Origin of the sequence: Nonomuraea sp. SBT364 (genome assembly GCF_001083785.1) — a bacterium.
Taxonomy (GTDB): domain Bacteria; phylum Actinomycetota; class Actinomycetes; order Streptosporangiales; family Streptosporangiaceae; genus Nonomuraea.
Window position 1 is genome coordinate 1 of record NZ_LAVL01000015.1, and the last position, 56,970, is coordinate 56,970.

The 56,970-nt window shown below is 71.1% G+C and carries 51 protein-coding genes; 25 read left to right on the forward strand and 26 right to left on the reverse strand.

Going from position 1 to position 56,970, the window contains the following annotated elements; genetic code table 11:
- Positions 1 to 327: phytanoyl-CoA dioxygenase family protein (locus tag ADY59_RS10105; protein WP_231618638.1), on the reverse strand; the 327-nt coding region annotated here is incomplete at its 3' end.
- Positions 327 to 926 carry a TetR/AcrR family transcriptional regulator gene (locus tag ADY59_RS10110; RefSeq protein WP_197093530.1) on the reverse strand — a complete coding sequence of 200 codons (600 nt, stop codon included), beginning with the start codon at positions 924 to 926 and terminating at the stop codon, positions 327 to 329. The genes ADY59_RS10105 and ADY59_RS10110, both read right to left, overlap by 1 nt.
- Positions 927 to 1,128: 202 nt before the next feature.
- Between ADY59_RS10110 and ADY59_RS10115 the strand changes: the two genes are divergently transcribed.
- From ADY59_RS10115 to ADY59_RS10140, 6 genes are read left to right on the forward strand one after another with little or no spacing between them, the layout of a single operon-like run.
- Complete coding sequence (locus ADY59_RS10115) at positions 1,129 to 2,136, forward strand: LacI family DNA-binding transcriptional regulator (RefSeq protein ID WP_049560609.1); 1,008 nt, start codon at positions 1,129 to 1,131, stop codon at positions 2,134 to 2,136.
- Positions 2,137 to 2,151: 15 nt separating this feature from the next.
- The gene (locus ADY59_RS10120; RefSeq protein WP_156325408.1) at positions 2,152 to 3,417 is read left to right on the forward strand and encodes a sugar ABC transporter substrate-binding protein; all 1,266 of its coding nucleotides are present in this window, start codon (positions 2,152 to 2,154) and stop codon (positions 3,415 to 3,417) included.
- Positions 3,414 to 4,295 (forward strand): carbohydrate ABC transporter permease, encoded by an 882-nt coding sequence (locus ADY59_RS10125; protein ID WP_049560610.1) that lies wholly within the window; start codon positions 3,414 to 3,416, stop codon positions 4,293 to 4,295. Before ADY59_RS10120 ends, ADY59_RS10125 begins: the two co-directional genes overlap by 4 nt.
- Complete coding sequence (locus ADY59_RS10130; RefSeq protein ID WP_049560611.1) at positions 4,295 to 5,101, forward strand: carbohydrate ABC transporter permease; 807 nt, start codon at positions 4,295 to 4,297, stop codon at positions 5,099 to 5,101. The genes ADY59_RS10125 and ADY59_RS10130 overlap by 1 nt, the downstream gene beginning before the upstream one ends.
- A 10-nt stretch (positions 5,102 to 5,111) precedes the next feature.
- The gene (locus tag ADY59_RS10135; protein ID WP_049560612.1) at positions 5,112 to 6,467 is read left to right on the forward strand and encodes a sulfatase-like hydrolase/transferase; all 1,356 of its coding nucleotides are present in this window, start codon (positions 5,112 to 5,114) and stop codon (positions 6,465 to 6,467) included.
- Between the two features lie 42 nt (positions 6,468 to 6,509).
- Positions 6,510 to 7,097: an AAA family ATPase gene (locus ADY59_RS10140; protein ID WP_231618639.1), complete on the forward strand. Its 588-nt coding sequence runs from the start codon at positions 6,510 to 6,512 to the stop codon at positions 7,095 to 7,097.
- 1 nt (position 7,098) lies between these two features.
- On the opposite strand, the gene ADY59_RS51210 is transcribed toward ADY59_RS10140, so the two are convergent.
- Positions 7,099 to 7,245: a hypothetical protein gene (locus ADY59_RS51210; RefSeq protein ID WP_197093531.1), complete on the reverse strand. Its 147-nt coding sequence runs from the start codon at positions 7,243 to 7,245 to the stop codon at positions 7,099 to 7,101.
- Positions 7,246 to 7,271: 26 nt separating this feature from the next.
- A complete protein-coding gene (locus ADY59_RS10145) occupies positions 7,272 to 9,239 on the reverse strand; it encodes a family 10 glycosylhydrolase (RefSeq protein WP_053174589.1) in 1,968 nt (655 codons plus the stop codon).
- 189 nt (positions 9,240 to 9,428) lie between these two features.
- On the opposite strand from ADY59_RS10145, the gene ADY59_RS53280 reads away from it, so the two are divergent.
- The 4 genes from ADY59_RS53280 to ADY59_RS53690 all read left to right on the forward strand — a co-directional run bounded on the left by ADY59_RS53280 (position 9,429) and on the right by ADY59_RS53690 (position 14,397).
- Entirely contained in the window at positions 9,429 to 10,943 is a 1,515-nt protein-coding gene (locus tag ADY59_RS53280; protein WP_049560613.1) for a golvesin C-terminal-like domain-containing protein, read from the forward strand.
- 96 nt (positions 10,944 to 11,039) lie between these two features.
- Positions 11,040 to 12,542 (forward strand): sugar ABC transporter ATP-binding protein, encoded by a 1,503-nt coding sequence (locus ADY59_RS10155; protein WP_049560614.1) that lies wholly within the window; start codon positions 11,040 to 11,042, stop codon positions 12,540 to 12,542.
- A complete protein-coding gene (locus tag ADY59_RS53685; protein ID WP_331459477.1) occupies positions 12,532 to 13,476 on the forward strand; it encodes an ABC transporter permease in 945 nt (314 codons plus the stop codon). Before ADY59_RS10155 ends, ADY59_RS53685 begins: the two co-directional genes overlap by 11 nt.
- A 12-nt stretch (positions 13,477 to 13,488) precedes the next feature.
- Positions 13,489 to 14,397 (forward strand): D-ribose ABC transporter substrate-binding protein, encoded by a 909-nt coding sequence (locus ADY59_RS53690; protein ID WP_331459478.1) that lies wholly within the window; start codon positions 13,489 to 13,491, stop codon positions 14,395 to 14,397.
- Positions 14,398 to 14,400: 3 nt separating this feature from the next.
- On the opposite strand, the gene ADY59_RS10165 is transcribed toward ADY59_RS53690, so the two are convergent.
- The 3 genes from ADY59_RS10165 to ADY59_RS10175 are packed head-to-tail and all read right to left on the reverse strand — an operon-like array spanning position 14,401 to position 16,949.
- Positions 14,401 to 15,207 (reverse strand): DUF1206 domain-containing protein, encoded by an 807-nt coding sequence (locus ADY59_RS10165; protein WP_049560615.1) that lies wholly within the window; start codon positions 15,205 to 15,207, stop codon positions 14,401 to 14,403.
- A gap of 48 nt (positions 15,208 to 15,255) precedes the next feature.
- Positions 15,256 to 16,443, reverse strand: a complete 1,188-nt coding sequence (locus tag ADY59_RS10170) for a hypothetical protein (protein WP_049560616.1) — start codon at positions 16,441 to 16,443, stop codon at positions 15,256 to 15,258.
- Entirely contained in the window at positions 16,440 to 16,949 is a 510-nt protein-coding gene (locus tag ADY59_RS10175) for a SigE family RNA polymerase sigma factor (RefSeq protein ID WP_049560617.1), read from the reverse strand. Before ADY59_RS10175 ends, ADY59_RS10170 begins: the two co-directional genes overlap by 4 nt.
- Before the next feature lie 173 nt (positions 16,950 to 17,122).
- Between ADY59_RS10175 and ctaD the strand changes: the two genes are divergently transcribed.
- Together ctaD and ADY59_RS10185 are read left to right on the forward strand one after the other, a co-directional pair.
- Positions 17,123 to 18,757: an aa3-type cytochrome oxidase subunit I gene (ctaD, locus tag ADY59_RS10180; RefSeq protein ID WP_049560769.1), complete on the forward strand. Its 1,635-nt coding sequence runs from the start codon at positions 17,123 to 17,125 to the stop codon at positions 18,755 to 18,757.
- Positions 18,758 to 18,831: 74 nt separating this feature from the next.
- Complete coding sequence (locus tag ADY59_RS10185; RefSeq protein WP_049560618.1) at positions 18,832 to 19,059, forward strand: hypothetical protein; 228 nt, start codon at positions 18,832 to 18,834, stop codon at positions 19,057 to 19,059.
- On the opposite strand, the gene ADY59_RS10190 is transcribed toward ADY59_RS10185, so the two are convergent.
- The 3 genes from ADY59_RS10190 to ADY59_RS10200 form a co-directional block, all read right to left on the reverse strand.
- Positions 19,060 to 20,454 (reverse strand): alpha/beta fold hydrolase, encoded by a 1,395-nt coding sequence (locus tag ADY59_RS10190; protein ID WP_053174592.1) that lies wholly within the window; start codon positions 20,452 to 20,454, stop codon positions 19,060 to 19,062. It abuts the gene before it with no gap.
- Positions 20,455 to 20,524: 70 nt separating this feature from the next.
- Positions 20,525 to 21,055 carry a hypothetical protein gene (locus tag ADY59_RS10195; RefSeq protein WP_156325409.1) on the reverse strand — a complete coding sequence of 177 codons (531 nt, stop codon included), beginning with the start codon at positions 21,053 to 21,055 and terminating at the stop codon, positions 20,525 to 20,527.
- Between the two features lie 68 nt (positions 21,056 to 21,123).
- Positions 21,124 to 21,606 (reverse strand): metallophosphoesterase family protein, encoded by a 483-nt coding sequence (locus ADY59_RS10200; protein WP_049560620.1) that lies wholly within the window; start codon positions 21,604 to 21,606, stop codon positions 21,124 to 21,126.
- A gap of 136 nt (positions 21,607 to 21,742) precedes the next feature.
- On the opposite strand from ADY59_RS10200, the gene ADY59_RS10205 reads away from it, so the two are divergent.
- Positions 21,743 to 22,903: an MFS transporter gene (locus ADY59_RS10205; RefSeq protein WP_049560621.1), complete on the forward strand. Its 1,161-nt coding sequence runs from the start codon at positions 21,743 to 21,745 to the stop codon at positions 22,901 to 22,903.
- A gap of 36 nt (positions 22,904 to 22,939) precedes the next feature.
- Here ADY59_RS10205 and ADY59_RS10210 read toward each other — a convergent pair whose 3' ends face one another.
- Positions 22,940 to 24,073, reverse strand: coding sequence for an esterase-like activity of phytase family protein (locus tag ADY59_RS10210; protein WP_049560626.1), 1,134 nt, complete (start codon positions 24,071 to 24,073; stop codon positions 22,940 to 22,942).
- Positions 24,074 to 24,289: 216 nt separating this feature from the next.
- Between ADY59_RS10210 and ADY59_RS10215 the strand changes: the two genes are divergently transcribed.
- From ADY59_RS10215 to ADY59_RS10230, 4 genes are all read left to right on the forward strand, one after another.
- The gene (locus tag ADY59_RS10215) at positions 24,290 to 26,011 is read left to right on the forward strand and encodes an HAD-IIB family hydrolase (protein WP_049560773.1); all 1,722 of its coding nucleotides are present in this window, start codon (positions 24,290 to 24,292) and stop codon (positions 26,009 to 26,011) included.
- Between the two features lie 110 nt (positions 26,012 to 26,121).
- Positions 26,122 to 26,727, forward strand: a complete 606-nt coding sequence (locus ADY59_RS10220; RefSeq protein ID WP_049560627.1) for an RNA polymerase sigma factor — start codon at positions 26,122 to 26,124, stop codon at positions 26,725 to 26,727.
- Positions 26,720 to 27,766 (forward strand): CU044_5270 family protein, encoded by a 1,047-nt coding sequence (locus ADY59_RS10225; protein ID WP_049560629.1) that lies wholly within the window; start codon positions 26,720 to 26,722, stop codon positions 27,764 to 27,766. The genes ADY59_RS10220 and ADY59_RS10225 overlap by 8 nt, the downstream gene beginning before the upstream one ends.
- 1 nt (position 27,767) lies before the next feature.
- Positions 27,768 to 28,592, forward strand: coding sequence for a hypothetical protein (locus ADY59_RS10230; protein ID WP_049560631.1), 825 nt, complete (start codon positions 27,768 to 27,770; stop codon positions 28,590 to 28,592).
- Here the strand turns inward: ADY59_RS10230 and ADY59_RS10235 are convergent.
- From ADY59_RS10235 to ADY59_RS10245, 3 genes are read right to left on the reverse strand one after another with little or no spacing between them, the layout of a single operon-like run.
- A complete protein-coding gene (locus ADY59_RS10235; RefSeq protein ID WP_049560634.1) occupies positions 28,579 to 28,785 on the reverse strand; it encodes a hypothetical protein in 207 nt (68 codons plus the stop codon). The two genes, ADY59_RS10230 and ADY59_RS10235, sit on opposite strands and share 14 nt — an antisense overlap.
- Before the next feature lie 2 nt (positions 28,786 to 28,787).
- The gene (locus tag ADY59_RS10240; RefSeq protein ID WP_197093532.1) at positions 28,788 to 29,447 is read right to left on the reverse strand and encodes a potassium channel family protein; all 660 of its coding nucleotides are present in this window, start codon (positions 29,445 to 29,447) and stop codon (positions 28,788 to 28,790) included.
- Positions 29,440 to 30,798 (reverse strand): TrkH family potassium uptake protein, encoded by a 1,359-nt coding sequence (locus ADY59_RS10245; protein ID WP_049560639.1) that lies wholly within the window; start codon positions 30,796 to 30,798, stop codon positions 29,440 to 29,442. Before ADY59_RS10245 ends, ADY59_RS10240 begins: the two co-directional genes overlap by 8 nt.
- 121 nt (positions 30,799 to 30,919) lie before the next feature.
- Here ADY59_RS10245 and ADY59_RS10250 point away from each other — a divergent pair, with 121 nt between their 5' ends.
- Entirely contained in the window at positions 30,920 to 31,792 is an 873-nt protein-coding gene (locus ADY59_RS10250; protein WP_049560640.1) for a sulfotransferase family protein, read from the forward strand.
- Complete coding sequence (locus ADY59_RS10255) at positions 31,789 to 32,955, forward strand: glycosyltransferase family 4 protein (protein ID WP_049560775.1); 1,167 nt, start codon at positions 31,789 to 31,791, stop codon at positions 32,953 to 32,955. Before ADY59_RS10250 ends, ADY59_RS10255 begins: the two co-directional genes overlap by 4 nt.
- 6 nt (positions 32,956 to 32,961) lie before the next feature.
- On the opposite strand, the gene ADY59_RS10260 is transcribed toward ADY59_RS10255, so the two are convergent.
- From ADY59_RS10260 to ADY59_RS10270, 3 genes are all read right to left on the reverse strand, one after another.
- Entirely contained in the window at positions 32,962 to 33,894 is a 933-nt protein-coding gene (locus ADY59_RS10260) for a sporulation protein (RefSeq protein WP_049560643.1), read from the reverse strand.
- Between the two features lie 70 nt (positions 33,895 to 33,964).
- On the reverse strand, positions 33,965 to 34,333 hold the full coding sequence (locus ADY59_RS10265; protein WP_197093533.1) for an STAS domain-containing protein: 369 nt from the start codon (positions 34,331 to 34,333) through the stop codon (positions 33,965 to 33,967).
- 88 nt (positions 34,334 to 34,421) lie between these two features.
- Entirely contained in the window at positions 34,422 to 34,934 is a 513-nt protein-coding gene (locus tag ADY59_RS10270) for a MarR family winged helix-turn-helix transcriptional regulator (protein WP_049560649.1), read from the reverse strand.
- Positions 34,935 to 35,051: 117 nt separating this feature from the next.
- Here ADY59_RS10270 and ADY59_RS10275 point away from each other — a divergent pair, with 117 nt between their 5' ends.
- The 3 genes from ADY59_RS10275 (at position 35,052) to ADY59_RS47460 (ending at position 39,523) form a co-directional block, all read left to right on the forward strand.
- Complete coding sequence (locus ADY59_RS10275; RefSeq protein ID WP_049560652.1) at positions 35,052 to 37,208, forward strand: transglycosylase domain-containing protein; 2,157 nt, start codon at positions 35,052 to 35,054, stop codon at positions 37,206 to 37,208.
- A gap of 115 nt (positions 37,209 to 37,323) precedes the next feature.
- The gene (locus ADY59_RS10280; RefSeq protein WP_049560778.1) at positions 37,324 to 38,295 is read left to right on the forward strand and encodes a LacI family DNA-binding transcriptional regulator; all 972 of its coding nucleotides are present in this window, start codon (positions 37,324 to 37,326) and stop codon (positions 38,293 to 38,295) included.
- Complete coding sequence (locus ADY59_RS47460; protein WP_053174595.1) at positions 38,282 to 39,523, forward strand: serine/threonine-protein kinase; 1,242 nt, start codon at positions 38,282 to 38,284, stop codon at positions 39,521 to 39,523. Before ADY59_RS10280 ends, ADY59_RS47460 begins: the two co-directional genes overlap by 14 nt.
- On the opposite strand, the gene ADY59_RS10290 is transcribed toward ADY59_RS47460, so the two are convergent.
- Positions 39,520 to 40,893 carry a GH12 family glycosyl hydrolase domain-containing protein gene (locus ADY59_RS10290; RefSeq protein ID WP_049560654.1) on the reverse strand — a complete coding sequence of 458 codons (1,374 nt, stop codon included), beginning with the start codon at positions 40,891 to 40,893 and terminating at the stop codon, positions 39,520 to 39,522. The genes ADY59_RS47460 and ADY59_RS10290 overlap by 4 nt on opposite strands.
- A gap of 249 nt (positions 40,894 to 41,142) precedes the next feature.
- Here ADY59_RS10290 and ADY59_RS10295 point away from each other — a divergent pair, with 249 nt between their 5' ends.
- Complete coding sequence (locus tag ADY59_RS10295; RefSeq protein WP_049560657.1) at positions 41,143 to 42,210, forward strand: lytic polysaccharide monooxygenase auxiliary activity family 9 protein; 1,068 nt, start codon at positions 41,143 to 41,145, stop codon at positions 42,208 to 42,210.
- Between the two features lie 21 nt (positions 42,211 to 42,231).
- The gene (locus tag ADY59_RS10300; protein WP_231618641.1) at positions 42,232 to 42,768 is read left to right on the forward strand and encodes a hypothetical protein; all 537 of its coding nucleotides are present in this window, start codon (positions 42,232 to 42,234) and stop codon (positions 42,766 to 42,768) included.
- Positions 42,769 to 42,907: 139 nt separating this feature from the next.
- Here the strand turns inward: ADY59_RS10300 and ADY59_RS10305 are convergent, their stop codons facing one another.
- The 3 genes from ADY59_RS10305 to ADY59_RS10315 are packed head-to-tail and all read right to left on the reverse strand — an operon-like array spanning position 42,908 to position 49,986.
- Positions 42,908 to 44,470, reverse strand: a complete 1,563-nt coding sequence (locus ADY59_RS10305; RefSeq protein ID WP_049560663.1) for a cellulase family glycosylhydrolase — start codon at positions 44,468 to 44,470, stop codon at positions 42,908 to 42,910.
- 51 nt (positions 44,471 to 44,521) lie between these two features.
- Positions 44,522 to 46,978, reverse strand: a complete 2,457-nt coding sequence (locus ADY59_RS10310) for a glycoside hydrolase family 9 protein (RefSeq protein WP_082310004.1) — start codon at positions 46,976 to 46,978, stop codon at positions 44,522 to 44,524.
- Positions 46,979 to 47,034: 56 nt separating this feature from the next.
- Positions 47,035 to 49,986, reverse strand: a complete 2,952-nt coding sequence (locus ADY59_RS10315) for a glycoside hydrolase family 48 protein (RefSeq protein ID WP_231618642.1) — start codon at positions 49,984 to 49,986, stop codon at positions 47,035 to 47,037.
- Positions 49,987 to 50,252: 266 nt separating this feature from the next.
- Here ADY59_RS10315 and ADY59_RS10320 point away from each other — a divergent pair, with 266 nt between their 5' ends.
- A complete protein-coding gene (locus ADY59_RS10320) occupies positions 50,253 to 52,604 on the forward strand; it encodes a glycoside hydrolase family 6 protein (RefSeq protein ID WP_049560667.1) in 2,352 nt (783 codons plus the stop codon).
- A 58-nt stretch (positions 52,605 to 52,662) separates the two neighbouring features.
- On the opposite strand, the gene ADY59_RS10325 is transcribed toward ADY59_RS10320, so the two are convergent.
- The 5 genes from ADY59_RS10325 to ADY59_RS10345 form a co-directional block, all read right to left on the reverse strand.
- On the reverse strand, positions 52,663 to 53,058 hold the full coding sequence (locus tag ADY59_RS10325; protein WP_049560670.1) for a J-domain-containing protein: 396 nt from the start codon (positions 53,056 to 53,058) through the stop codon (positions 52,663 to 52,665).
- A gap of 16 nt (positions 53,059 to 53,074) precedes the next feature.
- Positions 53,075 to 53,980, reverse strand: coding sequence for a dihydropteroate synthase (gene folP / locus ADY59_RS10330; protein ID WP_049560672.1), 906 nt, complete (start codon positions 53,978 to 53,980; stop codon positions 53,075 to 53,077).
- 72 nt (positions 53,981 to 54,052) lie between these two features.
- Entirely contained in the window at positions 54,053 to 54,514 is a 462-nt protein-coding gene (locus ADY59_RS47465) for an ATP-binding protein (protein ID WP_053174601.1), read from the reverse strand.
- 85 nt (positions 54,515 to 54,599) lie between these two features.
- Positions 54,600 to 55,652: an NAD-dependent epimerase/dehydratase family protein gene (locus tag ADY59_RS10340; RefSeq protein WP_049560789.1), complete on the reverse strand. Its 1,053-nt coding sequence runs from the start codon at positions 55,650 to 55,652 to the stop codon at positions 54,600 to 54,602.
- A 42-nt stretch (positions 55,653 to 55,694) separates the two neighbouring features.
- A complete protein-coding gene (locus tag ADY59_RS10345) occupies positions 55,695 to 56,876 on the reverse strand; it encodes a zinc-dependent alcohol dehydrogenase (protein ID WP_049560674.1) in 1,182 nt (393 codons plus the stop codon).
- Positions 56,877 to 56,970 lie beyond the last annotated feature (94 nt).

Below are 56,970 nucleotides of genomic sequence, written 5' to 3' on the forward strand. Positions count from 1 at the left end.
GTGCCGGTCGTCCGGCCGGGGCGGGCGGTCCGGGGCGCCTGGGGCCACCTCGATCACCTCGAGCTCGGACAGCAGGAAGTTGGGCAGCAGGAGGCGGTCCAGGAAGGCCAGCGCCGCGGGGTGGTCGAGCAGGCGGTCGACGGCGCGGGTGTTGTGCAGGACGCCGAAGACCTGCCTGACGTGGCGTGCGCGGAAGGGGTCTCGGCCGGCGGGGCCGAGCAGCGGGGTGAGCTCGGCGCGGATGCGCCGGCAGGCGGCCGGGGTGAGCACGCCGGGCAGCACGAGGAAGCCGTCCCGGTGCAGCGCGGACAGGGCGCCGCCGGCCATCAGGCGTCCCTGCCGGGACGGGCGCCGAGCGCGGCGGTGCTGAACTCCCAGAGCTCACGCAGCACCACCTCCCGGCCGGGCCGGGGGTCCTGGTCGAGGACGACGGTGAAGACGGCGCGCATGCCGCCCACCACCGCCGTGGCCAGCAGCTCCGGATCGCGGTCCGCGACGACGGCGCCCTCTGCCTGGCCGGCGGCGACGTGTTTGGCGCCGAGCGTGATGACCAGTTTGAAGCAGCTCGCCTCCATGGCCGCCACCTGCGCGTCGCCGACCATGCGGCCGAGGACGACGGGGGCCAGCGGGTCGTCGTAGACGCGGTCGACCCAGGTGGTCAGCTGGGCGCGCCAGCGGTCCAGCCAGGTGTCGCCGTCGAAGCTGACGAGGACGGTGTCGGCCACCAGCCGCTCGTAGAAGTCTTCGAGGAGCGCGCTCATGAGGCCGCTGCGGGTGCCGAAGTAGCGATACGGCAGGCCGACGCTGAGGCCGGCACGCCGGGCGACGGCCGCGACCTCGACGTCACCGGTCGCGATGAGCTCGTCGGCGGCCGCTTCCAGCAGGCGGCGGCGGCTGGCGGCGGCGCGTTCGGACAGCTTCTCCACGCCCTCCATGTTGGTTGAGCTCAACTCAACTTGCAAGCGAGTTCGCCGTCACCTCTTCCCGAAGCGGGCGATGGCGTGTTAAACGATTAATCACTATGACGAAGCACACGCCTGCTGCCCTCCCGAAGCGTCACGTCGTTCCACGAAGGAGCCGTATAAAAACCTACTTTACATGCAGGAAATACTATGTTATTCGTATAACATGAGACCCACCGCCAAGCAGGTGGCCGAGCTCGCCGGAGTGTCGATCGCCACCGTGTCGTACGTGCTGAGCGGCCGGGACAGGCGGGTCGGCGCCGAGACCAGGCAGCGCGTGCTCGACGCCGCCGCCCGGCTCGGCTACATCCCCAACCAGGCCGCCCGGAGCCTGCGGCGCCGCCGTACTCAGCGGGTGTGCCTGGTGCAGGGGTCGTTCGGCGGGGTGCCGACCGACGAGCGGCTGGCCCGCGACCTGCACGAGATGGCCGACGGCCACGGCTACTCGGTCGTCACGCTCACCGTCTACTCCGAGGCGCGCGCCATCGCGGCGGTCGACGTGCTGCGCGGCGGCATCGCCGACGGCGTGCTGATCCACTCCGTCGGCGACCACCTCACCAAGGAGCTGCTGGCCTCGGTCGTCGCGACCCGCATGCCGACCGTGGTCCTGGGCGAGGAGAGCGTGCCTCCCGGCTGCGACGTCGTACGGACGCCCGAGGCGGAGGCGTGCGCCGAGGCGGTCGAGCACCTCGTCGGCCAGGGCCGGCGGCGCATCGCGTTCCTGGCTCGGCGCTACGAGCTCTACCGCGAGCGGCCCACCGGCCGGCTGCTCGGCTACACCACCGCGCTGGACCGGCACGGCGTCGACCCGGCGCGCCGGATCGTGGTGCCGGGCGCCGACGACCGAGTCGGCGCCTACCAGGCCGCCACCGCGCTGCTACGCGGCCCGGAGCCGCCCGACGCGATCTTCGCGGCCAGCGACCGGGCCGCGATCAGCACGATCTGGGCCGCCAGGGACGCCGGGCTGCGCGTGCCCGACGACGTCGCCGTGGTCGGCGTCGGCAACATCGACGAAGGACTCATCGCCAACCCGCCGCTCAGCACCGTTGGCCCGCTCAGGCACGACTACACCGACGTCGTGCGCCTGCTCTTCGACCGCCTCCAGGCCGAGGAGCCACTGCCCGACCGCGAGATCGTCCGATCCTGGGCGTTCCTGCGCAGGGGCTCTTCCTAGAAGGGAACCGATGAGATGTCCCCCGATCTCTCCCGTCGCGATCTGCTCCGCCTGGCGTCGGCCGCCGCCGCCGTGCCGCTGCTGAACGCCTGCGCCGGAGCCCCGCCCGCGCAGACCGCCGAGCCCGGCACCTTCACCGTCTACTGGAACGCCGGTCACGACTACCAGGCCTATCGCAAGGTGATCGCCGAGTTCGAGCAGGCCAACAAGGTCAAGGTCAACTTCCAGAAGTACCAGTGGCCCGACCTGCGCACCCGGCTGCTGGCCGACTTCGCCTCCGGCAGCGTGCCGGACGTGGTCGAGGAGCCCGGCGGCTGGGTCCAGGACTTCGCGATCTCCGGCAACGCCCTCTCGCTGCAGGAGTACGTGGACCGCGACGGCCGGGCGATGGGCTTCCCGGCCGACTGGCGTCCCGTCACCGTCGAGCGGAACTCGTACCAGGGCAAGGTGTACGGCGTGCAGTTGCACCTGACGTGCACCCTCCTGCTCTACAACAAGGGCATGCTGGACGCGGCCGGCGTCGAGCCGCCCACCACCTGGGAGGAGCTGCTGGAGGCGGCCAGGAAGCTCACCAAGGACGACGTCCACGGCATCGCGCTCAACCAGGACCACGGCTACGCCGGGCCGTGGATGATGCAGAACGGCGTGCGCTACTACGACCCGGCGACCAAGGACGTGCTGGTGCCGCACGAGGCGGCCGTGGAGGCGATGCGGTTCCAGGCGGACCTGGTGCACAAGCACAAGGTGGCGCCGGTGCCGGTGTCGGGCACCGACTACTCGGGGCCGCAGAAGCTGTTCTCCGCCAAGCGGGCCGCGATGATCATTACCGGGCCGTGGGACCTCGGGCCGATCAAGCAGACCAGCCCCGACATCGAGATCGGCTACGCCGCCCCGCTCAAGGGTCAGGAGCAGGCCACGAACGCGGCGGGGACCAGCGTGTTCGTCCCGGCCAAGGCGCGCAGGCCCGACCTGTCGTGGGACTTCGTCAAGCGCATCACCGCGCTGGAGGTCGAGCAGGCGGCCACCAAGGAGGTCGGCATGCTGATGCCGCGCCTGTCCTGGGCGGAGCTGCCCGAGGTGCAGTCCGACCCGGCGACCAAGGCGTTCGCCGACGCGCTCGGCATGGCCCGCGACGCCAGCCAGGAGATCCGGCTGACCGGGCAGTTCGGCAGGTTCGACGACGACCTGAAGAAGATGTACCAGTCGGTGCTCATCCAGAACGAGCCCGCCGACGCGGCGATCGAGAAGTTCGCCGAGGCGGCGCGGAGCTACCTCACATGAGCGTGCTCCGCCCGCGCACGCTCTCCGCCCGGTATGCCCGTACTGCCTATCTGTTTCTGCTTCCGGCGATCCTGTTCTTCGCCGCCTTCTTCTACGTGCCGATCGGGAACGTGGTCTCCACGAGCCTGATGTCGGGGCCGTCGGCCGATCGGTTCACCGGGCTGGGCAACTACGCGCAGGCGCTGTCCGATCCGGCGGTGCGGCACTCGTTCCTGGTCACGGCCGGGTTCGCGCTGATCGTGGTGGCGGGGTCGATCGTGCTCGGGCTCGGCCTGGCGATGGCGCTGGACCAGCCGCTCCGGGGGCGGGTGGCGTTCCGGGTGATGCTGCTCGTGCCCTACCTGACGTCGGTGGCGATCGTCGGGCTGCTCTGGCGCAACATCCTCGACCCCGAGCTCGGCGTGCTCAACCGGACGCTGGTCGCTCTCGGGCTGCCCGAGCAGCAGTGGCTCAACACCAGCCCGCTGCTCACCATCGCCGCCGTCACGCTGTGGCAGAACGTCGGCTACACGATGGTGCTGTTCCTGGCCGGGCTGCAGGGCATCCCCGAGACGTTCCACGAGGCCGCGAAGATCGACGGGGCCGACGCCTGGCACCGGTTCTGGCGCATCACGCTGCCGTTGCTGGCGCCGACGACGCTGTTCGTGTCGGTGATGGCGGTGATCTCCGGGCTGCAGGCGTTCGGGCAGGCGTACATCATCACCAACGGCGGGCCCGGCGACGCCACCGACCTGTCCGTCTTCCACATCTTCAACGTCGCCTTCCGGGCCAGGGACTTCGGCTACGCCTCGGCGCAGTCGGTGCTGCTGCTGATCGTGATCGTCGCCTTCACGCTCATCCAGCTCAGGGCCGGGCGGCGCGGGGAGGTGCAGTACTGATGCGGCGCGCGCTGCTCTACACGCTGCTGGCCGTCGCCTCGCTGGTGATGGTGCTGCCGCTGCTCTACATGCTCTCGCTGTCGCTGCAGACCGAGGCCGAGACCCTGTCGGCCGAGGCCGTGGTGTGGCCGGAGTCGCCGCAGTGGGGCAACTACGCCGAGCTGTTCACCCGGGCGCCGTTCGGCAACTTCATCGTCAACAGCCTGGTCGTGGCCGGCGGCATCACGCTGGCGCACCTGCTGTTCGACCCGCTCGTCGGGTACGTGTTCGCCAAGTTCCGCTTCCCGCTGCGCAACACGCTGTTCGTGGCGTTGCTGGCGACGCTGATGGTGCCGTTCTTCGTGCGGATGATCCCGCTCTACGTGCTGATGGCGCATCTCGGGTGGATCAACACCTACCAAGGGCTGATCACGCCGTTCCTGATGGACGCCTTCGGCATCTTCCTCATGCGGCAGTTCATCCAGCCGATCCCGGACGACCTGATCCACGCCGCCCGCATCGACGGGGCGTCGGAGTTCGCCATCTACCGGCGGATCATCCTGCCGCAGACGCGGCCGGCGCTGGCCGTGCTCGGGCTGTTCACGTTCGTCTTCCAGTGGAACGAGTTCCTGTGGCCGCTGGTGGCGACCACCACGCCCGAGATGCGGACGATCCCCGTCGGGCTCACGCTGTTCAACCAGGAGTACTTCACGCTCTGGCACCTCACCGCCGCGGGCTCGGTGATCCTCTTCGTGCCCACCGCGGTCCTGTTCATCGTCACCCAGCGATACTTCGTCCGCGGCATCGCGCTGACCGGCCTTCGTTAGGAGCTTCTTCTTGGCACGCCCGAACGTGATCGTGATCCTCACCGATCAGCAGCGGTGGGACACCGTCGGCCCCTTCACCCCCAACCTCGACAGGATGGCCAGGCACGGCACCCAGGCCACGGTGGCGCTCACGCCGCAGCCGGTGTGCGCGCCCGCCCGCGCCGCGCTTCAGACCGGGCGCTACCCGACGACGACCGGGGTGCACCGCAACGGGCTCACCCTGCCGGCGGAGGAGCGGACGCTGGCCCACCACTTCGGCGAGGCCGGGTACGCCACCGGCTACATCGGCAAATGGCATCTGGCGCGGCGCGACCCGGTGCCCGAGGAGGAGCGCGGCGGCTACCGGAGCTGGCTGGCGGCGAACACGCTGGAGTTCACCTCCGACGCCTACCGGACGATCGTCTACGACGAGGGCGAGGATCCGGTCTTCCTGCCCGGCTACCGCTCCGACGCGCTGGTCGACGCCGCCGTGCGGTTCGTCGCCGACCATCACGAGGAGCCGTTCTTCCTGTTCCTGTCGTTCCTGGAGCCGCACCACCAGAACGAGGTGGACAACTACCCGGCGCCCGACGGCTACGAGGAGCGCTACCAGGGGCGGTGGCTGCCGCCCGACCTGGCGGCGCTCGGCGGCACCGCGCACCGGCACCTCGGCGGCTACCTCGGCCAGGTCAAGCGGCTGGACGAGGGGCTGGGGCGGCTGCTCGACGCGCTGCGCAGCATGGACCTGCTCGACGACACGATCGTGGCCTACACCTCCGACCACGGCAGCCACTTCAAGACGCGCAACGACGAGTACAAGCGCTCCTGTCACGACGCCTCCCTGCGGGTGCCGCTGGCCGTACGGGGTCCCGGGTTCGACGGTGGCGGCGCCATCGCGCGGCCGGTCAGCACCATCGACCTGCCGCCCACGCTGCTGGACGCGGCCGGGCTGCCGGTGCCGCCGGACATGCAGGGGCGCTCGTTCCTGCCGCTGCTGCGCGACTCCCGGGCCGAGTGGCCGGACGAGGTGTTCTTCCAGGTCAGCGAGTCGGAGATGGGACGCGGCATCCGCACGCCCCGGTGGAAGTACTACGCGGTGGCCGAAGGCGCGGACCCGTGGCACGAGGCGGCCTCGCCGCGCTACCGCGAGCAGGCCCTGTACGACCTCGACAGCGACCCGCACGAGCTGGTCAACCTGGCCGGGCTGCGCTCCCACCTGAAGGAGTCGGCGGAGCTGCGCGAACGGCTGCTGCGCCGGATCGCCGAGGCGGGTGAGGCCGAGCCGGTCGTCGACCCCGCCCCGGAACGCGACTCCGACGTCCTCGCCGACCCGGTCGTCCGCCAGGGCGGCCTCACCCCGACCCGATTCGGCCACCAGCCTCGCTAGATTGGGGGACGTCCGTCTCGGGTTCGTGGAAAGGTGAGCCGTTTGTCCATCTCTGTGCCCGCTGCCCGAGAGACGTCCCTGCATTTTCCCGCCGGATCGCTGGTGATCCTGACCGGCCTGCCCGGCGCGGGCAAGACCACGCTGCTACGACGCCTGTACGGCCTGACCGGCACGGAGAGCGGGCCGGTGGCGTCAGGCGGGGCGGCGGTGATCGACTCGATGCAGTCGCGCCTGCACTGGGCCGGCGGGCTGCGCTGGGCCCCGAAACCGGTGCGGACGTTCGTGGTGTTCTGCACCCACCTGTGGCGGATCCGCACGGCGTTGCGGGCCGGCCGGTCGGTGGTCGCCCACAACCGGGGGTGCAGCGCGGTCGTGCTGCGCGCCTTCGCCTGGATGGGCCGGCGCTCCGGGTTTCACCTGGTGCTGCTGGACGTCACGCCGGCGGTGGCCAAGGCCGGGCAGCAGGCCAGGGGCCGGGTGGTGCCGGAACGGACGTTCGCCCGGCACCGGCGCCGCTGCCACGCCCTGCTGGCGCGCGCCCGGGCCGGCCGCCCGGCGCCCGCCGACAGCGCCCGGGTGCTGGACCGGGCGGAGGCCGACCGGCTGGAGAGCATCCGCTTCGGAACGTGACTCAGTGGCGGCGGGAGCGGAACCGGTCCAGGAAGCGGCGGGCCTTGTGCTGGTTGCGGGGGTCACGGGCCATCCGTTTGGCCTTCTCGATCGTCTGCTTGCCCTGGGGGGTGCGGAGGTAGGCACGCACGCGGTCTATGAGGGTCATGCGCTCCCCCTACCCAGGATGGCCGCTCACACGCGGGTGATTCTGACGGCGTCGGCGATGACGTAGCCGGTCGTGGAGGTCCAGCGGCTCACGCCGACCACGTTGTAGGTGCCCGCGGCCAGGGAGAAGGTGCCGAGCGAGCGCCAGGCGCCGCCGCCCGTGCGCTGGTCGACCGCGATGGTCTGGTTGCCGCCTGCGGCCGTCACGATGTGCGGCGCGGCGCTGTTGTAGCCGGCGTTGGCCGGGTGCCACACCTCCACGCGGTAGCTGCCCGCGGCCGGGATCGTGGCGCGGTACCAGGCAGGGTCGCTGGCGGAGACCGGGTCGGCGAAACGGTAGTCGGTGCCGTGCAGTTGCGGGGAGAAGGTGGAGGTGCCCCAGTTGGCGCTCGCGGTGAAGGCCGCGTCGGTGTTGTCGACCGTCACGCTGAAGGTCTCGCCCGAGCCGGTGACGGGCTTGCCCGCGCTGGGTGCGCTCTCCTGGTGGGTGCGGTTGAGCGCCGTCACGTAATAGGTGTACGCGGTGCCGGGCGCCGCCGTGGTGTCGGTGTGGGCGGTCCGGGTCGTGGTGGCGACCAGGTTGCGGGCGTCGGCGAAGGCGCACTCGCCGGCGGCGCCGGTGGTGCGGTAGATCGCGTAGGAGCGGGCGCCGGAGCCCTGGAAGGCCAGCGAGACGCCGTTGGACACGCGGGTGGCCGAAGTGATCGCCGGTGCGGCGGGGGCGGCGGCGGTGCCGCGCGCGGGCAGCAGCGCCGGCTTGGTGTAGTGGGCGGCGGCCAGGGTGGAGAAGGCGTCGATGCGGTCGGCCCTGACGTCCTTGGCGCTGAAGTAGATGTCGCCGGCGACCTCCGGGTGCTGCCGGTTGACGTGCAGGTGGTCGCTCAGCTCGGTGCGGTCCTGCCAGGCGGCGTCCTGGCCGGAGGCGCCGGCCCGGTAGGCGGCCTGGCCGATGACGAGCTGGGTGCCGGTGCCCCGGACGGTCTCGGCCCACCAGGCCGTCAGCACCTCGTACGCCGCCGTGCCGAAGCCGATGTGCCAGTAGATCTGCGGCGAGATGTAGTCGACCCAGCCCTGCTTGACCCAGCGTCGGCTGTCGGCGTAGATCGCGTCGTACGACTGGAGGCCGGAGGTGCGCGAGCCGAGCGGGTCGGTGGAGGCGTTGCGCCAGATGCCGAACGGGCTGATGCCGAACGTCACGTGCGGCTTGGCGGCGTGGATGCGCTGGTCGAGCTCGCGTACCAGGAGGTTGACGTTCTCGCGGCGCCAGTCGTGCACGTTCATCCCGCCGCCGTGCGCGGCGTAGGCGGCGGAGTCGGGGATGGCCTGGCCGCTGACCGGATAGGGGTAGAAGTAGTCGTCGAGGTGCACGCCGTCGATGTCGTAGCGGCTGACGGCATCCATGATCACGTCTTCGATGAAGTCGCGGACCTGGGGCAGGCCGGGGTTGTAGTACAGCTTGCCGTCGTAGGCGAAGCGCCAGCCCGGGTTGCGGCGTGCCGGGTGGCTGGAGATCAGGCGGCTGGGGTCGTCGTGGTTGGCCACCCGGTAGGGGTTGAACCAGGCGTGCAGCTCCAGGTTGCGGGCGTGCGCCTCGGCGACCATGAAGGCGAGCGGGTCGTAGCCGGGGGCGCCGCCCTGGGTGCCGGTGAGCCACTGCGACCACGGCTCCAGGGTGGACGGCCAGAACGTGTCGGCCGTCGGCCGGACCTGGACGACCACGGCGTTCATCCGCCGCTGCACGGCCAGGTCGAGCCAGGAGCGGAACTCGGCCTGCTGCGCCGAGACGCTGAGGCCGGTGCGGCTGGGCCAGTCGATGTTGGCGACGCTGGAGATCCACATGGCTCTGAGCTGGCGCTTGGGCGTGGCGGGGTCGACGGTGCAGGCCGACGCGACCGACGAGGCCGAGGAGGCCGACGCGGGTGCGGTCGCGGGCGCCACGGCGCCGGCTAAGACGGCGAGCAGGACCGTCAGGACGAGACGCAGAAGCGTGGTCACGAAGGGAAGTTTCAGCGCACTTCCCTCACAGCGCAATAGTTTTCACAACATTCGCGGGGGCCCAAACCTGACGCGCCACCCCTTCGCGCGGGCGGAAAGTTTCCTTTAATACCTAAGTAATGTCAATTATCGACATCTGTCATGGAACAGCCTTACTGTGCGACCGATACCCCCCAACGAGGAGCGCCCATGACTCTCGCCCGAACGCGATTAGTGGCCCTCACGGCCGCGGTCATCACCTCCCTCATGGTTCTCGCAGGTCAGCCGGCCCTGGCCCATCAGGCAGCCAACCCCCTGTCCGACGCCTTCGACCGGGCCGCCGCCGCCCACGACGTCCCCCGGGACCTGCTGGTCGCGCTCGGGTACGCCGAAACCCACCTGGACGGCCACAACGGCGAGCCCAGCGCCAGCGGCGGGTACGGCGTGATGCACCTGGTCAGCAACCCCACCACCAAGTCCCTCGAACAGGCCGCCGAGCTGACCGGCGAGCCGGTCGCCAAGCTGCGCAAGGACGACGCGGCCAACATCCTCGGCGGCGCCGCCGTGCTGCGCGCGCACGCCGACAAGCTCGGCCTCGACGAGGCCGCCCGGGACGACCTCGGCCGCTGGTACCAGGCCGTGGCCGCGTACGGCAACGCCACCTCGCCCGAACTGTCCCGCCTGTACGCCGACGCCGTGTACGAGAGCCTCGGCCTCGGCCTCCAGGCGCGCGGCGTGAGCGTCGCGCCGCAGGAGGTCACCGCCGACCGGGGCGCGCTGGCCGACGCCCGTGACCTGAACGCGCGGGCCGCCGTGGCCAGCGCCGACTACCCGCCCGCGGCCTGGGTCGCGGCCAACTCCGGCAACTACACCGCCTCCAGCCGCGAGTCCAGCTACAACATCGACCGGGTGATCATCCACGTCACCCAGGGCTCGTACGCGGGCACGATCTCGTGGTTCCAGAACCCGAGCGCGAACGTCTCGGCGCACTACGTGATCAAGTCCTCCAACGGCGCCGTCACCCAGATGGTGCGGGACAAGGACGTCGCCTGGCACGCGGGCAACTGGTCCTACAACACCCGGTCCATCGGCATCGAGCACGAGGGCTGGGTCGACGACGCCTCGTGGTTCACCGACGCCATGTACCGCGCCTCGGCCGCGCTGACCAAGCACCTGTGCGACAAGTACGGCATCCCGAAGACCCGCACCGGCATCATCGGCCACAACGAGGTCCCCGGCGCCACCCACACCGACCCGGGCCGGCACTGGAACTGGACCACGTTCATGAACTACGTCACCGGTGGCGGCGGCACCCCGTCGTGGACCACCACCGTGGACAACTCCAGCTCCGGCTTCACCGCCAGCGCCAACTGGGGCACCTCGGCGTACTCCAGCCAGCGGCACGGCACCGACTACCGCTTCGCCGACCCGGTCGCCTCCAGCGACCCGGCCTGGTACTCGGCCGCCATCCCCAGCGCCGGCAACTACCGGGTGGAGGTCTGGTATCCCAGCGATCCCGGGTACAACAGCTCGGCCCCGTACATCGTGGCCGCGGCGGGCGGCAACCAGACGGTGTACGTCGACCAGAGATCCGGCGGAGGAGCCTGGCGCAGCATCGGCACCTTCTCGCTCAACGCCGGGACCCAGAACGTGGTGGGCGTCAGCAGATGGACGTCCGGCACCGGATTGGTGATCGCGGACGCGGTGCGCATCTCGCGCGTCTGAGTCCTGCGGCAGGAGTCCCCCGGCCCCGCGCGGGCCGGGGGCTTCACCGCTCCCACCTGCGGGTTTGACGTCGGCGGGGGCGGAAAGATCCCCTGAGTGAGCGAGGTGATACTCAGAGCGGAAGGGCTGACCAAGTCCTTCCCCGGCGTGCGCGCGCTGGACGGGGTTGACCTGAGCCTGCGGCCCGGCGAGGTGCACGTGCTGCTCGGCGAGAACGGCGCCGGCAAGAGCACGCTGATCAAGATCCTGTCCGGCGCGTACCGGCCGGACGACGGCCGCGTGCTGATGGACGGGCGGCCGGTGGAGATCCGCGACGCGGGCGACGCGCGGCGGCTCGGCATCTCGACCATCTACCAGGAGTTCAACCTGGTGCCCGAGCTGTCGGTGGCGGAGAACCTGTCGCTGGGCAGGCCGCCGCGCCGGTTCGGGCTCATCGACAGCGCCGCCATGATGCGCCGGGGCGGGGAGCTGCTGGACCGGGTGGGGGTGCGGGTCGATCCGCGCACGCCGGTCCGCAGGCTGGGCATCGCCCGCATGCAGATGGTGGAGATCGCCAAGGCGCTGGCGCTGGACGCCCGCGTGCTCATCATGGACGAGCCGACGGCCGTGCTCACCACCGGCGAGGTCGGCAAGCTCTTCGAGATCGTCCGCCGGCTGCGCGACGACGGCGTGGCGATCGTGTTCATCACCCACCACCTTGAGGAGATCGCCGAGATCGGCGACCGGGTGACGGTGCTGCGCGACGGCCGCTCGGTGGCCGAGGTGCCCGCCGGCACGTCGCAGGACGAGCTCGTCAGGCTCATGGTGGGCCGGCCGATCGACCAGCAGTTCCCGCGCCGCCCGGCCGAGCTGGGCGAGCCGCTGCTCAGCGTCCGCGGCCTGACCCGTACGGGCGCGTTCGACGACATCTCGTTCGAGGTGCGGGCGGGCGAGGTGGTGGGGCTCGCCGGGCTGGTGGGCGCGGGACGCACCGAGGTCGCCAGGGCGGTGTTCGGCGCGGACCGCTACGACGCCGGCGAGGTGTTCGTGCGCGGGCGGCGGCTGCCGCCCGCCGACGTGCACGCCGCGATGGAGGCCGGGCTCGGGCTGGTGCCCGAGGACCGCAAGGGCCAGGGCCTGGTGCTGGGCGCGGACATCGGCGAGAACCTGGGGCTGGTCACCCTGCGCGACGCCACCAGGGCCGGGTTCGTGGACCTGAAGGGCCAGCGCGCTGCGGCCGCCCGGGTCGCCGGGCAGCTCGGCATCCGGATGACGGGCCTGGACCAGGAGGTACGCACGCTGTCCGGCGGCAACCAGCAGAAGGTCGTCATCGGCAAGTGGCTGGTCGCCGAGGCGGGCGTGCTCATCCTGGACGAGCCGACGCGCGGCGTCGACGTGGCCGCCAAGGTCGAGATCTACCAGCTCGTCAACGCGCTCACCGATTCCGGCCACGCGGTGCTGATGATCTCCAGCGACCTGCCCGAGGTGCTCGGGATGAGCGATCGGATCCTCGTCATGGCGCGCGGCCGGCTCGTCGGCGAGCTGCCCGCCGCCGAGGCCACCCAGGACGGCGTGATGGCGCTGGCCGTCACCGACGTGGCGGGGTCCCGTGCCGAGTAAGCGGTCGGCGGCCTGGCTCGCCGAGAACGGCGCGGTCGCCGCGCTGGTCGTGCTCGTGGTGGCACTGTCGCTGCTGTCGTCCGACTTCCTCAGCCTGACGAACCTGCTCAACGTGGGCGTGCAGGCGGCCGTGACCGCCATCCTGGCGTTCGGCTCCACGTTCGTCATCGTGACCGGCGGCATCGACCTGTCGGTCGGCTCGGTCGCGGCGCTGTCGGCGATCACACTGGCGTGGACGGCCACCGAGGGCGGCCTGCCGTGGCCGGCCGCCGTCGTGCTCTCGCTGGCCACCGGCGTCGCGTGCGGGCTGGTCAACGCCGCCCTCATCGCGTACGGCAAGCTGCCCCCGTTCATCGCCACCCTGGCCATGCTCGGCATCGCCCGCGGCCTGGCCCTGGTCATCTCCCAGGGCAGCCCGATCGCCATGCCGGAGGCGGTCTCCCACCTGGGCGACACGGTAGGCCGGTTCCTGCCGATCCCCGTCCTGGTGATGCTCGTCATGGGGGTCGTCGCGGCCGTGATCCTCAACCGGACCTATCCGGGCCGGGCGATGTACGCGATAGGCGGCAACGAGGAGGCCGCCCGGCTGTCCGGGATCAAGGTCAGCCGGATCAAGCTCGTCACCTACGCCCTGTCCGGCGCGTTCGCGGCCGTCGCCGGGGTCGTGCTGGCCAGCCGCCTGGCCTCGGCGCAGCCGCAGGCGGCCGCCGGCTACGAGCTCGACGCGATCGCGGCCGTGGTCATCGGCGGCGCGAGCCTGTCGGGCGGCAAGGGCCGGGCGCTCGGCACGCTCGTCGGCGCCCTCATCCTGGCCGTGCTGCGCAACGGCCTCAACCTGCTGTCGGTGTCGGCGTTCTGGCAGCAGGTGGTGATCGGCGTGGTCATCGCGCTGGCCGTCCTCGTCGACACCCTGCGCCGCCGGGGAACGAACTAGAAAGGCACGATCATGCGGATTCCCGCGATTGTCATGGCGCTCGCGCTCGGCCTCACCGCGTGCGGGGGCGGAGGGGACGGGCTCGAGATCGGGATGTCCGTCTCGACGCTGAACAACCCGTACTTCGTCCAGCTCCGTGACGGGGCCCAGGCGCAGGCCGACAAGCTCGGCGCCACGCTCACCGTCACCGACGCCCAGAACGACGCCTCCCAGCAGGTGAACCAGGTCCAGAACTTCACCAGCCAGAACATGAAGGCGATCATCCTGAACCCCGTCGACTCCGACGCCGCGGCGCCCGCCGTGACCGCCGCCGAACGGGTCGACGTGCCGGTGATCGCCGTGGACCGCGGCGTCAACGGCGTCGAGGTGGCGCAGACCGTCGCGTCCGACAACGTGGCCGGCGGCAAGCTGGCCGCCCAGGAACTGGCCAGGCAGATGGGTGAGCAGGGGCAGGCGGTCGTCCTTCAGGGCACGCCGGGCACCTCCGCCTCCCGCGACCGCGGCCGGGGCTTCGAGGAGGGCATCAAGGCCTTCCCCAACATCCAGGTGGTGGCCAGGCAGCCGGCGGACTTCGACCGGGCCAAGGGCCTGGACGTGATGACCAACCTGCTGCAGTCCCACCCGGACGTCACCGGCGTCTTCGCCGAGAACGACGAGATGGCGCTGGGCGCGATCAGGGCGCTCGGCAGCCGGGCCGGCAAGGAGGTCAAGGTCGTCGGCTTCGACGGCACCCCGCACGGCCTGACGGCGGTCAAGGACGGCACGCTCGCCGCCACCATCGCCCAGCAGCCGAAGCTGCTCGGCCAGCGGGCGGTGGAGGCGGCGGTCAAGGTCGCCAGAGGTGAGACCGTGGAGAAGTCGGTGGCCGTGCCGGTGAAGGTGGCGACCCAGCAGAACGTCGCGGAGTTCGAGACGTCCTGACCGTCAGGTCCGGCGCCAGCGCGACTCGCCGAAGCAGTATCCGGCGAACAGCATCAGCCCCACCGCCACCAGCACGAGCAGCCACGGCCCCACGGGGGTGTCGGCGAACGCGCGGAGCGTCGCGTCGATGCCGCCCGCCTTGTCCGGGTCGTGGGTCACGGCCGCCTGGACGACGAAGATCCCGGCCAGCCCGGCGATGGCGCCGCGCGCCAGGTAGCCGGCCAGGCCGAGCTTCTCCATGACCGAGCGGGTGCGCGGCGACATGCGGCCCAGTTCGAGCTCCTCCTTGAACTTCTTGGTCACGCCCTGCCGGGCCCAGTAGACGCCCAGCGCGACGATGCCGAGGCCGATCGCGCCGACGAGCCACGGCCCGGCCGGCAGGTCGAGCAGCTTGCCGGTGACGTCCTGGGACTTCTGGTCCTCGGAGGCGGCGCGCCCGACCGTCAGCACGCTCCACAGCGTGAAGACGATCAGCGCGTACACGGCGGTCCGGCCGCCCGCCTCGGCGCGGTCCAGGGGGCGCAGGTGGCCGGCCAGCGCCTCGGACGCCTGCCAAATCGCCAGGGCGACGAACCCGGCCACCATCACCCACAGCACCACGGATCCGAACGGCAGCTCCGCCACCGTGGTGATGGCGCCGCCCTTGTCGGCCTGCTCGCCGCCGCCGTCGAACGCGATCTGGAGGGCGAGCACGCCGATCAGCGCGTACAGCACGCCCCGGCAGGCGAGCCCGACGCGGGCGAGCCGGTCGAGCGCGGGGGTGTCCGCGGCCCTCCTGGCCGCGGCCCTGGCGTTCTGCGCGGTAGTCAAGGGTCCTCCTCGGGGTCGGGGGAAGCCCTGCACCTGCCCTCGTTCGGGTCATCTAGGCGTGAGCACCCACTGCCAGCCCTCCTCCTCGGTCCGCGAGTCGCGGTTCCCGGTGAGCTGGACCACCTCCTTGCCGTCCACGCTGACCAGGACCAGGGCGTTGCGGAACTCGTTGCCGCAGGTGCCGGCGCAGCCGAGCGCGAGAACGTGCTCGTTGTCGGCCCAGGCCAGGAGCTGGAGCACTTCCTGACTGCCGACGACGGCGCCGGTGTCCCTGTCGGTGATCGAGGTCGGCAGGCCCGGTTCGCCGAGCAGCAGCCTGCCGTCCGGCGACACCCTCGACAGGCCGCCGTGGCTCACGAGGTCGGGCGGCGGGTCCTGCCGCTGCCCGCCCGGGCTGTAGTAGATCCTGCCGGGCTTGGTGTCGAGCGGTTCCCAGATCAGCGAGCCGTCGAGGCTCCAGCCGAGATCCTGGCGGCTGTTGTGGTTGCCGGGCTGCGGATCGTCCGGGGCGCCCGTCAGGGCCGGCTTGGCGTGATATTCGACCGTGCGCGCGGGCACGTCGGCGATGACGTAGCCGAGCCGGGTGCTGTCGAAGAGCAGCCGGCTGTTCGGCCCGTTCTCCTCCCAGGTGTCGGGGTATTCGGCGTAGCTGGTGGCGAGCAGCTTGGTGCCGTCGGGCGACCACGTGAGCGACGCGACGTCATGGCCGAGGTCGATCCAGGTGAGGAACTGGCGGGTGTTCATGTCGAGGATGCCCGCCCGCCGGCCCAGCCCGTCGCCTTCGAGCACCGCCGCCACCTGCATGCCCGGCGCCACGTCCACCCAGGCGTACGGCGTCCGCTCGTAGGTGTCGGTACGCGGGTCGTACAGCCACCAGGTGCGCCGCAGCCGGACCCGGTCTCCGCCGAGGCTCTCCTGCCCGTGCGTGTAGTACGCGGACACCGCCACGTTCCCGGCGGCCACCAGCTTCGTCGGCCGGTTGTGGTCCGGGTCGCCGCGCACGTCCGTGGGTGCGGGTGAGGGCCTGGGCGGAAGCATGATCCCATCGGCGGGCCGCACGGTCGTCGGCCCGCCCGTCAGCACGACGGCGAACACCGCGACCGCCACCGCCAGGGCCAGCGCGGCCGCGACGGCCGGCTTCCAGGAACGCCCCCGCAGCGCCCGGTCGGCCAGGTCGTGCGGCACCTCGGCCTGCCCGGCCCACTCCTCCATCGTCTCCCGCAGCAGCCTGGTCATACGGCGGCCTCCAGTTCCCGTGCCAGCTCGGGAGCGATCTCCCGCAGCCGGGCGAGTGAGCGGTGCGCGGTGCTCCTGACCGTGCCGACCGAGCAGCCGAGCAGCCGCGCGACCTCGTGGTCCGGCAGGTCCTCGAAGTAGCGCAGCACCAGGACCGCGCGCTGCCTGGCGGTGAGCCTGGCCAGCGCGCCCCGCAGCACCAGTCGCAGCTCGCTCCGGTGCGTCTGGTCGCGTCCCGGCAGGTCGGGCACCGACTCCCGGACGACCTCGCCGCGCCGCCCGGCCGTACGCCACCAGCTGATGTTCTGGCGGTACATGATCTGCTTGGCGTAGGCCTCCGGCGCGTCCACCCGCCGCCAGCGGCCGGCCAGCTTCGCCAGCGCCGCCTGCACCAGGTCCTCCGCCGCGTGCTGGTCCCCGCCGGTGAGCAGGAACCCGAGCCGCATCAGCGCGGGTGAGCGCGCGGCGACGAACTCGCGGAAGACCCTTTCGTCCTCGGCGTCCACGTCACCTCCTAGGGATCGTCGTCACCCCCCAGACGCTCCCAGGTGCGTCCCACTATGCCTCTTGTGGGAGATTCGTGGGCCTAGCGTGGCATTACCCCGGGTAGTCATGCGCGTACGGCCCGCGTACGAAGGGGAACCAGGTGACGATCCACAAGCCGTCCGGCAGCGAGCCGCTGACCTCGCCGCTCGCCCCGGTCAAGAGCCATCGCGCCGGGGCGGTGCTGGTCAGATGGATGACGTCGACGGACCACAAGGTCATCGGGTACCTCTATCTGATCACCTCGTTCGCGTTCTTCCTGCTGGCCGGGATCATGGCCATGATCATCCGGGCCGAGCTCCTGGAGCCGGATCTGCAGTTCGTCACCACGCTGCAGTACAACCAGCTGTTCACCATGCACGGCGCGATCATGCTGCTGCTGTTCGCCACCCCGCTGTTCGCCGGGTTCGCCAACGTGATCATGCCGTTGCAGATCGGCTCGCCCGACGTCGCCTTTCCCCGGCTCAACATGGTCAGCTACTGGCTGTTCCTGTTCGGCGGGCTGATCGCGGTGGCCGGGTTCTTCACGCCGAGCGGGGCGGCGGACTTCGGCTGGTTCGCCTACACGCCGCTGTCGTCGTCCACCTACACCCCGCAGGTCGGCGGCGACCTGTGGATCATGGGACTGGTGCTCAGCGGACTGGGCACGATCCTCGGGTCGGTCAACTTCTTCACCACCATCGTGTGCATGCGGGCGCCCGGCATGACCATGTTCCGCATGCCGATCTTCACCTGGAACGTGCTGCTGACCAGCATGCTCGTGCTGATGGCGTTCCCGGTGCTGGCGGCGGCCCTGCTGGCGCTGGAGGCCGACCGGCGGTTCGGCACGCACATCTACGACCCGCTGAACGGCGGGCCGATCCTGTGGCAGCACCTGTTCTGGTTCTTCGGGCATCCCGAGGTCTACATCATCGCGCTGCCGTTCTTCGGCATCGTGACCGAGGTGCTGCCGGTGTTCAGCCGTAAGCCGATCTTCGGCTACATCGGGCTGGTGGCCGCCACGATCGCGATCGCCGGGCTGTCGATGACGGTGTGGGCGCACCACATGTTCCCCACCGGGCAGGTGCTGCTGCCGTTCTTCTCGTTCATGACCTTTTTGATCGCGGTGCCGACGGGGGTGAAGTTCTTCAACTGGATCGGCACGATGTGGCGGGGGCATCTGTCGTTCGAGACGCCGATGCTGTTCGCGATCGGGTTCCTGGTGACGTTCCTGCTCGGCGGGCTGACCGGGGTCATCCTGGCGTCGCCGCCGCTCGACTTCCACATCAGCGACACGTACTTCGTGGTGGCGCACTTCCACTACGTGGTGTTCGGCACCGTGGTGTTCGCGATGTTCTCCGGCTTCTACTTCTGGTGGCCGAAGATGACCGGGCGGATGCTCGACGACCGGCTGGGCAAGGTGCACTTCTGGATGCTGTTCGTCGGCTTCCACACCACGTTCCTGGTGCAGCACTGGCTCGGCGTGGTCGGGTTCCCGCGCCGGTACGCCGACTACAGCCCGGCCGACGGGTTCACCGCGCTCAACCAGATCTCCTCCGCCGGCGCGTTCCTGCTCGGCCTGTCGACGCTGCCGTTCCTCTACAACGTGTGGAAGACCGCGCGGCGGGCGCCGCTGGTGACCGTGGACGACCCCTGGGGTTACGGCGGCTCGCTGGAGTGGGCGACGTCCTGTCCGCCGCCCCGGCACAACTTCACGTTCATGCCGCCGATCCGCTCCGAGCGGCCCGCCTTCGACCTGCACTATCCGCACACCTCGCGCGGCGGGGACTGACACCTACTTTGGTCACCCCGGCCGATACGGATGACCGATCCCCGGCCGGGTCCCGCCTGCCTAGCGTTTCGGGCATGCGCAAAAGCATCCAGGTCGCGGGGCTCGTCCTGGCGCTCCAGGGCGTCAGCGGGGCCATCGACCACCTCGCCGTACAGCCGTTCTTCGGGATCTTCCTGAACTTCTTCAACCGGGTGATCATCCCGAGGATCGACGTCCTGACCGGTTACGAGCTGTTCGCCAACCTGGCGCTGGCCGCGTTCGGCGCGGTGCTCGTCATCGCGGCCGACCGGGCGCCCGCCTGATCACCGGCACACGGTGCCGGGCGGCGGCAGCGTCAGGTCGGTCAGGTAGCGATCCGCGTGCGCGATCACGCACGCGTTGCCGGTCAGGTAGAGGCCGTGCCCGGGACCGTCGTACCGGACCGTCGAGGAGCCCGGCACCCGCAGCGCCAGATCGGCGGTGTCGGCGTAGTCCGTCCAGGTGCCCGCGCCGAGGAACGGCGGCAGCCCGCTCGACGGCAACGGCGACGGCGGGTTGGCCACCCGGCCGGGCCAGCCGGCGCACCCGAGCCGGTGCCACACCCCCATGTCGGGCAGGTTCGGCGAGAGCCGCCGCCCGATCGCCAGCGCCCCCCGGTAGTCGGCGTAGCCGGCGAAGCGCAGGCCGTCGGCGCAGTGGGTGGCGTTCATGCCCGTGTAGGAAGGCGGCTTCAGGCTGCCCGACGCCTTGACGTAGTCGGCGAATCCGCGCGCGTCCCCCGCCTCCGCCCTGGCCGCGGCGGCCGCGAGCTGCGCCCACCGGGCGTTGCCCGTCCCGGGGTGGACCAGGTTGGGCATCGCGGCGATCTGCATGTCGAAGCCGCTGTACCGGACGCGCTCACCGCTGACCGGAACGGGGTCGCGGTCGGCGCGGGCGACCAGCTTCCGCCAGCGCGCCGCCGGGTCCGGCCCGTGCAGCGCGCAGGACGCGTCGGCGGCGCACCATGCGGCGAACCGGGTGAACTGCTTCTCGTAGGTGGCCGCCCGGTCCCGCATCTCCGCGCGGGTGTCGCGCAGCTGGTTGACCGCGCCGTCCAGGTACATGGCCCGGACCCGCTCGGGGAAGAGCCTGGCGTACGCCACGGCGGGCACGCCGCCGTAGGAGGTGGCGATGAAGCTCAGCCGCCGCTCGCCGAGCGCGGCCCGGACGGCGTCGATGTCGCGGGCGAAGGAGGCCGAGTCCAGATGGTCGAAGAGTTCGGGGTCGTGCCGGCGGCAGCGTTCGGCGCTCGCCCGGTTGGCGACGGCGAGCCGGGCGTAGTCCGCCTTGCCGTCGGGCCGGGTCAGCCACGGGCCCGTGGTGAAGCACTCCACCGGCAGGCCGCCCGCGCTCGCGTGCGTCCGCGGGGTGAGGCTGACCACGTCGAAACGTCCGCGCAGGTTGTCGAAGCTCTTCACACGGTATTTGAGGTCGTCGACCCCGGAACCGCCGGGGCCGCCGGGAACGGCGAACACCGTCCCGGTCCTGGCGCCGGTCGCGGGCAGTTTGGCGATCTGGAGGGTGATCCTGCGGCCGTCCGGCCGCGCCCAGTCGACCGGCACGTCCACCGAGGCGCACACCAGGCCGGCGGGCACGTCGTCCCCCGGGCAGGGCGCCCAGCCGGGGGCGGACGGGACGACGACGAGCGAGCCGAGCAGGAGCGTCGAGGCGAGATACATGCCGCAAGCCTCGCCCGATCCCCGCCCCGCCTCCACCGCGCGGGAACGACACCCCGAGGTAGTGCCAGGACTACCGGGCGGCCGGCGCGCGCTCCTCCAGGACGATGGGCGCCGACAGCAGCGCGTGACGCTCCCCCGCGCGACCGGCCAGCACCGAGACGAACGCGTGCCTGCCGCACTCGGTCGTGTTGGCCACCAGGACCGTGAGCTGGAACAGCCCCTCGCGCAGCAGCTCGGCCCGCACCTCGACCCGACCGTGCAGCGCCTCCCAGCCGCGCAGCACCGCACCCGCCCGGCCGCTGACGTCGATCAGCCACACGGCCTCCTGGTCGGCCGGGACGTCGACCTCCATCACGCTGGGCGCCGTCATCAGCTCACCCAGCGCCACGCCGGACACGGCCACCTCGCGCTCCCGCGACTCCTGCCCCGCCAGGTAGCGGACGCCGTCGACGGTCAGCTCCGGCGCGAGCTCCAGCTCGTCGCCCCGCGCGCGGGCCACCTCACGGGTCACGACCTGCAGGAACCGTACGCGCACGTCCACCGTGTCGGCCGGGCCGGCCTCGATCAGGCACTGGGTCCGCGTCTGCCAGGGATGGTCCATCGTCAGCCCCGTCCGGTTCATCACTGTGTGTAACGGACATACCGCACAACGTCATCCGGCAAACCCGGTCACGTCACGGGGACGATCTTGGCCTCGACGAGCTCGCCGCCCTCGATGCCGAGCACCCCCACGGTCCCGTACGGCTGCCGCCGCCGGTCGGTGGGCGAGCCCGGGTTGAAGATGCGGAAACCGCCCTCCGACTCGTCCAGCGGGATGTGCGAATGCCCGAACACCACCAGGTCGGCAGCCGGGAAGCGGCGGCGCATCCGCCTCAGCCTGCCCTGCGCCGGGCCGCTGTCGTGGATCATCCCGACCCGCAGCCCGGCCAGGTCCAGCTCCAGCGTCTCCGGCGCCACCACGTCCGGGCCGTCGTTGTTGCCCTTCACGGCGTGGACCGGCGCGTACCCGGCCAACTCGGCCAGCACCGACGGCACGCACACATCCCCGGCATGCAGGATCGCCCCGGCCCCGCGCAACTGCTCGGCGACGCGCGGCGGGCAGCCCCGCCACCTGCGCGGCGCATGCGTATCAGCCAGCACCACCACTTTCATCCCCTCCCCCTACCCAACGGCATCTCCCTCGCCGCCGCGCACCGACACTGTGGGGTTTACGCGGAGCTTAGGCTGCGCGATTAGAATCACCGGCATGACCTGGCGACATTGACCTTCGAACGGAAGCCCGTCCCGGCTGGCGGGCACTCTTTACCTTTACTCGTTCCTGGATGAGTTCGTCCTCCTCTATCCGGTCTACACGCTGCTGTTCGCGGAGACCGGGTTGTCGGTGGCCGAGACCACCTCGCTGCTCGTCATCTGGTCGGTCACCGGGCTGCTGCTGGAGGTGCCCTCGGGGGCCCTGGCGGACGTGTTCTCCAGGCGGTTGCTGCTGTGCGTGGGGCCGCTGCTCGCCGCCACGGGCTTCGCGCTGTGGGTGATCTTCCCCTCCTACTGGACGTTCGCCGCCGGGTTCGTGCTGTGGGGCGTGCGCGGCGCGCTCACGTCCGGGTCGCTGGAAGCCCTGGTGTACGAGGAGCTGCAGCGGGTCGGCGAGGCGGGGCGCTATGCCGGGCTGATGGGCCGGGCCTCCTCGGTGGGGCTGGCCGCGACCGCGTCGGCCATCGGGCTGGCCATCCCGGTATTCGCCGTCGGCGGCTATCTCGCGGTGGGCGCGGCCAGCGTCGTGGCCTGCGTGCTGTGCTCGGCCGCCGCCCTGGCCTTCGCCGAGCATCGTGCCCCCGCCGCCGATGACGGCGACGAAGAAGACGACGAGCCCGGCTACTGGACCGTCCTGAGGAACGGGCTCGCCGAGGCGCGCCGGAACCGGCGGGTGTCGAGGTGGCTGCTCCTGTCGGCCGCCACGGGGGCGATCTGGGGGGCGCTGGAGGAGTACGTCCCGTACCTCGGCACCGAGATCGGGATGCCCCTTGCCGGGGTCCCCGTGCTCGTCCTGCTCGTGTGGGCCGCGGCCACGGCAGGCGGGCTGCTCGCCGGGAAGGCCGAGCGCCTGGCGGAGCGCCGGTTGGCGCTGATGTTGCTGGCGGCGGCGCTCGCGCTGGCGGGCGGCGCGCTGAGCGGGCGGCCGGCCGGGTTCGCGCTGATCGCGCTGGCCTTCGGGGCGTTCCAGCTGGCCGACGTGGTGGCCGACGCGCGGCTTCAGGAGAGCATCGACGGGCCGAGCCGCGCCACCGTCACCTCCGTCGCGGGACTCGGCCGGGAGGGGGTCACGCTGCTGGTCTACACCGCGTACGGAACCGCGTCCACGATGGCGGGGCACGGCGTGACGTTCGCCCTGTTCGCGGTGCCGTACGTGATCGTCGCCCTGGCTTGGGGACGCAAGAGCCCGCGCCCCTGATGGAGGGCAGGGGCGCGGGCGGTCAGGAAGGCGGCGTCAGCAGCCGCGGACGGCGAAGGCGAGGAACTGCGTCACCTCGCGCCCGTCGAAGTTGTCGTCGGAGCCGGCGACCAGCGTGCACTCGCCGGTGCGCAGCCGGGGGCCCCAGGCGAGGCCCTCCAGGTTCTGCACCTGGCCGGGCAGGCTGCTGAAGTCGTAGACCAGCCGCTTGCGCACGGGACGGTACGGCCTGCCGTCGGCCAGGCTCCGGCGGGGCAGCACGTCGGTCGCGCCGCGCAGGTCGATCTCGTACAGCTTGACCCGGTAGTTCACACCCTCGATCCAGGAGCGTTCCAGCGCCAGGTAGCGGTGGTCGTCGATGGCCAGGAGCTCGGAGACCCCGCTGTCGGTCGCGCCGGTCGGCGGTACGGGCCTGGCCGGGAGCGGGTCGATCGGGTAGGCGTACTGGCCGAGCAGGCGGCCGCCGCGGTTCCAGACCGTGATCCTGGCCGGGGCGCCGCGCTCGACGGTCGGCGGCCGGCCGTCCTCGTAGCGCGGCCCCTCGGCCACGGCGGCGATCGTGCGCGGGCCGAGGGCCAGGCCCTCGATGCCGAAGTTGCGCCGGGGGCCGCTCTCGGTCGTGGTCAGCCGCAGGTTGCGCGGCATGGGCAGGGAGCCGAGGTGGCGGCCCTGCCGGTCCATGCGGCGGACGAACAGCTGGGAGACGGGGATGTCCGGGTTGCGCTCGTCGGGGCGGTCGCCTTCGTGCCCCCAGATCAGGCGGCGGGTGCGCCGGTCGAACCGGATCGTCTCGGGGTCGGCCGAGCGCGGCTTGCCGTAGCCGGGATAGGGCTCGCCGTCGGGTCCGATGAGCGTCTGGACGCCGGTGACATGGGCGCCGGTGAAGGCGCCGGTGCGCGGGTTGAAGTCCAGCCGGCCGGTGTAGAAGCGGGCCGGGTTGTAGCGCCACCGGTCGTCGGAGATGAAGTACCAGGTGCCGGTGCGGGGGTCGCGGTCCAGGCCGGACAGGCCGCCGACGACCGTGCCGGCGAACTCCATCTTGTGCGGCAACTGCTGCTCGCCGAGGAAGCGGGTGACGCGCACCCGTTCGGCGGCCGCCACCGGCTGCGCGAATCCGATGGCCAGTGCGAAGGCGAGCGTGAACTGCGCTATCCGCCGTGGATACACCATGTGTTCCCCTGTCCGTGTAGGGCCTGCGAACCGGGGGACATGAGATCGCGCGTGGCGGCGGAATTCCAGGTAGCGGGGCATTCGAAAGTGCGCGCGCCGGCGAAGGCCGCGATTCACCGGAAATCGAGGGGTGAAGCGTCAGCGTTGCGGGGTGTGCACCCGGGAACCGCCGCGAGCCTGCCGGTTTCGACGGGTGCTTCCGGGTACGTGCGCGACATGAGATATCACGTGCTCGCCTGCGACTACGACGACACGCTGGCCACGCGCGGACGGGTCCACGAGCACACCGTCCGGGTCCTGGAGCGGGTTTCCCGCTCGGGCAGGAAACTCCTGCTGGTGACCGGCCGGGAGCTCGACGACCTGCTGTCCGTCTTTCCGCACGCCGACCTGTTCGACCTGGTGGTGGCCGAGAACGGCGGGCTGCTCTACGACCCCGGCGAGCGCACCAGGGAGCCGCTGGCGGAGGCGCCGCCGGCCGAGCTGGTCGACCGGCTGCGCGCGGCGGGCGTCACGCCCCTGGGCGTGGGGTCGGTGGTCGTCGCCACGCGCGAGCCGTACGACGCGCAGGTGCACGAGGTCATCCGGGAGCTGGGCCTGGAGCTGCAGGTCATCAGGAACAAGGGCGCGGTGATGGTGCTGCCGCCCGGCGTGAACAAGGCCAGCGGCCTGGCCGCCGCCCTCGACCGGCTCTGCCTGTCGCGGCACAACGTGGTGGCCGTCGGCGACGCGGAGAACGACCACGCCTTCCTGAGCGCGGCCGAGTGCGGCGCGGCCGTGGCCAATGCGGTGCCGGCGCTGCTGCGCCAGTGCGACCTGCCGCTGGGCCGGGAGGCGGGCCACGGCGTCGTCCAGCTCGCCGAGCTGCTGTTGTCGGGCGAACTGGACCAGATCGACGTGCCGCGCCACGACGTGCTGCTCGGCCACGGCGACCAGGGCGAGGCGCGGCTCACGCCGTACGGGACGGGGCTGGTGGTGGCGGGGCCGTCGGGCAGCGGCAAGTCCACGGTCACCACCGCGCTGCTGGAGCGGCTGGTGGAGAGCGACCACCAGTGCGTGGTGATCGATCCGGAGGGCGACTACGCGGAGTTCCCCGGGACCGCGGTGCTGGGCGAGCCGGACCGGGCGCCGGCCGTCGACGAGGTGCTGCGGCTGCTGGAGTCGCCCCGGCACAGCGCGGTGGTGAACATGATCGGGATGCCGCTGCGCGACCGGCCCGCGTTCTTCGCCGAGCTGGTGCCGCGCCTGGTCTCCATGCGGGCCAAGCTCGGCCACCCGCACTGGGTGGTCGTGGACGAGGCGCACCACCTGATGCCGGCCGAGGTGCAGGAGGTGCCGGTCAAGGACGTCCGCGACCTGGGCGCGATGGTGCTGATCACCGTGCATCCCGAGGCGTTGAGCCCGGCGGCGCTGAACCTGGTGGACGGCGTGATCGCGGTGGGCCCCGAGCCTGGTGACACGCTCGGCGCGTTCGCGGACGCGCTCGGCCGGCCCGCGCCCGCCATCGAGGGCGAGGGGGACGACGGGAGCGTCGTCCTGTGGCGCACCGCGCTGGACGCCGCCCAGCGGGTCCAGCCCTCGCCGGCCCGCGCCGAACGCACCCGCCACCGCCGCAAGTACGCCGCGGGCACCATGTCGAAGGACAAGAGCTTCTACTTCACCGGCCCCGAGCAGCGGCTGAACCTGCGGGCGCGCAACCTGCACACGTTCGTGGAGCTCGCCGAGGGCATCGACGGCGACACCTGGGCGTATCACCTGAAGCGGGGCGACTACTCGGCCTGGATCCGCGACCGGCTCGGCGACGACGAGCTGGCCGGCGAGGTCGAGGCGGTGGAACGGGACGAGCCGGACGACAGCCTGAGCCGGGTGGTCGAGCTCATCGACCGGCGCTACACGCTGCCGGCCGAGCCCACCCGGTACGACCCCGACCACGACGACTGACGGCCCGGGGGCGTGAAGGGGGACGGGACGATCGGCTGACGGCCCGGGGCGTGAAGGGGGATGGGACGATCGGCGGAGTAGGGGTGTAAGCGACAGAAGGGACACCCCGAATGACCGCGCCCCCCGAGGTGAGCGACCCCCCGGTCGCGGCCGACGACGCGGCCGTGATCAAGGAGTCCGTACGGGAGCCGGAACGGTTCGCGGTCCTCTACGACCGGTACGTCGAGGAGATCTACCGCTACCTGGCCGCCAGGCTCGGCCCGGAGGCGGCCGACGATTTGGCCGCTGAGACGTTCCTGACGGCCTTCCGCAAGCGGCACACGTTCGACCCGGCGCGCGGCGGCGTCCGGCCCTGGCTGTACGGCATCGCCACCAACCTGGTGGCCCAGCACCGCAGGGGGCTGTCGCGGATGCTCGCGGCCTTCCGCCGTGCCCCGTCGCTCGAGACGTTCGTGGCAGGCCCCGAGGAGCGGGTGCCCACCCGCGTGGACGCCGCGGGCGCGCGAGGGCCGCTCGCGGCGGCGCTGGCCGCCCTGCCCTCAGGTGATCGCGACGTGCTGCTGCTCGTGGCCGTGGCCGGGCTGAGCTACGAGGAGGTGGCCGCCTCTCTCGGCATCCCTTACGGCACGGTCGGCTCCCGGCTGCACCGCGCCCGCAAGAAGGTGCGGGCCGCGCTCGGCGAGGTCAACCCAGTGATCGGAGACTCGAATGGATGACCTGTCCGCGGTGCGGGAGCTGCTCTCCCCGCCGGGGCCCTCCCGGGAGACCGTCGTCCGGGGCCGTGACCGGCTCCTGACGGAGATCGCCCACGAGCGCCCGCCAAGCCGGACGCCGCACGACCGGCCGGGACGGCGGGCGGTGCGGGCGGCACGGTGGGGGACGTTCGGGCTGGCGTCGGCGGCGGCGGCCGCGGCCGTCGTGCTCTCGTCCGCGCCGCCGGCCGAGCCCCCGCCCCCCGACGCCCGGACGGTCCTGCTGGCGGCCGCCACGTCGGCCGCCCGGCAACCCGCCGAGGGCGCGTGGTGGGGCAACAAGCTCGTCAGAGGCGTACGGTTCCGCGACCCGGGTGACCGCTACACCCTGCAGCAGACGGCCACCGAGGAGACCTGGCTGCCCACGGGCAAGATGACCGCCCCGCACTGGATCGTCCTGCGTTACCTGGGCGTCGAGCCGGCCACGCCGGAGGACGAGGCGGCCTGGCGCGCCGACGGCTCCCCCACCCGATGGTCGTACCCGTACGGCAACGGCGGTGGCCTCGGCGGCGACTCCTACGAGGTGGAGGCGGCGCCCGGCGAGGCCCGGTCCATCCGGCAGGAGGACGTGGACTGGCGGCTCCTGGCAGCCGGCAGGCCGCTGACCCGGATGGCCGAGCTGCCGGCCACCCCGGAGGGGCTGCGCGCGCTGCTCGGCCCCGGCACCGGGGAGCTGACGGCCAATCTGGGCAGCTTCGTCCTGGAGATGCCGGTGCCCGCCGAGACCAGGGCCGCCGCGTACCGGCTGATGGCCTCGCTGCCCGGCGTCACCGCGCGGGGCGAGGTGACGGACCAGCTCGGCAGGACCGGGCAGGCGATCGTGTACCGGGACCCGGCCGACGATCGCGACAAGCGCCTCATCTTCAACGTCGCGACGGGAGCCCCGCTCGCGCTGGAGACACTCATGCCCTCGGGCGAGCCGGCGCAGTTCACGGCCGTCGCGGAGAGCGTATGGACCGACCAGCTGCCCGACCTGCCCAACCCCGAACCGGAAGGTGACTGACATGCGTAAGACGATCATGATGGTGGCTGTGCTGGCCCTGGCGGCGACGGCCACCCCGGCCCGGGCCGCCGAGTCCGAAGGCAAGTACTGGCACACCCAGACCCTGTTCACCATGACCCATCCGCGCAAGGTCGGCATCGCGCCGAACACGTACTGGGTGGTGGAGCGGCAGTTGAGCGAGTCGACGTCGGCGTTGAGCGGTGACCGCTGGGTGAGCTTCCGCGAGCTGGGCGCCAACCCGAAGAGCGCGGCCGACCGGGCGGCCTGGAAGCGTGACGGCTCGCCGGCCTCGTGGCGCTACCGGACCGAGGGCATGCTGGTGAAGCTGTCCACGGAGCCGGGCAAGGCCAGGGTGACGAAGAGCAAGCCGAGCGGGTTCATCCTGGGCGGTCGCAAGATGACCTACCAGGAGCTTCAGGCGCTGCCGTCGGAGCCCGCGGCGCTCAAGGAACGGCTCGTCGAGATCGTGCTGGCCGCCCCCGAGCCGCCGCGCCGGGAGGAGATCCGGCTGGGACATGAGTACGAGGGGCTCCTGCACGAGCTTCCGGTCACGGAGAAGGTGCGCGCGGCCGCGTTCACGCTGCTGTCGGCCGAGCCCGGCACGAAGGTGACGGACGCCGGCAAGAACCGCAAGAGGCTCACCACCACCGACGGCAAGGGCGACTGGCGGATGAGGCGCAGCGTGACCGTCGACACCTCGGCCATGCTGCTGGTCGGGGAGAAGCTGGACACCTGGATGGACGGCAAGCTGTTCCCGAACAAGACCTGGACGAAGGTCATCGAGTCGGGCTGGACCGACACGGCGCCCACTGTCACGAAGGGCTGACTCGGCCCGGATCGGCGGCCGGGATCCGGCGGAAGGCGATCGACTCGTACGGGCCGAAGCCGCCGGTCCGGTCGCCGGTCCGGTAGGGCGGGCCCACCGTGGCGGGGCCGAGCGCCGTCGGCCCGGCCTGCGGGCGGAACGGCGGCTCCAGGCTCTGGCCGCCGTCGTGGCGGTCCTCGGTGCCCGCTCGCACCGTCAGCTGAGCTCCGAGAAGCGCTCGATCTGGTCGGTGGTGCCGGACACCAGGATGATGTCGCCGTATGACAGCTCCGTGTCGGCCGTGGCGTAGGTGAACGCCTCGCCCTCCTTCTTGACCGCGACGACCGTGACGCCGTACTTGCGCCGCAGGCCGGACTCGCCCAGCGGGGTGCCCACGTACTCCTTCGGCGGATGGGTCTTGATCAGCGCGAAGTTCTGGTCCACCTCCATGTAGTCCAGCAGCCGGCCGCTCACCAAGTGCGCCACCCGCTCGCCCATGTCGAACTCGGGCAGCACGACGTGGTGCACGCCGACCCGGCTCAGGATGCGGCGGTGCTGCTGGCTGACCGCCTTCGCCCAGATGTCGTCGATCTCCAGCTCCACCAGCAGCGAGGCGGACAGGATGCTGGCCTCCAGGTCGCCGATCGCCACCACGGCACGGTAGAAGTCGGGCACGCCGAGCTGCTGGAGCGCGTCCAGGTCGGTGGCGTCGGCGGTGGCCAGGTGGGTGATGTGGCCCGCCAGCGCCTGCACGATCTTCGGCCGGCTGTCGATGGCCAGCACCTCGGTCCCCCTGCGGGTGAGCTCCAGCGCGAGCGAGCTGCCGAACCGGCCGAGGCCGATCACCACCACGGGGTCATTGCTCTTCTCAGCCAACGATCATCCGCTCCTCAGGTAGTTCGTAGTGCCGGGTCCGTTCCTTCAACGCCAGCGCGGAGCCGATCGTAAGCGGGCCGATCCTGCCCACGAACATCAGCAGGACCATCAGGACCTGACCGGCGGTCGTCACATCAGCGGTGATACCCGTGGACAGCCCTGCCGTGCTGAAGGTGGCCACGACCTCGAACAGGACCCGGTCGAGGCTGTGCGGGGTGAGCACCAGCAGCACGTAGGTGCAGACCGCGACCAGGCCGGCGCTCATCATCGTGATCGTCACGGCCTGGCGCTGGGCCGACTCGGAGATCTGCCGGTGGCCGATGTTCACCTTGGACTCGCCGCGCAGCTCCGCCCACATGACGAAGGCCAGCAGCCCGAGCGTGGTCACCTTGATGCCGCCGGCGGTGCCCGCGCTGCCGCCGCCGATGAACATCATCAGGTCGGTGAACAGCCAGCTCGACGGGTAGAGCTGGCTGATGTCGACGCTGTTGAACCCGGCGGTACGCGCCATGGCCGACAGGAAGAACCCGGCCAGCAGCTTGCCCGAGTCGTCCAGGGCGCCCAGCGTGCCGGGGTTGCGCCATTCGGTGGCCAGGTAGACCAGCGTGCCGAGGATCAGCAGCACCACGGTGGCCACGACGGTGATCCTGGTCAGCACGCTCCACCTGCTCGGATGCCGCCAGGACTTCAGCAGTTCGAACACCACGGGGAAGCCGAGGCCGCCGACGGTGACGGCGGCGGCGATGGTCAGGCAGATCCAGGGGTCGGTGACGAAGCCCATGATGTTGTCCGACCAGAGCGCGAATCCCGCGTTGTTGAAGGCCGAAATTCCATGAAATATGCCCAGATACAACGCATGCCCGAGCGGCTCGTCGTACCCCACCAGGAAGCGCAGCGTGAAGACCACGGCCGCGAGCGCCTCGCACACCAGGCTGAAGACGACGACCTTGCGCACCACCTTGCGCATGTCGGCCATGGTCGGCGTCTTGGTCTCGGCCTGGGCGAACAGCCTCGCGCGCAGCCCCAGGCGGCCCGACACCAGCACGGTGAAGACCGTCGCCAGGGTCATGATCCCGAGTCCGCCGATCTGCACCAGCCCGATGATCACCAGCTCGCCGAACATCGACCAGTGCGTAGGCGTGTCGACAATGACCAGCCCGGTCAGGCAGACGGCCGAGGTGGCCGTGAACACCGCCGTCAGCCAGCCCGCCGACACGCCCTCGGTGGTCGCGAACGGCAGCGCGAGCAGCAACGTGCCGACCAGCGCGGCCGTGCTGAAGCCCGTCGCGATGACTTGCGCGGGGTGACTGTAGCCGCCGAGTACGAAAGAGGCGGCTCGAACACGTCTCATCAGGTGCGAGGCTCCAGCAGGGAAGCAATGAGATGGTCGAGGATATACGGCCCCGTCACGGTTCCGTATCGTCACCCGATTGCCAGGGAACTACCAGGAAGGATGGGTAGTCTCCCTCTGCATGAGCTGGCAGCGTAAGATCAATAAGGCGCTGGTCAGGTTCACCGGATTCCAGGTCAATCGAGTAGGGAACCAGGGGATTACGAAGGCGCCGGCGCCCGCACCCGCGACGCCGGCCGAGGTCGAGATCCGGCCGCCGGCGGACCCCGCGGCAGACCGGTTGCTCTCCGCCCCCGTCTTCATCATCTCGCCGGTACGATCCGGCTCCACCCTGCTACGCGCGATCCTCAACGCCCATTCGGCACTGCACGCCCCGCACGAGCTCCACGTGCGGCGCCTCAGAGTGGAGTTCGGCACGACCCTGGCCACCAAGGCGATGGCGGCGCTCGGCCACAACCAGGCCGACCTGGAGCACCTGCTCTGGGACCGGGTCCTGCACCGCGAGCTGGTGCGCAGCGGCAAGCGCTACATCGTGGACAAGACCCCGGCGAACGCCTTCGCCTTCGAGCGCCTCGCCGCCTGCTGGCCGGACGCGCGATTCGTCTTCCTGCTGCGGCACCCGGCCTCCATCGCGGCCTCCTGGCACGAGGCCAGTCCCGACAAGCGCGGCCCGGAAGAGGCCGCGCTCGACGCGCTGCGCTACATGAAAGCCGTGCAACGGGCCAAGTCGGCGCTCCCCGGCCTGACCGTGCGCTACGAGGACCTCAGCGCCGAGCCGGAGAAGGTCACCCGCGAGATCTGCGAGTTCCTGGGCGTGGAGTGGGAGGCCGGGATGCTCTCCTACGGTGAGCAGACGGTGATCCAGAAGGGCCTCGGCGACTGGCGGGACAAGATCCGCACCGGCACCGTGCAGCCGGGCCGCGAGCTGCCGCCCGAGGAGTCCATCCCCGAATCGCTCAAGCCGATGTGCCGGAGCTGGGGGTACCTGCCGTGAAGATCCGCTACCTGATGCTGCACGCCTACGGCATGGGCGGCACCATCCGCACCGTGATCAACCAGGCCAACGCGATGGCCGGGGCCGGGCACGACGTGGAGATCATCAGCGTGGTGCGGCGCCGGGAGAAGACCCAGTTCGCCATCCACCCGAACGTCCGCGTCAGTGCGCTGGTCGACCAGCGGCAGGGCCGGCAGGCCGACTCGCTGCCGCGCAAGGCGTGGCGGCGGGTGCGCGGCAAGATCGTGCCGCGCGGCGAGTTCGCCGCCGAATACTTCACCGAGCGGGTGGAGAAGGCGGTCATGGACTACGTCGCCGGGCTGGACCACGGCATCCTGGTCACCACCAGGCCCGCGCTCAACCTGATCGCCGCGCGCCGGGCCGGCAAGGGCGTGGTCAAGGTGGCCCAGGAGCACATGAACCTGACCGCCTACCCGGAGACCATCCGCAAGGACATCGCCCGCTACTACGGCCGCTTCGACGCGATCGCCGTGCTCACCAAGACGAACCAGCAGGAATACCAGCGGATGCTGCCCGGCGCCAGGATCGTGCAGATCCCCAACGCCGTGCACAAGGTGGACCAGGAACGTTCCCGCCAGGAGAACCCGGTCGTGGTCGCCGCCGGGCGGCTGGTGCCCCAGAAGGGGTTCGACATGCTCATCCCGGCCTTCGCCGAGGTGGTCAGGGAGCACCCGGAGTGGCGGCTGCGCATCTTCGGCACCGGCCCGCGCAAGCCCCAGCTCACCGCCCGGATCGAGGAGCTCGGCATGACCGGGAACATCTCGCTCATGGGCCGCACCGACCGGCTGGACGAGGAACTGGCCGCCGCCTCGGTCTACGCGCTCAGCTCGCGGTTCGAGGGGCTGCCGATGGTGATGATCGAGGCCATGACCCACGCGCTGCCCATCGTGGCCTTCGACTGCCCGACGGGCCCGCGTGACGTGCTCACCGACGGCGTCGACGGGGTGCTGGTGCCGCCCAGGGACACCGAGGCGCTCGCGGCCGCGCTCAAGGACGTCGTCGCCGACCGCAGGAAGCGGCTGGAGATGGGCGAGGCCGCCGTCGTGACCTCCCGCGCCTACGGCCCCGACGTGGTGATGCCCCAGTGGGCGGACCTGTTCGCCGAGCTGCTGCGCGACGAACGGGTCGACCACCAGCGGTGACGGCGGCTACCAGTCGCCGTCACCCTCCTCCTCGCCCTCGAACGCCTCCTCGATGAGCTCGCCGGCGACCATGCCGCCCACCACACCCATGGCGCCGGCGGCGACCATCCCGCCCAGCCCGCCACCGCCGTGGTGCCCCCCGTGGTGCCCCCCGTGGTGGTCACGGTGATGGTGGTGGCCGCCGCCGTAGCCGCTCAGCCCGGCCAGCCAGCCGCCGATCTCGGCGGCCCAGTCCGTGCTCAGCGCCTCGTCGTGCCCGACGCGGAAGCGGCCGATGGCGTCGCCGTAGCCGCCGGACCGCTTGTCGGCCTCGATGACCACGTGCATCCCCCCGGCGTCGGCGACGAACGTGAGCTCGGCCTCCTTGATCTGCCCGGGCGGCCCGTAGAACTCGATCTCCTGGTAGACCGGCAGCTCCTGGTGCAGGCCGTGGATCCGCCCGACCTCCACGTCCGCCGACTTGAACGCGAACCCGAGCTGCAGGAACGCCTCCATCACCCGCTGCTGCGACGGCAGCGGCTCGACGCTCAGCGGGTCGAGGTCGCCCTTGTCGACGGCCTTGGCGATGGCCAGCTCGGTGCGGATGCCGAGCGCCATCCCGGTCAGCGGCTGCCCGCCCACCTCGCTCACCGGCGTCTCCCACGGCATGGCGACCTCGAACGGGATCGTCCGCTCGGCCCCCTTGGCGAGCTTGAACGGCCCCGACACCGGCATCCGGTGCAGCTCGGCGAGCCCCTGGGCCTCACCCTCGCCGAGCTCCGCCTCCGCCCGCGCCACCAGGCCCAGCGTGACGTGCTCGATGTCGGCGTCGAACTCGCCGCCCTTCAGCCGCACCTCCCCCGCCAGGATCCCGCCGGGCCGCACCCGCGGCGTGGTGAGGACGGTGTCGACCGAGGGGGCTCCGACGCCGAAGGCGCCCAGCATCCGCTTGAAAACCACGTGACTACTCTCCGTTCGGGTACGGCTGGCGTACCGCAGAACGATCACCGGATCGGCACGGTTCCCGGCGTCACTCCCGGGCGGTCCTGAGCATCAGCTCGGCGACCGCTACGTCGACGCTCCGGCTCAGCGACACGTAGCCGAGCAGGTCGGTCTGCCGCAGCACGTTGACCAGATGCGCGTCGGGACGGGCCAGGATGATCTCGCCGCTGCCGGTGGCCCGCATGCGCTGCAGCGCCATCGCCAGCACGCCGATGACGGAGGAGTCGTAGAAGATCAGGTCGGCCAGGTCGAACACGAGGACGGGGCCGGGCGACCAGTCCCACACGGCGTCGATGTGGGCGCTGAACCGGGCACGGCCGGCGTGGTCCAGCTCGCCGGCCGCCACCAGGACCGTGCACCTACGGTGCCGGACCGTCTCGATGCGCAAAGCGGCCACGTGGTACGCCTTCCCAGGCCCCCTCCTGTTAGTCCGCCAACCGGTGGGTAGAACGAAGGCCGTGCCCCCGCACGGATCCCCCGGACCCTCAGGCGCCCCCGAGGTCGCCCTTGAGGTCACGCAGCATCGAACGCAGGACCCGGTCGAGCGCGCCCGCCTCGCCGGGCGGCACCAGGGCGGCCAGCCGGTGCAGGTTGGCCGCGTGGTCGGCGAGCGTGGCGTCGATCACCCGGCGGCCCTCGGCGGTGAGCGCGATGCGGAAGCTGCGCCGGTCGGCCGGGTCGAGGCTGCGCTCGACGAACCCGGCCGCCTCCAGCCGGTCCAGCCGGTTGGTCATCCCGGCCCGCGACAGCCGCAGCACGGCGGACAGCTCCGACGGGATCATCGTGTACGGGCTCCCGGCGCGACGCAGGGCGGCCAGCACGTCGAACTCGCCCTGTCGCAGCCCGTGCCGCGCGAAGACCCGCTCGACGGCCTCCTCCAGCAGCTTGGTGACCTGGACGAGCCGGGCGAACAGGCCGAGCGGCGCCAGGTCGAGGTCGGGCCGCTCCCGGCGCCACTGCTCCATGACGGCGTCCATGGAGTCGGGTTCCGAGGTCATGGTCCCCGATTCTACGTAGGTGAGACCACGATCACATCGATCCGGATACGGGGCATTCGCCGGACCTATATGGTTTGAGACGGGGTTGAATTGGCTATAGGGGAGGGTTCCAGCACCATGAGCCGTGGTACGAGCATCCTGCGCCTGACCGGAGCGGCCGCGGCCGCCGGCGTGCTGGCCGCAGCCGTCGCCCTGCCCGCCATCGGCGGCGCCGGCGCGATGTTCGTCAGCGCCTCAGAAGACCTCAACCTCAAGCCCGAGGACCTCAAAGAGCCGCCGCTGGCGGAGAAGACCACGGTGCAGGACGCCAAGGGCAACGAGATCGCCACCTTCTACGAGGAGTACCGCGAGGTCATCCCGCTCTCCCAGGTGGCCGACGTGATGAAGACCGCGATCATCTCGATCGAGGACTTCCGCTTCTACGAGCACGGCGCCATCGACATCGAGGGCACCATTCGCGCCCTGGCCAAGAACTTCACCTCGGGCGGCATCGCCCAGGGCGGCTCCAGCATCACCCAGCAGTACGTCAAGCAGGTGCTGGTCAACTCCGCGGTCACCGACGAGGAGAAGGCCGCGGCCACCGAGGCCAGCTACGCCCGCAAGCTCAACGAGCTGCGCTACGCGATGGCGATCGAGGAGAAGTACTCCAAGGACCAGATCCTGGAGAAGTACCTCAACATCGCCTACTTCGGCGCGAGTGCCAACGGCGTGGAGGCGGCGGCCAAGCGCTTCTTCGGCGTCTCGGCCTCCGAGCTCGACCTGGCCCAGGCCGCCACGCTGGCCGGCGCCGTGCAGAACCCCAACAGGACCGACCCCAACCTCGGCAGGAAGCAGCGCGCCGCCCTGCTGGAGCGGCGCAACATCGTGCTCAGCCGGATGGCCGAACTCGGCAAGATCACGCCGCAGCAGGCCGAGGAGGCCAAGGCCAAGAAGCTCGGCTGGAAGGGCACCGCCCTGCCCGGCGGCTGCGAGACCAGCGACTACCCGTACTACTGCATGTACGTGCGCGCCGAGATGCTCAACAACCCGATCTTCGGCAAGACCAAGAAGGAGCGCGCCCAGCTCCTCAGCCGGGGCGGCCTGACGATCAGGACCACGCTCGACCCCAAGATGCAGCGGGCCGCCGAGGCCGCGATCAAGAAGCACGTGCACGCCTCCGACCGCCCGGTGGCCTCCGAGGCACTGGTCCAGCCGGGCACCGGCGCGATCAAGGCGATGGCGGCCAGCCGCAAGTACGGCAACGACAAGCGCAAGAACGAGATGTCGTACAACGTGGTCGCGAACGCGGCGCACGGCGGCGGCGTCGGCTTCCAGCCGGGGTCCACGTTCAAGACGTTCACCCTGATCACCGCCCTCAAGGAGGGCATGAAGGTCAACGACGGGCTGTCCGTGGGCTCCGGCTACCGGGCGTCCGGCTACTCGACGTTCAAGAACTGCAAGGGCGAGAGCATCGGCGACCCGTCCCACACCGTCACCAACGACGAGGGCTCGGGCGGCTTCCTGACGCTGCAGTCCGGCACCTGGGGCTCGGTCAACACGTTCTTCATGAAGCTGGAGGAGAAGGTCGGCCTCTGCGACACGATCAAGACGGCGAAGTCGCTGGGCATCGAGCGGGCCGACGGGCTGCCGCTGCTGGAGTTCTCCACGTTCACGCTCGGCACCAACGAGATGGACCCGGTCACCGTGGCCAACGCCTACGCGGCCATCGCGGCCCGGGGCAAGTACTGCGAGCCCATGGTCATCACCCAGATCACCGACCGCTACGGCAAGGTCAAGAAGTACCAGCCGAAGTGCGAGCAGGTGCTGGACCCCGAGGTCGCCGACGCCGCGGCGAACGTGCTGACCGGGGTGTTCACCAAGGGCACGATGCGCGGCGTCGGCGGCATCGGCCGCCCGGCGGCGGGCAAGACCGGCACCTCCGACGCGCAGGCCACCGCCTGGTTCGCCGGGTTCACGCCTGACCTGGCGGGCGCGGTGAGCATCGGCGACCCGCGCGGGGCGCAGAAGTACAAGCTGAACGGCGTCACCATCGGCGGCCGCTACTACGGCGCGGTCTTCGGCGCCAGCGTGCCTGGCCCCATCTGGAAGGACACCATGATGGCGGCGCTCAAGGGCACCAAGGCGACGGCGTTCCACCCGATCAACACGTCCCGGTTCGGCGGCTGCGGCTCCAGCTGCGCCCCGGTCCAGCGCCACCGCGACGAGCCGGGGCAGCGGGACGACATCGAACTGGGCGACGGCACGGTGCGCCTTGAGGACGGAATCGGCCGCTGAGCTCACCGTCTTCCTTACTCGCTGCCAACGCCCCAGTACAGAGGCTCTGTTAACGGCGGCGAAACATTGATAACGTGGGAGCGCTCCCAGGGATCTTCGGCGCGAGGTGCTGAGCATGTCCGAGCAGCCCACTTTGGCAGAGGTCGCGGCGGCCGCTGGGGTTTCCCCGGCAACCGCCTCCCGAGTTCTCACCGGCTCCGTGCGGGTCAGTACGTCGACCCGCAGGCAGGTCTACGAAGCTGTGTCCCGGATGGGTTACGTGCGCCAACGCGCCCCCAGGGGATCGGTGTCGAGAGCAGCCGCGACCGGCATGACCGCAGTGGTTTGCGATCATCTGCCGCGATTATTCTCCGAACCGTACTACGCACGGCTCCTGTCGGCCACCGGCGCCGTCGTCGCCGAGCACGGCACCCATCTCATGGTGACGACCGTCAACCCGACGTCGTCCACGCTGCCCACGCTGTCCGGCGCGGTGCTGCTCATCGGCGCCCGTGAGCGCCATCCCCTGGCCATCAAGCTGTGCACGTCCGGCATCGCGGTGCGCAACATCGGCCGGCCGCCGCACGATCTCAAGCTCCCGTTCGCCGACGTCGACAACCACGACGGCGGCCGGCAGGCGGCCGAGCACCTGCTGCTGACCGGCCGCCGCGCCGTGGCCGCCATCGGCGGCCCGCCGTCCCTGCCCGCCGCGCGCGACCGGCTCGACGGGCTCGTACGGACCCTGCGCGAAGCCGGCATGGCCGAGGTGCCCGTCGCCTACGGAGACTTCACCGCGGCCTCCGGCACCCACGCGATGCAGTGGCTGCTGCGCCACGCCCCCGGGCTGGACGCGGTCTTCGCCGCCTCCGACCTGATGGCCGCGGGCGCGATCCAGGCCCTGCGCCGCGCCGGCCGCCGGGTGCCCTCGGACGTCGCGGTGATCGGGTTCGACGACGCGCCCGTCGCCAGGCACACCAATCCGACGCTGACCACGGTCCGCCAGCCCGTTGAGGAGGTCGCCACCATCGCCACCCGGCTCCTGCTGTCAGGAACGACGGGCATCGACCCGATCCTCCCCACGGAACTGGTCATCCGTGACTCGGCATGAGCCCGGAGACCTCCTGGCCCGCAGGTACCTGCTGCTGGACCCGCTGGCCAACGGTGGCATGTCCGTCATCTGGCGGGCCTTCGACCAGTCGTTGCAGCGCGTCGTAGCCGTCAAGGTGCTGACCTCGTCCCTGCAGACCGGTCTGGTCGACCGGATGCGCGCGCGGAGCGAGGCCAGGGCCGCCGCCCGGTTCATCCATCCGGACGCGATCGAGATCTACGACTACGGGGAGGCCGTGACCGCCAACGGGGAGGTCGCGGCCTACGTCGTGATGCCGCTGCTCGACGGCACGCCGGTGGCCGAGCGGGTGGCCGGCGGACCGCTGCCGTGGCCGCAGGCGGCGGCCATCGGCGTGCGGCTGGCCCGGGTGCTGGCCGCCGGGCACGCCCGCGGGCTCGTTCACCGGGACGTCACCGGCGAGAACGTGCTGCTGACCGCCGACGGGCCGAAGCTGCTCGACTTCGGCATCGCGGCCTGGGCCGGCGACCCGGACGACGACCGCGGCACCCCGCCGTACGTCGCCCCGGAGCGGCTCGACGGCGCGCCCACGCATCCGGCCGTGGACGTGTACGCGCTGGGCGTGCTGCTGTTCACCATGATCGCCGGGCGGACCCCGTACCCGGAGACCACGTGGGAGGAGATCGAGACGGCCCGCCGCACCTCGCCGCCGCCCCGTCCGGTGGGCGCGCCGCAGGCGGTCGCCTCGCTGTGCCAGCGCTGCCTGGATCCTGACCCGTCGCGCAGGCCCGCGGCCTCGGAGGTGGCCTCGGCCCTGGCCGCCGCGCTCACCCTGCCGAGGCGGCTGCGCAAGGGCCTGGCGATCGCGGGCGTGGCCGCGGCCATGTCGGTGGCCGCCTCGGCGCTCGTGTGGTTCGAACCGCCGCCCGAGCAGGCCGGGCCGGTGGTCAGCGCCTCGCCCACGGCCGCCGCGTCCTTCCCCGCCGTCGAGAGCTCACCGGTCGAGGCGCGGACGATGCGCCAGGCGGTGGACGGGTTCCACGACACGCTGGACACCGACGCGTGCGTGGCCACCGACGGCGACGTGGCGCTCGACCTGAAGCAGGTGCTGCGGGGCGTGCTGGTGACGCCGGGCCAGGAGGAGACGGGCCTGGCCTCCCTTCGCCGCAAGCTCACCGACCGCGAGCGCGAAGGGAGGCTGGCCCCGGGATGCCGGTCGGCGCTGGAGGTGTCTCTCAACGAGATCACGGCCGCCCGGCGGGTCCCCTAGAAGGTGCAGGCGTAGCCCGAGGGCAGCTGGGTGCTCGACCCCGGGCGGTTGGCCTGGAAGCCGAACGTGGTGGTGGCGCCGGGAGCCAGGGCGCCGTTGTAGGGCAGGCTGGTGGCCGTCACCGTCTGGCCGCTCGTGGTGAGCGACGCGCCCCAGGAGCCGGCGAGCGTGTGGCCCGAGGGCAGGGTGAAGGTCACCGACCAGCGGCTCGCGCTGGAGGAGCTCTCGTTGGTGACCCTCACAGGCTGGATGACGTAACCGGTCGACCAGCTGGTCTGGGTGGTGGGCGTGACCTCGCAGTCGCCGCCGCCGGAGCCCGGGAGGGTGGTGGTCGTGGCCGCCGACGACTCGGGCGAGGTGTTGCCGGCCCCGTCCCTGGCGCGGACGCGGTAGCTGTAGGACGTGGCGGGGCTCAGGCCGGTGTTCGTGAACGACGTGCTGGTGCTGGTGCCGACCTGGGTGTAGGAGCCGCCGCCGGTCGAGCGGAGGATGTCGTAGCCCGCCAGGCCGCTGCCGCCCGAGTCCGTGGCGGCGTTCCACGACAGGGTGGTGGCCGTGGAGGTGGTGTTGGACGTCGTCAGGCCCGACGGGGTGGTCGGCGGCGTGGTGTCGGTGCCGCCGCCCGAGGTGGTGAAGGAGAAGTCGGTCACGGCCAGGCCCGCGCCGCCGATCCAGGGCTCGAAACCGGCCTGGACGCTCGTCAGGTACCAGGAGCGCTGGCCGTAGCCTCGGCTGACCACGTCCGCGTAGAAGGTGTCGATCGCGAAGTTGAGCGAGGTGGCCGGGGAGGTGCGCACGTAGGAGATGACGTTCCAGCCGATGTTGCCGAACCAGACCTCCCAGGAGGACCCGGCCAGGTTCACGGTGCCGACGCGGTTGCCGATCGGCTGGATGGAGCCCTGCCGGTTGAGCCAGATCATCAGCTCGGCGCCGGTGTTCTGGCCGTCGGTGCGCGGCGTCGGGTCGAACCACAGGTCGTAGGAGGCGTTGTAGGTGGCGCTGCCCGGATACGTCATGCTGACGCTGGACCGCAGGTTGCCGAAGCCGCTCGCGTCCGCCCGCATCGGCAGGCCGCTGCCGCTCGTGCAGTTGGCGTAGTGGCATCCCGCGTAGATCGACGGGTAGCCGGCCGGGGCTCCGCTGGTGGAGTTGTTGTGCGCGGCCTGGGTGACGGTGAAGCCGCCGCCCTGGTTCACGTCGATGCACTGGGCCGTGTCGGCGCCCCAGACGTTGTTCTGGACGATGTAGCGCCCGCTCTGGACGCTCGTGGAACCGTACTTCTCGCAGATCACCGGCGCGGCCTCGGCCGGGACCGCGACGACGAAGGTGGCCAGAAGGAAGCCGACGATCAGGTGGTGAATACGCCTCATGGCATGTGCTCCACTCGGGGGGCTGGTTGGTCGCAGGATCGCCACCGGCCGGGGCACCCGGCAACCGGGCGCCGGCGGCGGGCCGGTCCGTCACAGCGCGCACCAGGGGAAACCGGTGGCGTGATCGGCTGAAAGTTTCACGCCACGTTGTCGAACGAAGTGAAGACGTGTTGTAATGCGGCCACGCGAGTGCTGCCGGGCGGGCGGGTCGTGGCGGGTTCCTTCGTCATGCGAGCAAAGGAATCACCCATGAGAGTCTTCCGATCGGCGGTCGTGGCGGTCGCCGCGGCCCTGGCCCTGATCACCGCCGCCCTGGTCGTCCCGGCCCAGGCGCACGGCGTCACCATGTTCCCCGGCAGCCGCACGTTCCTGTGCTGGCAGGACGGCCTGCGGGAGAACGGCGCCATCCAGCCCTACAACCCGGCCTGCGCGGCCGCCGTCTCGCAGAGCGGCACCACCCCGCTCTACAACTGGTTCGCGGTGCTGCGCTCCGACGCCGGCGGCCGGACCAGCGGGTTCATCCCCGACGGCCAGATCTGCAGCGCCGGCACGGGCGGCCCGTACGACTTCTCCGCCTACAACGCCGTCCGCTCCGACTGGCCCCTGACGCACCTGACGTCGGGCGCCAACATCACCATGCGGCACAGCAACTGGGCCGCGCACCCCGGCTCGTTCGTCTACTACGTCACCAAGAACGGCTGGAACCCGAACGCGCCGCTGAAGTGGTCGGACCTGGAGCAGTTCGGCAGCGTCAGCAATCCGCCGCAGTCGGGCGGCCCCGGCGGGCTCAGCTACTACTACTGGAACGTCCAGTTGCCCACCGGCAAGAGCGGCCGGCACATGATCTTCGTCCACTGGATCAGGTCCGACAGCAACGAGAACTTCTACAGCTGCTCCGACGTCACCTTCGACGGCGGCAACGGTGAGGTCACCGGGGTCGGCCCCGGCGGCAGCTCGCCCAGCCCGGACCCGGACCCGACCATCACCCCGACCGTCACGCCGCCTCCCGGTGGCTGCACGGCCACGCTGCGCGCCACCGACACCGGCTGGGCCGGGCACTTCCAGGGTGAGGTGACCGTCCGCAACACCGGCACGGCCCCGATCAACGGCTGGAAGGTCAAGTGGACCTTCAGCGGCGGTCAGGGCTTCGAGGGCACGCCCTGGAACGGCGTGGTGAGCAGCCAGCCGCCGGCCGTCGAGGTGAAGAACGCCTCCTACAACGGGCAGATCGCAGCCAACGGATCCACCACGTTCGGCTTCAACGGCACGGGAAGCGTGCCCAGTCCGGTGCCCGCGCTGACCTGTACGCCCGCGTAGGTCATCGGGATGCTGGAAGAGGTGCGGAGGCCGCGGGCGCGGCGGGGGCGGGTCATCGCCGTCACCGCCGTGGTCGTGGCCTCCGTCGCCGGGGCGGCGGTGGCGGCGAGCGTGTGGCGGCAGGGGCTGCCGTCTGAGCTCGCGGAGCCGCTCGCCGCCCGGGTGACGGAGATCCTGGAGAAGTCGTCCCCGGCCGAGCACCACGAGCACGGCCACGAGTTCGGCGAGGACGCGGGGAAGGTCGTATGCGCCGTCGAGCCGTTCGGCGTCGCGCCCGAGAACGCGTCCAGCGTGTCCGAGGTGCGGTGGGTCTACGCCCGCCACATGTGCGCGATCACCGGCGCGGGCGCGGACTGGGCGATGTCGGTGCGTGTGTCCGGCCCGCTCGCCGTGCGCCTGAAGGACCCGGTCGAGGTACGGGTGCCGGAGCCCGGAGCCGGTTACCCGGACCGGGTCAGACTGGTCATCCCGCCGCGCTACCACGAGGAGGCGTTCGCCGAGTTCGCCGATGACGAGGTGATCGAGGCGGCACGCCGGCGGTTCACCGAGGCGCGCTAGCGGGCATGTCGAACGCGGCCGGCGAGAGGGGGAGGACTCTCCGGGCCGGCCGCGTTCACGCCATCCGGGCGGGATGGTGTCGTAGGGGCGGTTCACAGCTGGGGGAAGGGCCTCACCTCCTCAGGGTGCGGATCGGGGGTCAGCCGGCGCAGGCGTAGCCGGACGGGACGCTGGTCGAGCCGTTGGGACGGCTGACCTGGAAGCCGAAGGAGGCCGGCAGCGGGGCGTTGTAGCTCAGGTTCTTCGCCGTCACCGTCTGCCCGCTGACCGTCACGGCGGCGTTCCAGGAGCCGGCGATCGAGTGCCCGGCGGGCAGCGTGAACGTGACGGTCCAGCCGGAGCCCGAGCCGGTCACGGACACGGGCTGGACCACGTACCCGTTGCCCCACTGGCTGCCGACGGTCGCGGTGACCGAGCAGTCGCCCTCGCCGCCGCCGGGCAGCGTGCTGAACGGGGTGGTGGGCGAGGAGCCCGACTGGTTGCCCGCCGCGTCCCTGGCCCGCACGTACACCAGGTAGCCGGTGTCCGGGGTGAGCCCGGTCAGGTTGACCGAGTTGGTGGCCGAGCTGCCGAGCAGGGTGCCGCCGGAGCCGTAGACGTCGTAGCGGGTGACGCCCACGTTGTCGGTGGAGGCCGTCCAGGTCAGCGTGGCGCCGGTGGAGGTGATGGCGGAGGCCGCCGGGGCGCCCGGGGTGGAGGGCGGGCTGGTGTCGTCGGGGTCGCCGCCGCCGTAGATCGCGGCTTCGCGGGCGGTCGCGGCGATGCCGTTGGCGCCGTTGAACAGCCGCTGGCCCCACGAGGTGAGCTGGTCGACGTCGAAGTTGGTGACCTGGTCGAGGTACTCGACGCCGCCGCCGTTGCCGCTCCACGACCAGCCGAGGTAGCCGAGGCCGCGGCTCACGGCCTGAGCCATGATCGTGTCCTCGTCGGGGTTGCCGTCGGAGTGGTTGTGCCCGAACTCGCCCACGACCAGCGGCAGCCCGGCGGTCCTGAACGCGTCCAGGTACGAGGTGACCTCGGCGGCCGTGTCGAAGACGCCGTACATGTGGACGGAGAAGATGGTGTTCTTGTCGGGGTCGCTGTCGAAGACGGTCCTGGCGTTGTCACGCATGGTGAACTGCCAGTCCTGGCCCCAGTTGGGCGCGTCGACCATGAGCGCGTGGTCGAAGCCGTTGGCGCGCAGCTTCTGGATCGCGGCCGTGGTGGCGGCGGCCCAGCCCGGGGTGACGGCGTTGTTGCCGACGGGCTCGTTGCCGATGTTGACGATGACGTAGTCTTCCTGGCCGACCAGGGCGCTCTTGACGCTGATCCAGTAGTTCGCGGCGGCGTCCAGGGTGACGGCGCCGCTCTGCTCGCCGTACCCGGTCGTGTCGTGATTTTCCAGGATGCAGATGAGCTTGTTCTGCTTGCACAGGGACACGACGTTGGCCACGTCGGCGACACCGTTGGCGGTCCAGCGACCGCCGCTGAGCACCACCCGGACGGCGTTGGCGCCCAGCGACTTGATGTCGGCGAACGACTGGGTCTGGGAGGCGTACCAGGTGTGGGCGTGGCTGGTGCCACGGATGACGAAGTCCTGTCCGCCCTTCTCGACGATCTTCGTGCCGCTGACGTGCAGGCCGGTCGCGGCGTGGGCGGGAGAGGCGACCAGGACGACGGGGAGGAGCAGGAGTGCCGCCAGGGCGGCGAGCCGGGATCTCATAGGTGCCTTTCGCTGGGAGGTCCCGCCCCTCGGGAGGGCGGGACCCGTTTCTCAGGCGGTGGTGCAGGCGATCGGGTCGGGGACGGTGCCGCTGCCCGTCGCGATGAAGCCGAAGGAGGCGGCGCCGCCGGGAGCCAGCGCGCCGTTCCAGGCCTCGTTGCCGACGGTGAGTGTGCCGCCGGACTGGCTGTGCTTGCCGCCCCAGAGCTGGCTGACGGTGCCGGAGTGTGCCCAGGAGACCTTCCAGCCGCTGATCGCCGACGTGCCGGCGTTCTTCACCGTCACCTCGGCCTGGTAGCCGCCGCTCCAGGAGTTGACCAGCTTGTACGTCGCCGTGCAGCCGCCGGGAGGCGGCGGCGTGTCCGTGGTGGCGAACGAGGTGCTCGCCGACGGCCCGGAGCTGTTGCCGGCGGCGTCCCTGGCCACGACGTGCACCGTGTACTCGGTGTCGGCGCTGAGCCCGGTCAGCTCGAAGGTCGTGCCCGGGGCGGTGCCCGCCTTCTCGCCGTCCAGGTAGACGTCGTAGCCGCTGACGCCCACGTTGTCGGTGGCCGCGGTCCACGACACCTTGGCCGTGGAGCCGGTGATCGCGGAGACCGCCGGCTTGCCCGGGGTGCCGGGCGGGGTGTCGTCCTCCTCCTCGGGCCCCGGCGGTTCGCCCCAGATCTTGGTGGCGCCGCTGTAGAGCGTGATGTTGGAGGTACGAACCGGCGTGGCGCCCGGCGTGGTCGGGATGCCCCGGTACGACCAGTCGTTGGCAGGGTCCCAGGTGCCCGCACTGGCGATGCGGAACTGGACCTCCCTGCGGTGCTGCGACTGCCCGGCCGGCGCGATGTCCTGCCCGGAGCAGTCGATGGCCGCGTAGTACGTGCTCCCGCCGGCCGCGTGCAGGGTCGGCGCCGCGCACTGGGTGTACGCGGACGACACGGTGATCTGCGAGGCCGTGGTCGAGCCGTCGAGCGTGAAGTAGTAGCGGAACGACCCGTCGGACAGCACCCGGGCGGGCCAGCCCGACTGGTTGCGCACGATGGCCTTGATCTCGGTGAAGGTGGTGCCGGAGGCGTTCACGCCGGCCTCCACGAAGATCTCCGGCCCGTCGGGCGTCTCGGCGACCGGGAAGTTCGCCGCCGGCGCCCCGCCGTACTCCTTGTAGAGCCGGGCGAGCGCGCTGGTGAAGCCCGCGTTGTAGTCGGTGGCGACCTCGTTCATCACGTAGTCGTCACGCTTGTCGGTGTAGGCGTCGTCCGGGTCCGGGGGCCCGCCGACGAGCGCGCCGTACAGCGTGTGACGGCTTTCCACAGGTGTGGATATCTGGTCCGTCCACGAGCCGTGCGCGGTGCGGTGGTGCGGGGCCTTCGGCGGATTGGCGCCGAACCCGATCACATAGGAGGAGTTGCGGGGGTTGTCGCCGAGCGCGTAGTTGATCTGCCGCACCGCGAAGTCGTGGTAGCGGGCCTTGCGCGTGGCGTCGGTGATCGAGTCGCTGTGCACGAGCGCCGCGAACGACGTGTTGGCCGCGTAACGCAGCGACCCCCACCGGTCCAGCACCGCCTGGCCGCCCGGCGAGTAGCGCACCTTCGCGCCGTTGACGCCGACCGTCCACCAGTCGAGCCAGCGGTTGGCGTCGTCGAGGTACTTCTGCTTGCCGGTCAGCTTGTGCAGCAGCACGTAGGCGCCGTAGGACTTGTCGTCCCAGGCGATGGTCCACTTGTAGGACTTGATGGAGGTCTGGGGCTCGGTGCCGAGGCTGTCGTAGGTCGACTCGGCCTTGGTCAGGAAAGCCGGGTCGTCGGTGGCCCTGTACAGCCAGATCGCGCCCCAGACCAGCTCATCGGTGAACCCGCTCCAGGAGTTGTAGTAACCCTGGGCGTCGGTGATGCACTCGCTGTACTTCTTCCTGACGGTGTCGGCGAAGGAGTACAGCTGCTTGGCATGCGTCACCAGCTTGTCCGCGTACGCGGGGTCGGTCGGCCGGAAGACGATGGACGAGGCGGCCATCGCCGCCGCCGTCTCGCCCGCCAGGTCCGACCCGCCGCACGACGCGTCGATCTTGTACGCCGGCCGGTCCATCGCCATGGCCTCGGCCGGGCCCCACCAGGCGTGGTCCCTGCCGCCGTGGCCGACCTGGCCGTAGAGGGTGTTCGGCGACGGGTGGGCCTTGACGAAGTAGTCGTTGACGTACCGCAGGTTGTTGAGCAGGTGGGTGAGCTGGCCGGAGCTCGCGTAGGCGTCGCGGTACTCGACCGCGCCCCAGGCCAGCATGGTGGCGGAGAACGCCATCGGGAAGCCGAACTTCACGTGGTCGCCGGCGTCGTACCAGCCACCGGTGAGGTCCAGGCCGACGTCGTCGCCGTCGTCCAGCCCCGAGTCGCCTCGCCAGCCGACACGGTTCCAGTCGGGCAGCTCGCCCGACTGCTGGGCCTCGTAGAACCAGAGCGACTTCTGCAGCGCCTCGCCGTAGGCGAACGCGGGGGCGGCCGCCCGGGCGGCCGGGGCAGCCACGATCATGGGCACGGCGAGGGCCGCCGCCGCGACGGCGGCGACCCTCTTCACGAACGGGTTGTTCACGGGAAGAGCCGTCCGAACTCCGCCAGGGCCACGGCCACGTCGACCTGCGCCCAGAAGCGGTGGTAGTTGAACGTCGGTACCGGCCCGGTGCCGTCGAGGTACGCCTTGACCTCGGGCCAGTCGGGGTCGTCCTCGTAGAAGGACCTGATCGACAGGAACGTCGAGTCCGAGTTGATCGGGTCGCCGTTCGGCATCGTGCCGGTCCAGCCGTCGGGCACGTAGACCGGGTCGTTGATGCGCTGGTAGTCGGCCTTGGTCTCCTCGACCGAGACGCCCTTGTCGTCGCGGTTCTCCCACACGGCGTCGAGCAGCGCCTTGGCCGTGTCACGGGCCTCGGCGTGGTTCGCCCTGGCCGCGTAGTACATCAGCACCTTGGCGTAGGAGCCGGCCACGCCCACGTCCTGGGTGTGGTTGACGACCTCGACGTGCAGGTTCGGGTTGGCCGGCGGCATGCCGGTGGTGGCGTTGAAGTTGCCCGCGGGCTGGCCGGTCCAGCGCAGCGTGGACGGGATCTGGTAGGTGCCGTCGGCGCCGACCGTGGTGTTGTCGAGCGCCCAGGTGACCCACTTGTCGAGCAGCGCCTTGGCCGCGGCGTTGCCGGTGACGTTGTACAGCTCGGCGACCCGCTCCATGGTCCACGCCTGGAAGCCGAACCACTGGTTCGACGGCGGGTCGTGGTAGACGGGCTGCCAGTCGTAGGCCATGCCGTGGAACTTGGGCAGGTTCGCCGGAGGCGTGGCGTAGTGGCCGTCCCAGCTGTTGGTCGCGCCGCCGGCGATGGCGCCCTCGGCCGACTGCAGCCAGGTGTAGAACTGGAGCTGCCGGGTGAGGCTGGTGCTCCAGTCGGAGGCGCCGGTCGTGCTCTCCGGCCGCAGCTCGGCCACGTTCGACAGCGCCCAGGCCGCGAACGGGTTCTGGTAACCGGAGTGGTTGTGGCTGGAGCCGATCCGCCAGGCCCAGCCGGCGTTGGAGTCGGTCGCGCCGCCCCAGGCGTAGTACCAGGACAGCAGGTAGCTGGCGGAGTTCTTGCCGCTGCCGGCCGGGCACGACGGGCTGGTGCAGTTCGGCTGCTTGAAGTACTTGTCGTACATCGCGTAGCGCAGGTAGTCGCCCATCTTGGCGGCCTTCTCCACGGTCGCGGAGATCTGCGACTCCTTGCCCTGCGCCTTGGCCCAGGTCAGCGCCCAGTAAGCGACCTGCACCGCGCGGGCGTCGGCGTCCGGCGCGTTGGTGTACTTCCACTGCTTGGCGTACGAGGCGTCCTTGATGAACAGGTCGAGGAAGCCGTTCGTGCCGCCGTGCTCGAAGGTGTCGCAGGACGGCTGCGGGATCGTCTCGAAGACCGACTCCTCCGGGCCGCGCTGGTAGGTGTTGATGTAGGCGGGCTTGGTGGTGCCGTCGCCGCAGCGGCCGAAGCCGTAGGTGTTGTCCACGTCGAGCAGCCAGTGCATGCCGTAGACGTCACGGGTGCCGTACGCGCTCTGCAGCTCGTTGGCGATGGGGTCGGAGCCCACGCTGACGCCCTGCTCGATCTGCGTCGGGTAGTTCTCGATCTCCAGGTGCTCGGCCGCGTACGTGGCCGGCTTGGACGGGTCGTAGAAGGAGTTCGTCGGCTGGTCCTGGGTGCTGGGGATGATGTAGGTCTCCATCGACTCCCAGGCGTCGTTGAACTTCGTCCAGTCGCCGGTCACCTGCCCGTAGACCGCCTCCAGCCACAGGTAGTAGCTGTAGGCCTCGGACGTGGTCTCGTGCCCGTGGTCGGGCGCCTCGACCATGAACGTCTCCACCGAGTGGTACGGCACGCCCTCGGGCGAGAAGTAGCCGTTGGCGGGGTCGTGCAGGTCGTTGTACATCTCGGTGAAGCGCTGGATGTACTCGTTGTCGCCGCCGGGCAGGTCGTCGTCCGCCTCGGTGGCGGTGACGTCGACCGGGCTGTAGCCGGTGGCGCTCACCCGGAACACCGCCGTGCCGGCGGAGGTGTCGGCATCGTCGGCGGCCGACAGGGTGACGTTCTGGGCGGTGGCCCAGTTGGCCGTCGTGAACGTGCGGCTGGCGCCGGCGTTGACGGTCAGGTCGGTGTCACCGCTGGCCCGTGCCGTGCTCACGGTCACGCTGGCGGCCGGCTGACGCGACAGCTTGACCGAGAACGTGGCGGTGCCCGTCTCCGGCACGGCGACGGACAGCGGGCTCACCACGAGCGCCGGCGTGCTGTCGGTGCCGACGGTGATTCCCACCGGCGCCGAGGTCGTGGTCGCGCCGTCGTTGTCGGTGGCCCGCGCGGTGATCGAGTAGTTGCCGGCGGCCACGTTCTGCCAGTTGTAGGTGTACGGCGAGCTCGTGTCGCTGCCCAGCAGCGTGGAGCCCTGGTAGAAGTCGACCTTGGAAACCGTGCCGTCGGAGTCGGCCGCCGTCGCCGCGATCGGCACGGTGGCCGGGGCGGTGAACGTCTGGCCGGCCGTCGGGGAGGTCAGCGAGACCGTGGGGTCCTCGTTCTCGTCCTCGCCGCCGCAGGTCGTGCCGTTGATGGCGAACGACGTGGGGGCCGGGTTGCTGCCGGACCAGGTGCCGTTGAAGCCGATGGAGGTGCTGGCTCCGGTGCCCAGGTTGCCGTTCCACGGCATGTTCTGCGCGGTCACCCGGGTGCCCGACTGGCTCCAGGTGGCGCTCCAGCCCTGGCCGTACTTCTGGCCGGTGGTAGGGAAGTCGAAGGTCAGCGTCCAGTTCGAGAGCGGGTCGCCGAGGTTCTTGATGGCCACGCTGGCGGTGAAACCACCCTGGTTCGAGCCGCTGTTCCACTGGTTGGCGGTGTAGGTCACCTCGCAGGCGACGGCCGCGCTGGCGGGGGTCTGGGCGAGCACCGTGGTGGTGCTCGCTACCAGGACCAGCGTCGCGGCCGCGGCTAACCGCCTGGCCAGACGCGTGAGGAAGGGGCGGGGTCTGTGACTCACGGTTTCTCCATGGGAGTAGGGGGTGGGAGCGCTCCCATGCGGCATTGTGCGCTCCGGCGAGGAGGAGATGTCAACGAAATGGCGTCCGGGTGACCGTCTGATTTCCTCTCACCTGCCTGCGTGGCATGAAAGTTTCACGTGGCTTGTCTGGCATTCAGCGAGCGTGTGGCCCGCCGGAGCCCCACCGCCGCACCGGCCGCTGTACACAGATGTGAATGGCCGCCCACTATGGGAGCGCTCCCACTCACTTCAGGAGATGATGATCCGTGAAACTCCTACGCGGCCTTCGGAGATGGGCCGTCACCGCGACAGCTACCTGTGTCGCGGCCGCCGGCCTCATCGCCGGGCAGACGACCGCTGCTCACGCCGCGGTCTCCTGCGACGTCGTGTACACCCCCAGCTCGTGGACATCCAGCCCTGGTCAGGGAGGTTTCACCGCGAACCTCACCCTGAAGAACCTGGGCGACCCGCTCACCAACTGGACCCTGGCCTTCGACTTCCCCACCACCACCCAGAAGTTCACCCCCAGCGGCTGGGGCGCGGAGATCAGCCAGTCGGGCACCCGCGTCACCGCGCGGAACATGCCGTGGAACGGCAACCTGGGCACCGGGGCCAGCACCACCATCGGCTTCAACGGCACCTGGTCCGGCACCAACCCCAACCCGACCTCGTTCACCGTGAACGGCACCACCTGCGGCGGCCCCGGCGGTGAGACCCCCGCGGTCGTCACCTCCGCCAGCTCCGTCGCCGTCAACGAGGGCGGCACCGCCACCTTCACCGCCAGGCTGTCGGCGGCCCCGACCTCGAACGTGACCGTCAGCACCTCGCGGACCAGCGGCGACGCCGACCTGAGCGTCAGCTCCGGCGCCTCCCTGACCTTCACCCCGTCCAACTGGAACACCGCGCAGACGGTCACGCTGGCCGCCGCGCAGGACTCCGACACGGCGGCGGGCACGGCCGCCTTCACCGTCGGCGGCACCGGCGTCACCTCGGCCACGGTCAACGCCACCGAGGTCGACGACGACAGTACCCAGGAACAGTCGCTGATCGTCACCCCGACGTCCGTGACCGTCCCCGAGGGCGCCACCGGCACCTACACCGTCCGCCTGGCCACCCAGCCCTCCGCCGGCGTCACCGTCACCACGACGGCCGGCAGCGGCGACGCCAACCTCACCGTGAGCTCCGGCGCCTCCCTGTCGTTCAGCACGTCGAACTGGAACACGCCGCAGACCGTGACGCTGGCCGCGGCCCAGGACTCCGACGACACCAACGGCACCCGTACGTTCACCGTCGCCGCCACCGGCCTGACCTCGCGCACGGTCACCGCCACCGAGGCGGACGACGACGGCGACAACAACCCCGTCCACGTCGAGAACCCGTACGCCGGAGCCACCGGCTACGTCAACCCGAGCTGGTCGGACCGGGCCGCCGCGGAGCCCGGCGGCGCCGCCATCGCCAACACCTCGACCGCCGTGTGGATGGACCGCATCGCCGCCCTGGAGGGCCCGGGCGACGCCCTGAGCCTGCGTGAGCACATGGACGAGGCGTTGCGGCAGGACGCCGCCAACGGCGCCGCGCCGCTGACCATCCAGATCGTCGTCTACAACCTGCCCAACCGCGACTGCTCGGCCCTGGCCTCCAACGGCGAGCTGCGCATCGCCGAGAACGGGTTCAACCGCTACAAGGCCGAGTACATCGACCCGATCGCGGACGTCTTCGACGACCCGCAGTACGCCAACCTGCGCATCGTCGCGATCGTCGAGCCCGACTCGCTGCCCAACCTCGTGACCAACATCGACAGCTTCGCCGACTGCCGTGAGGCGAACGGCCCCGGCGGCTACGTCGACGGCATCCGCTACGCGCTCGACAAGCTGCACGCGATCACCAACGTCTACACCTACGTCGACGCCGCCCACCACGCCTGGCTCGGCTGGGACTCGAACTTCCAGCCGTCGGTCAACCTGTTCCACTCCATGGCCGCCGGCACCGCCGCGGGCGTGGACAGCGTGGACGGCTTCATCGTCAACACCGCCAACTACTCCGCGCTCAAGGAGCCGCACTTCACCATCAACACCTCGGTGAACGGCACCACGGTCCGCCAGTCCAAGTGGGTCGACTGGAACTACTACATCGACGAGCACACCTTCGCCGTCGCCCTGCGCAACGCCCTGATCGCCAAGGGCTTCCGCTCCGGGCTGGGCATGCTCGTCGACACCTCGCGCAACGGCTGGGGCGGCAGCGCCCGCCCGTCCGGGCCGAGCAGCTCGCTCAACGTGGACACCTTCGTCAACGACTCGCGCGTCGACCGGCGCATCCACGCCGGCAACTGGTGCAACCAGAGCGGCGCGGGACTCGGGGTCAGGCCGACGGCCAGCCCCGAGGCGGGCTTCGACGCCTACGTGTGGATCAAGCCTCCGGGCGAGTCCGACGGCGCCAGCCGGGACATCCCGAACGAGGAGGGCAAGAGGTTCGACCGGATGTGCGACCCGACCTACACCGGCAACGACCTCAACGGCAACAACATGTCCGGCGCGCTGGCTGACTCGCCGATCTCGGGCCAGTGGTTCTCGGCCCAGTTCCGCCAGCTCGTGCAGAACGCCTACCCGCCGCTGTCCTAACCCCTGATCACAGGGCCCAGGCCGCCGGATCTGCCCCGGCCTGGGCCCTGTAACCATTTCAGCGTCCGCGCCACTCCGAGACGATCCGCTCGACGTCGTAAGGGACCAGGTTGAGCGGCGGGCCCGGCAGCCCGGTCCTGATGGCCTCCCGGATCCGGTCGTTGATCTCGTTCATGATCAGCCGGATCTCGCCCTCGGACCTGGCCTGAGCGGCCGCGGCCAGCGCCTGCTCGGCGTCCTTGCGCAGCTGCAGACTCGGCGGGAGCGGCATCGACAGCCCCTCGCTCTCCAGCTTCTGCTTGACCCACCAGTGCTCGTCGTACGGCTTGTCGGCGCCGGGGATCGGCTTGCCCGCACCCGGCAGGTCGTCGAACTCGCCGCGTTCCTGCGCTTCCCTGATCTGCCGGTCCACCCAGCTCTCGAACTGCATCCCGCCCGGTTTGCGATCGGTCACCCGTGATTCCCCTTCCCTACGCGAGGTTGTGCCGCGGCGCGGCGGGCGGCCGCCAGCCCAGCATGGCCTCGGTCATCCGCACGGCCGCAACCGTGGCCGGCACGTCGTGCACCCGGACGATCCGCGCCCCGCGCAGGATCGCCATCACGTTGGCGGCGATGGTGCCCTCGGTCCGCTCCCCCTGCGGGCGGGCGATGCTCTCCCCGATGAAGTCCTTGTTGGACAGCGCCACCAGCAGCGGGTATCCGACGGCGGCGACCTCGTCCAGCCGCCGCATCAGCTCCAGGGAGTGATAGGTGTTCTTGTTGAGGTCATGGCCGGGGTCGATGACGATCCGGTCCGGGGCGATGCCCGCCGCCAGCGCGGCCTCCACCCGCTCCCGCAGATAACTGGTGACCTCGGTGACGATGTCGGCGTAGTCGGGCCGGAACACCCGGCGCCCCGGCCCGCCGAGGCTGTGGGTGACGACCACGGTGGCGCCCGTGCGGGCGGCCACCTCGGCGATGCCCGGCTCACGCAGCCCGTTGGTGTCGTTGATCACGTCGGCGCCGGCCGCCATGGCCGCCTCGGCGACGGCCGCGCGGTGGGTGTCGACGCTGATCACCGCGTCGGTGACGCGCCGCACCTCGGAGATCACCGGGATCACGCGCTCGATCTCCTCGGCCACGCCGATCTCGGCCTGGGCGGCGCTGAAGGCGAACCCGCCGATGTCGATCCAGTCGGCGCCCTCGTCGACGGCCCGCCTGGCCGCCTCGACGGCCCGATCGAGGGCGAAGGTCCGGCCCTGGTCGTGGAAGGAGTTGGGGGTCCGGTTGACGATCGCCATGATCGCCACCTGCCGCCGGAAGTCGAACTCGCGCCGCCCGATCCGCCGCACGGGGTGCGACATCTCGGCTGGGGCAGTGCCCACTCCACCGGTCACGACACCATCCCCTTACAGCTCGGCCACCTGCTTGGCAGCCTACCCGCCGGGGGTGCCGGGGTCCCGGCCGTGTCAGGCGGTGAAGCGCACGCGGCAGTGGCCGGCGGCGACGCGGATCCGCTTCATCGGCGACCCGGGCCGGCACGGCCGTCCGGGCAGGCGCATGGCCAGCTCGACGGTGGTGCCGGCGGGGCCGGTGTGGAAGTCGACGTCGTCGCAGAGACGCTTGATCAGGAAGATGCCGCGGCCGGTGGACGCCGTCTCGGGCGGCTTGCGGCCCTCGGTGTAGCGGTGCGGGATGCCCGAACCGTGGTCGGCGGTCTCGGCGCGCAGGACGCCGTCGGCCGTCCACAGCCTGAGCGTGCCGTGTCCTCCCGCGTGCGTCACGACGTTGATGACGCTCTCGTGGACGGCGAGGACGAAGTCCTCCAGTCTCGGACCGGCCAGGCCGCACCCTGACGCGTGCCGGGCGACCGCTTGCCGGATACCGGTGACCTCCCGGCGGGTGATGGGCTGAGTCATGAGCGTGCGCATGGCAGCTTTCCTCGCGATGTTCCTCGTCATCGGCGGGCCGCTTTCCGGACCTCACGGACTCCCCCACTGCCCTGACTGGCGGCCTTCACACCCGAGACCGGCCGCCCATCCCGGTGGCGAACTCGCGCAGCCGGCGCGTCCCGCTGTCGGGGGCGAGCGGCGGGGTGTCCATGCCCGCGCCGTCGTGCACGCCTTCCAGCAGCGCCTTGATCGCGTCGGGCGCCGAATGCCGGGGCGTCCAGCCGAGCACGTGCCGGGCGCGGTCCACGTTCATGAGCGGGATCCGCAACGCCAGCTCCAGCAGGCCGGGCGCGGCCGGGATGAGCCGCAGGTGCCAGCCGGCGGCGACGGCGGCCCGCGCGACCCCGGTCGGCACCGGCACGGTCCTGGTGCCGAGCAGCTCGGCAAGCGCGCCGGGGTCGAGCACCGGTTCCGCGGCGAGGTTGAAGGGGCCGGTGACGGGCTTGGTGACGGCCAGGCGGTAGGCCTCGGCGGCGTCCTCGGCGTGCAGGATCTGGAGCTTGAGCCCGGGGATGTCGGGCACGAACGGGATCCGGCCCGGCTTGACGAGCCTGCGCGGCAGCAGCGGCCCGGCGAACAGCCTGCGCTGCTCGGTGGCCGCAGGCCGCTGGAAGATGAAGCCCGGCCGCATCCGCACCACCCGAACGCCCGGGTTGTCATGCTCGAACACGTCGAGCATCCGCTCCACGTAGGCCTTCTCGCGCCCGTACGCCGCCCCCGGGTAGCCGTGCGTGGGCCACGTCTCGTCGACCGGCACCTCCTTCGGGCCGGGCGAGTACGCGCCCACGGAGGAGGCGTGCACCAGCGCGGGCACGCCCGCCTGGGCGACCGCCTGGAAGACCCGCACGCTGCCGAGCACGTTGGCCCGCCAGGTGACCGTGGCGTCGCGGGTCGGCTGGAAGAGCCAGGCCAGGTGCACGACCGCCGCGGCGCCGTCGAAGATCTGCGCGAGATCGCTGGTGACGACGTCAGCCTTGACCCACTCGGTGCGGCCGGGCCGCCAGCCGGGCAGCCTGCGGGCGACGCCGACGATGGACGTCACGCTCTCGTCGGCTTCCAGGGCCCGGATCACGCTCGTGCCGACGTTGCCCGTCGCACCAACCACGACCACTCTCATGGCGCACCCGCTGCCCCGGCCGACCGGCACGAAACCAGCAGGTCAGGGTTCGATCAGGATCTTGATCGCGCCGTCCCGCTTCTTCTGGAACGTCTCGTACGCCTCCGGGGCCCGCTCCAGCGGCACCCGGTGCGTGGCCAGGTCCATCACGCCGAGCGGATCGGCGTCGTCGGTGACCAGCGGCATCAGCGCGCCGACCCACCGCCTGACGTGCGCCTGGCCCATCCGCAGCGAGATGCCCTTGTCGAACATGCGCAGCATCGGCATCGGGTCGGCCATGCCGCCGTAGACGCCGATCACGGAGATGACGCCGCCGCGCCGCACGGTGTCGATGGCCTGGTTGAGCGCGGCCAGGCGGTCCACGCCGGCGTGGCTCATGAGCTGCGCGGCCAGCGCGTCGGGCAGCGCGCCCGTCATGGTCTGGGCCAGCTTGGCGGCGGGCGAGCCGTGCGCCTCCATGCCGACCGCGTCGATCACGGAGTCGGTGCCACGCCCGGAGGTGAGCTCCCTGACCGCCTCCGGCACGTCCGTGGTCTCGCTCGCGTCGACGACCTCGACGCCGTGGCGGCGGGCCATCGCCAGCCGCTCCGGCACGCCGTCGACGCCGATCACGCGGTGGCCGAGATGGCGGGCGATGCGGGCGCACATCTGGCCGATCGGGCCGAGCCCGAAGACCGTGAGGCTGCCCCGCTCGGGCAGGTGCGCGTACCGGACCGCCTGCCAGGCGGTGGGCAGCACGTCCGACAGGTAGACGAACCGCTCGTCGGGCGGCCCCTTCGGCACCTTGATCGGGCCGAACTGGGCCTGCGGCACCCGCAGGTACTCGGCCTGGCCGCCCGGCACCTGGCCGTACAGCTTGGTGTAGCCGAACAGCGCGGCGCCCATGCCGTGCTCGCGGACCTGGGTGGTCTCGCACTGGGCGTACAGCTCCAGGTCGCACATCCGGCAGTGGCCGCAGGCGATGTTGAACGGCACCACCACCCGGTCGCCCGGTTTGAGCGTGGTGACCTGCGGGCCGACCGCCTCGACGATCCCCATCGGCTCGTGCCCGAGGATGTCGCCCGCGCTCATGAACGGCCCGAGGACCTCGTACAGGTGCAGGTCAGAGCCGCACAGGCCGGTCGTGGTGACCTTGATGACGGCGTCGTTCGGCTCCTTGATCTGCGGGTCGGGGACTTCCTCGACCCGCACGTCGCGCTTGCCGTGCCAGGTGACGGCCTTCATGGCAACTCCTTCACGATGGTGGCGGCCGCCCCCCGGCCACCTGGGCTGCCGCATACCCTCACATCTCCCCCCTAGACCGCACCGCGCGAATCGG

Bases quoted from the DNA above. Each gene is read 5' to 3' on its own strand.
- ADY59_RS53280 (WP_049560613.1), top strand. From the start codon at position 9,429: ATGACTCTCGCCCGAACGCGATTAGTGGCCCTCACGGCCGCGGTCATC.
- ADY59_RS10345 (WP_049560674.1), bottom strand. From the start codon at position 56,876: ATGAAGGCCGTCACCTGGCACGGCAAGCGCGACGTGCGGGTCGAGGAA.
- ADY59_RS10190 (WP_053174592.1), bottom strand. From the start codon at position 20,454: ATGTATCTCGCCTCGACGCTCCTGCTCGGCTCGCTCGTCGTCGTCCCG.
- ADY59_RS10210 (WP_049560626.1), bottom strand. From the start codon at position 24,073: ATGGTGTATCCACGGCGGATAGCGCAGTTCACGCTCGCCTTCGCACTG.
- ADY59_RS10225 (WP_049560629.1), top strand. From the start codon at position 26,720: ATGGATGACCTGTCCGCGGTGCGGGAGCTGCTCTCCCCGCCGGGGCCC.
- ADY59_RS10220 (WP_049560627.1), top strand. From the start codon at position 26,122: ATGACCGCGCCCCCCGAGGTGAGCGACCCCCCGGTCGCGGCCGACGAC.
- ADY59_RS10125 (WP_049560610.1), top strand. From the start codon at position 3,414: ATGAGCGTGCTCCGCCCGCGCACGCTCTCCGCCCGGTATGCCCGTACT.
- ADY59_RS10310 (WP_082310004.1), bottom strand. From the start codon at position 46,978: ATGATCGTGGCTGCCCCGGCCGCCCGGGCGGCCGCCCCCGCGTTCGCC.
- ADY59_RS10215 (WP_049560773.1), top strand. From the start codon at position 24,290: ATGAGATATCACGTGCTCGCCTGCGACTACGACGACACGCTGGCCACG.
- ADY59_RS53690 (WP_331459478.1), top strand. From the start codon at position 13,489: ATGCGGATTCCCGCGATTGTCATGGCGCTCGCGCTCGGCCTCACCGCG.
- ADY59_RS10170 (WP_049560616.1), bottom strand. From the start codon at position 16,443: ATGACCAGGCTGCTGCGGGAGACGATGGAGGAGTGGGCCGGGCAGGCC.
- ADY59_RS10275 (WP_049560652.1), top strand. From the start codon at position 35,052: ATGAGCCGTGGTACGAGCATCCTGCGCCTGACCGGAGCGGCCGCGGCC.
- ADY59_RS10280 (WP_049560778.1), top strand. From the start codon at position 37,324: ATGTCCGAGCAGCCCACTTTGGCAGAGGTCGCGGCGGCCGCTGGGGTT.
- ADY59_RS10130 (WP_049560611.1), top strand. From the start codon at position 4,295: ATGCGGCGCGCGCTGCTCTACACGCTGCTGGCCGTCGCCTCGCTGGTG.
- ADY59_RS10270 (WP_049560649.1), bottom strand. From the start codon at position 34,934: ATGACCTCGGAACCCGACTCCATGGACGCCGTCATGGAGCAGTGGCGC.
- ADY59_RS10295 (WP_049560657.1), top strand. From the start codon at position 41,143: ATGAGAGTCTTCCGATCGGCGGTCGTGGCGGTCGCCGCGGCCCTGGCC.
- ADY59_RS10185 (WP_049560618.1), top strand. From the start codon at position 18,832: ATGCGCAAAAGCATCCAGGTCGCGGGGCTCGTCCTGGCGCTCCAGGGC.
- ADY59_RS10120 (WP_156325408.1), top strand. From the start codon at position 2,152: ATGTCCCCCGATCTCTCCCGTCGCGATCTGCTCCGCCTGGCGTCGGCC.
- ADY59_RS10250 (WP_049560640.1), top strand. From the start codon at position 30,920: ATGAGCTGGCAGCGTAAGATCAATAAGGCGCTGGTCAGGTTCACCGGA.
- ADY59_RS10195 (WP_156325409.1), bottom strand. From the start codon at position 21,055: ATGGACCATCCCTGGCAGACGCGGACCCAGTGCCTGATCGAGGCCGGC.
- ADY59_RS47465 (WP_053174601.1), bottom strand. From the start codon at position 54,514: ATGCGCACGCTCATGACTCAGCCCATCACCCGCCGGGAGGTCACCGGT.
- ADY59_RS51210 (WP_197093531.1), bottom strand. From the start codon at position 7,245: ATGACCCTCATAGACCGCGTGCGTGCCTACCTCCGCACCCCCCAGGGC.
- ADY59_RS10245 (WP_049560639.1), bottom strand. From the start codon at position 30,798: ATGAGACGTGTTCGAGCCGCCTCTTTCGTACTCGGCGGCTACAGTCAC.
- ADY59_RS10115 (WP_049560609.1), top strand. From the start codon at position 1,129: ATGAGACCCACCGCCAAGCAGGTGGCCGAGCTCGCCGGAGTGTCGATC.
- ADY59_RS10230 (WP_049560631.1), top strand. From the start codon at position 27,768: ATGCGTAAGACGATCATGATGGTGGCTGTGCTGGCCCTGGCGGCGACG.
- ADY59_RS10305 (WP_049560663.1), bottom strand. From the start codon at position 44,470: ATGAGATCCCGGCTCGCCGCCCTGGCGGCACTCCTGCTCCTCCCCGTC.
- ADY59_RS10200 (WP_049560620.1), bottom strand. From the start codon at position 21,606: ATGAAAGTGGTGGTGCTGGCTGATACGCATGCGCCGCGCAGGTGGCGG.
- ADY59_RS10340 (WP_049560789.1), bottom strand. From the start codon at position 55,652: ATGAGAGTGGTCGTGGTTGGTGCGACGGGCAACGTCGGCACGAGCGTG.
- ADY59_RS10290 (WP_049560654.1), bottom strand. From the start codon at position 40,893: ATGAGGCGTATTCACCACCTGATCGTCGGCTTCCTTCTGGCCACCTTC.